The organism is Bradyrhizobium sp. 17 (assembly GCF_023073515.1).
Lineage (GTDB): Bacteria > Pseudomonadota > Alphaproteobacteria > Rhizobiales > Xanthobacteraceae > Bradyrhizobium > Bradyrhizobium canariense_D.
On record NZ_JADPJQ010000119.1, the window covers coordinates 70699 to 127873 of the forward strand.

Genomic DNA, 57175 nt, shown 5'->3' on the forward strand with positions numbered 1-57175 from the left:
ACGATAGAGGAGATGGCGTCGCTTTGGTGTGGCGACCTACGCCGCGCGCACCTTGGCGAGGAAGCCGTCGACTGCGCTGCGCAGCGCGCCGGACTGGCTGTCGAGCTCGCGAGCGTTGGTGAGCACGTCGCTTGCCGCCGTGCCGGTCGCTTCCGCGGCCGAGGTGACGCTGCCGATATTGGCGTTGATCTCGTTCGATCCGGCCGCGACCGACTGAATGTTGCGGGCGATCTCGCGGGTCGCCTCGCCTTGCTGCTCGATCGACGCGGAAATGCCCGCGGTGATCTCGCTCATCTCGGCGATGGTCTGAGTGATGCCGCCGATGGCGGCGACCGCATCGCTGGTCGATGTCTGCATCGCCGCGACCTGGGCGGAGATTTCCTCGGTGGCCTTGGCGGTCTGGTTGGCCAGCGCCTTGACTTCGGAAGCGACGACGGCGAAGCCGCGGCCGGATTCACCGGCACGCGCCGCTTCGATGGTGGCGTTGAGGGCGAGCAGATTGGTCTGTGCCGCGATCGAGTGGATCAGCTTGACCACCTCGCCGATCTTCTCGGCGCCGGTGGAGAGTTCCTGCACCGTGGCATTGGTGCGCTCGGCGTCGTTGACAGCGCGGCTCGCCACTTCGGTCGAGCGGGTGACCTGGCGCGAGATCTCCGCAACCGAGCTCGACAGCTCTTCGGCAGCCGCGGCAACCGTGCCGACATTGCCCGACGCTCTCTGCGAGGCCGCGCCGACCGTCGCCGCACGCGACGAGGCGTCGCCGGCGGTCGCGGTCATCGATTGCGCAGTGGCTTGCATGCCCGTCGCAGCCGAGGAGACCGAGCGGACGATACCATTGACGCTGCGTTCGAAGTCGCTGGCGATGCCCTCCATCACGCTGCGACGTTCCGCCGCTGCGCGATCCTTGGCATCGGCTTCGCTCTTCTCGATGTCGCGGATGCGGACAGCGTTGTCCTTGAAGATCTGGACGGTCGACGCCATTGCGCCGACCTCGTCACCACGGCCGACGCCCGGAATGTCGCCGTCGAGCTTGCCCTCGGCGAGATCCTTCATGCGGGCTCCGAGCAGGGCGAGCGGGCGGCTGATGCTGCGACCGATCAGCCAGGCAACGCTGCCGGCGACGATGACGATACCGAGCATGGCCAAGCCGAGCAGCCAGTAGACCGGACCCATCTTGGCGTCGATATCATCGAGATAGGCGCCGGTGCCGAGATACATGTCGAAGCCGGGGACCGCGACCGCGTAGCCGAGCTTGCGGATCGGCTTCTCCTGGCCGGGCTTCACATATTCATAATACAGCAGGATCGAACCATTGGCCTTGACCCCGTCCATCAACTCGGCAGACAGCTTGCGGCCGTTGGTCACGACATCCATGCGGTTGCTGCCGATCTGCTTCGGATCGGGCGCGAGCTGGGTGATGCCGTCATAGGACGTGCCGAACAAATAGCCCGCACCGTTGTCATACGTCATTGCATTGCCGTAGCGACGAATCTCGGCCATCGCCGCATCCTTCGTCAGCTCGCCGGCGTCGACCCGCTTCTTGAGGGCAGCGGCGTAGTTGCGCCCCATCTCCACGATCGCCTTGGCCTGATCGATGCGCGCGTTCACCATCTCCTGCTTCATCAGGTATCCGGCGAGGATCCCGGAAATGCACAGTCCGAACAAGGTGACGCCGACGAGGATGCCGAGCTTGGGGGCGATCTTCATATTGCTTAATTTCACGGGATGCTCCGGCAACACAGGGATAAGGACGCGCGAGTGAATCGATCGAAATCAAATTAACCTTTAGGGGGTGACCCCTTAGCAAGCTGTTACGGGGCGCCCCGTAGAAGCCCGGAGAAGACGTCGAACCAGTCGTATAAATCGCCTCAATGACAACCGGGAATTGTACGCGACCTCCTCGATTTCGCGTAAAAGACGCAAAGGCCCGCGCAAAGCATGGGTCACAACAAGAAACCAAATCGGGAGCAGGACATGCCGAGATACAGGGTGGTGACGCCGAAGGGCGCGAGCTTCACGGTCGCGAGCAGCGATTATTCCTACGAGCGCGAGGCGCTCGATCCGATCGACGCCGAGATCGTCGAGGCGCCGGCCGACGAGGCCGGGTTCATCGCCGCCGCGAAGACAGCGGACGCCATCTACGCCAAGGGCATCCCGATCACCAAGACCATCATCGACGCGCTGGAGAGCTGCAAGGTCATCACGCTGGGCTCGGTCGGCGTCGACAGCGTCGACATCAAGGCCGCGACCGCGCGCGGCATTCCCGTCACCAACATCCCCGACACCTTCATCGAGGAGGTCGCCGACCATGCCATGATGCTGCTGCTCGCTGGCTTCCGCCGGCTGGTCGAGCAGGACCGGATGGTGCGTAGCGGCCGCTGGGCCGAGGGCCGGCCGGCGTTGTCGAAGATACCGCGGCTGATGGGCCAGACGCTCGGCTTCATCTCGTTCGGCCGCGTGGCGCGTGCGGTTGCGAAACGCGCAGCTCCCTTCGGCCTGCGGATGATGGCCTACGATCCCTTCATCCAGGAAACGCTGATGTCCGACCACGGCGTGATTCCGGCGACGCTGAACGAGGTGTTGTCGCAATCCGACTTCGTCTCGATGCACGCCCCCGCCCGGCCCGAGGTGCATCACATGCTCACCGAGAAGCACTTCCGGCAGATGAAGAAGGGGTCCGTCTTCATCAACACGGGTCGCGGCGCCACCGTGGACGAGGAAAGCCTGATCAAGGCGCTTCAGGAGGGCTGGATCGCCCATGCCGCCCTCGACGTGCTGGAGAAGGAGCCGCCCTCGCACAACAATCCGCTGCTCGGCATGGACAATGTCACCCTGACCGCCCACGTCGCCTCCGCCTCGGCACGGTTTGACGAGGCGCGCAAGCGCCGGGTGGGCTACGAATTGTCACTGGTGCTTCAGGGCATGTGGCCGGTAAGCTGCGTCAATCCGTCGGTGCTGCAAGACACCGCGCTCCGCCGCTGGCAGCCTGTCAGCATGGACCGCGGCCCGAACAGCTAGACGGGACGGCCGCGAAGGCGCGCCGGCAACCGGAAAGACCCTTCACCGGCGATCAACGCCGGGAAGGGAAACATATAGGGAGGAACCGATGAGGAACGACATCACGCGTCGTGATGCCTTGGCGCTGGGCCTGTCCGCTGCGGCAATCGCGGCAACCGGTGCTCCGGCAAATGCGCAATCCGCGATCAAGGCCGCGGACGTCCCCACACCGAAACTGCCGATCGAGAAAGGCGCATCCCTGCGCATGCTGCGACCGGTACGTTTCGTCCAGGCCGACGAGGACGTGTTCCGCGCCAATGCGGCCAAATTCACCAAGGAGACCGGGGTCGAGGTCAAGGTCGACTTCGTCGGCTGGGAGGACATCAACCAGCAGACCGCGGTGACCGCGAATTCCGGTGCCGGCCCCGATATTATCATCGGCTTCTCCGATGCGCCGCACATCTATATCGACAAGCTGATCGAGCTGACCGACGTCGCCGACTATGTCGGCAAGCGGTACGGCGGCTGGCTGCCGCTGGCGCAGCGCTACGGCAAGAAGAACAAGAGCGACGCCTGGATCGGACTGCCGTTCGGCGCGACCGCGGGTCCGCTGATCTACCGCAAGTCGATCCTGCGATCGGTCGGCTTCGACAAGGTGCCGGAAGACCATGCCGGAATCCTCGATCTCTGCCAGAAGCTTCAGAAGGCCGGCAAGCCGGCCGGCTTGGCGCTCGGCAACGCCAAGGGCGACGGCAACGGTTTTGCGAACTGGGCGCTGTGGTCGCACAACGCGGCGCTGCTCGACGAAGAGGGGAACGTCGTCATCAACAGCAAGGAGACGATCGCCGCACTGAACTGGGTCAAACAGCTCTATCCGACCTTCATCGCCGGCACGACGTCATGGAACGACGTCAGCAACAACCGCGCCTACGCCGCGCAGGAGATCTCGCTGACCGCCAACGGCGTCTCGCTGTATTTTTCACTGAAGAACGATCCGGCGACCAAGGCGATCGCCGACGACAGCGAACATCAACTGCTGCCGAAGGGTGTCGCCAAGGTCTCGCCGATGGCGGGCCTGACGCTAAACGCCATGCTGTTCAAGCACAGCCAGTACCCCAACGCCGCAAAGGCCTTCCTGCAATACATGCTGGAAAAGGACCAGTACGAGCCGTGGCTCAACGCCAATTCCGGCTACTGGGCCCAGCCGCTCGCGGCTTACGCGGAGGCCAAGGTCTGGAGCGAAGATCCCAAGATCAAGATCTTCAAGGACACCATGAACACCATCTACTATGACGGCTATGCTGGCCCGATCTCGACCGCGACCGGTGCCGTCAGCGCCGACTACGTGCTGATTCAGATGTTCGCATCCGTCGCGACCGGCGCTGCCACGCCGGAAGCCGCAGCCGCGGAAGCCGAGCAGCGCTGCAAGCGGTACTTCCGGCGGCAGAAGTAGCGCTGGCCAAAAGCGCGTCATCGCGAGCGAAGCGAAGCAATCCAGCCTGTCTTCCCAGTTACAGCCTGGATTGCTTCGTCGCCCCAGTGCAAAATTGCTTCGCAATTTTGTTACGGGCTCCTCGCAGTGACGGGCCTGGTGACTTTCAGAGACGGGACAACAAACCGATGTCCGTGACCACACTCTCTTCTCCTGCCCTCGTGCACCGGCAACCCTCCTGGCTGGTGCGCCTGTTCGACTACAAGCCGTTCCTGATCGTGATGTGCCTCGCACCTGCGATCGGGCTGCTCACGGTGTTCCTGACCTATCCGCTCGGCCTCGGCATCTGGCTCGCCTTCACCGACACGACGATCGGCAGAAAAGGCGTCTTCGTCGGCTTCGAGAATTTCCAGTATCTGCTCACCGATTCCCTGTGGTGGAACGCGGTGTTCTACAGCGTGGTCTACACGGGGATCGCGACCTTTGGAAAGTTCGCGCTCGGCTTCTGGCTCGCACTGCTGCTCAACAACCATTTTCCGTTCAAGAGCCTGTTGCGTGCGATCATCCTGATGCCCTGGATCGTGCCGACGGTGCTCTCGGCGCTGGCGTTCTGGTGGATCTACGATCCGCAGTTCTCGATCATCTCCTACCTTCTGGTCGACGTGCTGCACTGGCGCACCACCAATATCGACTTCCTCGGCTCGCCCTGGCCGGCGCGCTTCTCGCTGATCGCCGCCAATATCTGGCGCGGCATTCCCTTCGTCGCGATCTCGCTGCTGGCGGGCCTGCAGACCATTTCGCCCTCGCTCTACGAAGCCGCGATGCTCGATGGCGCCAGCGCCTGGCAGCGGTTCCGCTACATCACCTTCCCGATGATGATGCCGATCCTCGCGATCGTCATGACCTTCTCGATCATCTTCACCTTCACCGATTTCCAGCTGGTCTACGCCATCACCCGGGGCGGCCCCGGCAACTCAACCCATTTGCTGGCAACGCTGGCCTTCCAGCGCGGCATTGCGGGCGGCGAGCTCGGCGAGGGCGCGGCGATTGCGGTGTCGATGATCCCGTTCCTCGTGTTCGCAACGCTGTTCTCTTATTTCGGCCTGGCGCGCCGCAAATGGCAGCAGGGAGAGAGCAATGACTGATACCGCCGCCGAGCCGGCCGCCGTCGCCACCACGCCGCCGGACACCATGGCCTGGGATTCCGGGCTGCGGCGGCTGATGATGATCTATCTGCCGCTCGGCTGCTTCGTGCTGATCCTCCTATTTCCGTTCTACTGGATGACGATCACGTCTTTCAAGCCGAACGCAGAGCTGATGAACTACAAGGAGCACAACCCTTTCTGGATCTCCTCGCCGACGCTGGCCCACATCAAGCACCTGTTGTTCGACACCGCCTATCCGCGCTGGCTGTGGACGACGATGCTGGTCGCGGTCGGGGCGACTACGCTGTCGCTGATCGCGAGCACGCTGGCCGCCTATGCGATCGAGCGCCTGCGCTTCCGCGGCAGTCCCTATGTCGGCCTCGGCATTTACATGGCCTATCTCGTGCCGCCGTCGATCCTGTTCATTCCGCTCGCGACCGTGGTCGTGCAGTTCGGCCTGTTCGACAGCCCGCTTGCGTTGATCCTGGTCTACCCGACCTTCCTGGTGCCGTTCTGCACCTGGCTCCTGATCGGCTATTTCAAGTCGATCCCCTACGAGCTCGAGGAATGCGCGCTGGTGGACGGTGCCACCAGGCTCCAGATCCTGCGGCGGATCACGCTGCCGCTGGCGGTGCCCGGCCTGATCTCGGCCGGCATCTTCTCCTTCACGCTGTCCTGGAACGAGTTCATCTACGCGCTCGCCTTTATCCAGAGCGGCGCCAACAAGACGGTGCCGGTCGCGATCCTGACCGAGCTCGTCACCGGCGACGTCTATCAGTGGGGCGCGCTGATGGCGGGCTCGCTGCTCGGCTCGCTGCCGGTTGCGATCTTCTACTCGCTGTTCGTCGATTACTACGTGTCGTCGCTGACGGGCGCGGTCAAGGAGTAGCTGTCGGCTGCGGCGTTTGGCCCGGTTTCACAAAACTGCAATGCGCGGTCCGCATAAGACGGCCTCCGTTAACAGGAGACGCACATGCGCGCGACTTTGCTTAGTACCGTCGCAACGATCATTCTGACCGCGAGCTCCGCGCTGGCGCAGAGCGAAGGCGAATTCCCCGCCAAGCTCGCCGGCCACGTCGTGATGCCGGCCGCCACGTTCATCGACGCGCCGGCTGATGCTCCCGCCGATCTCAAGACATCCGGTAAATACACCACCGGGAAGCGGGTCGACGCGCTCGGCACGGTGATGGGCAAGTCCTATGAGCGGGCCACCGGCGTGTCGCTGCCGTTCAAGGGCCAGCCGCTGCAGGGCCATTCCGGTATCAAGTCGATGGGGGACGGCACTTTCTGGGTCATCACCGACAACGGCATGGGCGCGCGCGCCAATTCGCCAGATTCGATGCTGTACCTCAACCGCTACAGGATGGATTGGGCCGGCGGCAAGATCGAGCGGCTGGAGACCGTGTTCCTGCACGATCCCGACAGACGCGTGCCGTTCCGCATCGTGCATGAAGACACCGAGAGGCGTTACCTCACCGGCTCCGACTTCGACACCGAAGGTTTCCAGATTATCGGCGACACCTTCTGGATCGGCGACGAGTTCGGCCCCTACATCCTGAAGGCCGACAAGACCGGCAAGATTCTGGCCGTATTCGAGACGGTCGCCGACGGTAAGCCCGTGCGATCGCCGGATCATTGGGCGGTGGCGACCCCGGGCGCGCCGGGTGCGACCTACACCAACGTCAACCTCCGACGCTCCAAGGGTTACGAGGGCTTCGCCGCCTCGAAAGGCGGCAAGTTTCTCTACGGCCTGCTCGAGGGGCCGCTCTGGGATGCCGAGAAAAAGGACTGGGAGAAGGTCGACGGCAAGGAAGCCTCGCGCATCCTCGAATTCGACGTCGCCGCGGAAAAATTCACCGGCCGCTACTGGCAGTATGTGTTCGAGCAGAACGGCAATGCCATCGGCGACTTCAACATGATCGACCCGAGCGCCGGCCTGATCATCGAGCGCGACAACGGCGAAGGCACGCCCGAAAAGGCCTGCCCGCAAGGCACCCGCGGCGAGAACTGCTTCCCCGACGTGGCCAAGTTCAAGCGCGTCTACAAGATCGAGCTCACCGACGCCAATGTCGGCAAGCCCGTGCGCAAGATCGGCTACATCGACCTCCTGAAGATCAGGGATCCCGACAAGAAGGCGAAGAAGCCGCTCAATGACGGCGTCTACACGTTCCCGTTCTTCACCATCGAGAACGTCGATCGTGTCGACGAAACCCACATCATCGTCGGCAATGACAACAATCTGCCGTTCTCGTCCAGCCGCGATCCCAACAAGGCCGACGACGACGAGTTCATGCTGCTCGATGTCGCGGACTTCCTGAAGGCGAAGTAAGCCAGCGCTCTCTCAACGCGGGTCATCGCCCGGCTCGACCGGGCGATCCAGTACGCCGCGGCGCCAGCGATCAAATCGTGAGGCCGCGGCGTACTAGATGCCCCGCCCTCGTGCGTAACTGCGCACTAGGCGGGACATGACGGACAGTGAGCGAGCACGAGGTAAAGACAACTCGCACCTCGGCGCCGCACATCAACCCGCCGGCACGATCACCATGCTCTTGTCCTTCGGCCAGCGAATGCGCCAGACGAAGTTGATGTCCTTGACCTCGCCGGGCTTGGCGTCGAACGACCATTCCAGCACGCCGCGCCGGTCGCGAATGTTGCTTGCGGTCGGCGGCGTGGTCGCAGGCAGCATCTCGACGAGGATGTCCTCGTTCTCGCTGACCGGCAATTGATCCTCAATCGCGACCTTGATCGGGAAGTCGTGACCATTGCGGATCGTCGTCTTGAACGATCGCTCGTCGGTCTTCGACGTCGTGACCAGGAGACCGGCCGAACCTTCGTTGCGCTTGAGCACCGCGCGCTCGATCCTGACCTTGTCGTCGGCGCCGAAGCCGAGCCGCACGATATCGTCCTTGGCCGAAGCCGAGAGTTTGCCGCGGCCGACGAAAGTCCCGTCGCGATAGATTGCGACCTTGCCCGGCAACAGGCTCGTGTCGTCGGTCTGCTTGAAGCTCGCTTCGAGGAAGGCGGTGGGGTCCATCACCGGTGCCGCGCGCACCATGAGATCGGCGGGCACGGTCATCGAGGCGATGCGCAGGCTCTTGGCGCCCTCGGCGGCCCCGAGGCTGACGCGGCCGGGAATTTTGTAGGTGGCCTGGAAGTCACCGATCTCGGCGACCGCCTGCTGCTCTTCGGCGCGTTCGCGGATATCGTCCGCCGCCTTGGCCGCGGAAGTTTCCATCTTGCGCTGCTGCATGGGCGCCGCCGCAGGCATTGCCGAATCCGAAACTGAGCCCAGCGCCCGCGGCTTCGGCACTTGCGGATACTGCGCGACCAGCGAATTCAGCTCCGGCGCGCTGCCGCCGCGGCCGATGCGGACCGTGGAGACGCCGAGCGCGACGTTCGACCAGTCCTCGCCGGTCGCCTGCGTGACCTCGGCGCGGCGGACAAGCTCGAGCTGCGGTTTGCGGTCCTTCGCGCCGGTATCGAGCCGGGCGTCGTAGAGCGGCAGCCAGCGCGCATTACGCACATTGTAGGTGACCCGCAACGTCGCCTTGGTTGCTGCCGGCGCCGCGATGTCCATGCGGACTTCGAGCTTGCTCGGCGGCTTGGCCTTGCGCTCGACTTCGAGCTGGGCGATCTGCCGATCGATCTCGCGCATCTTGCGCGTGGCGTCGCGAACGGCGGTATCGGCGCTCGCAATTTCGTCGCCAACGGCGGCAAAGGCCGTGCGCCATTCGGCAATCGGCCGCGCCTCGCCCTTGTCGCCGATGCCCGCGGGAGAGGCTTCCGCAAAGTGCTCCGCGAATTTGCGCCGCGCAATGGCCGAGTCGATCGCGCCTTGCAGGTCGGCGCGCTGGTCGTTCAGCGCCTCGATGCGCTTGTCCAGCTCCGGCAGATTGACCGGCGCCGCACGCGGCGTTCGCGCATCGATCGTACCGATGGTGAGCTTCGCTCCCCCCTCACCCTCCACCCGGATCGAGGAGGTGTCGAGACCAAGCGGGAAGTCCTTGGCAATGAGCGTCGAGTCACCAGACGGCAGGTCCACCGCGATGACGCGGGTGACGGTCGCGCCATCGGGGTAAACCGTAACGGTATCGATCGCCGATGTGGCGTCCAATTCGGCGGCCCATGACCACGACGCGAATGCCGTGGTCACCAGAACCAGGCTCGTCGTTGCCAAACATTTTGCGGTGATGCGCATCAAGTCCCTCCTCCAAGTCATCGCCGCCGCCAGCCGGACGCGCGATCCAATGCCTCGCCAACACGGTTGGACGCGGCAGGGGAGGAACTGGTTCGATTGGGGTTTCCGTGGGGCGCCGCCGCGGCGGCAGCAAGGCCCGCGACGGAGCGCTTAATCCTGAGGGGTAGAACCCTGCGCGAAGATGCGGCGAAGCAGGTCCGTCACGTTCTTCGCACCGGCCTTCCTCAGAATGCCGGCGCGATAGCCCTCGACCGTGCGCGCGCTCAGATGCATGCGCCGGGCGATCTCCTTGTTGGTCAGGCCCGCGGCGAGATGCTCGAGCACGTCGCCTTCGCGCGCGGACAGGGGTTCGCAGCCGGGCAACCACCGCTGCCGGTTGGAGCCCGGCTGCGCGAACTCGTCGATGGCGGCATCGATCCGGTCGACGATGTCGCGGGTGCGGAACGGCTTCTCGATGAAGTCGGCCGCGCCGCTCCTGATGGCATCCACCGCCATGGCGATGCTGCCGTTTGTCGCGGTCACCAGCACCGGCGCCATGCAGTTTTCCTCGCGCAGGCGCTTGAGCACGTCGAGACCGGAGCGATCGGGCGGCATCTCCAGCAGCACGCAGGCCGGCATCCGCGCCTTGGCCTCCGAGAGCAGAGACGCGCCGTCGGCGAAGCAGATCACGTTGTATGCGCTTTGTTGAAGCGCGGTGGACAATTGTTCGCGGGAGGCGGCATCGGTGTCGATGACGAATACCTCACCCTTGGAAAGCATGTTCCCCGGCATAATTCCGATCCAGCAATGTCTTGGGTCAAATGGTCCGAGACGGCAGCGGGGCCTCGTCGCGCCGCGCCGTCATATGCACGGCATTCACGCCCGTGCTTCGGTTTTACTTATGTATGTTCCACCCGGTTCCCGGATTTGACGGATCGGGACAGAAACTTTACATTTCGGGACATCTGCGGGATGTCCGGCAGGAACGGGTCGCATGACCGACCTCATTCGCAGCGCGGGCTTGAGCTATTACCCGGAGGTCGCCCGGTCGGTCGGGCTCGACCCCAAACACATGATGCGCAAGGTCAGGCTGCCGCTGGCCTGCCTCGACAAGCCCGACACGCCCATTGCCGTCACCGGTCTCCGCCGTCTGCTCGAATTGTCGGCCGAGGCGTCCGGCGCCGAAGATTTCGGCTTGCGGCTTGCTGAACGCGGCGGGCTGACCAATTTCGGCGCGGTCGGCCTGATCGTGCGCGAACAGGCGACCGTTGGTGAAGCCATCGAAGCCTTCTCGCGCTTCATCCCGATCCATCACGACGGCATGAAGCTGGACGTCACCCGCAACAAGCAGACCGTGACCGTCACGCAGCACCTGCGCGGCCGGCAGCCGACCGCGCCGCGCCAGTCGATCGACATGGCGCTCGGCAGCGTCCACCGCATCATCCAGTCGCTGTTCGGCAGCGATTGGCGGCCGCAGGAAGTTCACCTGCATTACCCACCGCCGCTCGACCGCAAACGCTACCGCGAGTTCTACGGCTGCCGTGTGACCTTCAATGCGGAGGCCGATTCGATCCTGTTGTCGGCACACGACATGGAGCGCCGGATCCCGAGCGCGCATCCGCTGATCGCGAGCTATCTGCGCAAGCGGATCGAGGCGATCGAGACGCGGCCGGCAAGCTGGGAGGAGAAGGTCGACGAGGTCGTGCGTCTCCTGCTCGCCGGCGGCGACTGCACGGTCGAGCGCGTCGCCGAACACCTCGCCTGCACCCGGCGTACCATCCACCGCCACCTCGCCGAAGCCGGCACCAGCTTCTCGGCCATTCTCGACGCGCAGCGCGCCGATCTCGTGGTCCAGCTCATCGACGACCCCGGCCGGCCGCTGGCCGACATCGCCGTGCAGCTCGGCTTCTCCGCACAGAGCGCCATGGCCCGCTGGTTTCGCGGCCATTTCGGCTGCACCATCACCGCATGGCGCAAAGGCGCCCGGCCATTGGCGGCAACGGCGGCTTGATTTTCAAGACCGATCACATCACCCGCGCAAACATGCGAAAGCCCGGCGCACCGATGATCGCCTCGAAGGCAGGATCGCGCTTCTCCTCGGCAAGGACAAAGCCGGCCTTGGTATAAGCGCGCTCGGCGGGCTCGTTGCCGATCAGGAACGATATTGTCGCCCGTGCACATCCAGCCGCTCGCCCCTTCTCCAGCGCATGCGCGATCAGTGACTGCACCAGGCCGCGGCCGCGATAGGCGGGATCGGTCGCGACATGCTCGATCATCCAATCGCCTTCGCCGCCCTGAACCCAGCAGGCGCGGGTGTAGCCGCCGCGTTGACGGATGGCCTCCAGCTCTGCCGCGGCGATTCCGGACGCGGCTGCGACTTCCTCGATCGCACGCCAAGCCGCTGGTCCCGTGCCGGCCGCCGGTAGCGCACACAAGGCGGCAGCAGGCTTGCCATCGATCTCGGCGACCAGAAATTGCGAGACGTGCCACATCGACACCGCGCGAGCGGCTGCGACGTGCGCGATGAAATCGCGGCACTGTGTTTCAGGCCAACCGAGCGCAACGTCGAACCAGCCGCGCGGCCGGTAGCCGCGCTGCGATGAAAGGATGGTTTGTGCGATGAAATCGGCGTCTTCGGGACGCGCAGACCGTATCGTCATGCGCGCCCCCTTCGCGAAAACCTTACGTGTTCTTCAGTGCGACGCGAAATTCGGCCTCGGTCTTGGCCTTGACCTCGTCGAGCGAGACGCCGTCGGCGAGCTCGATCAGCGCCATGCCGCCGCTGCCGTGCTTGTCGATGGTGAAGACGGCCAGGTCAGTCACGACCATGTCGACCACGCGCTCGCCGGTCAGCGGCAAATTGCACTGCTTCAGGAGCTTTGGACCGTCCTTGGCCGAATGCTCCATCACCACGACCACGCGCTTGACGCCGGCGACGAGATCCATCGCGCCGCCCATGCCCTTGACCATCTTGCCGGGGATCATCCAGTTGGCGAGATCGCCGTTCTGGGCCACCTGCATGGCGCCGAGGATCGACAGATCCATGTGGCCGCCACGGATCATGCCGAAGGAATCCGCGCTCGAGAAATACGAAGTCGACGGCAGTTCGCTCACGGTCTGCTTGCCGGCGTTGATGAGATCGGCGTCCTCTTCGCCCTCGTACGGGAACGGGCCCATGCCGAGCATGCCGTTCTCGCTCTGAAGGCTGACGTCCATGCCGTCCGGGATGTAGTTCGAGACCAGCGTCGGAATGCCGATGCCGAGATTGACGTAATAGCCGTCACGCAGTTCCTTCGCGGCGCGCGCAGCCATCTGTTCACGGGTCCAGGCCATCTTAGTCTCCTGATCTCAAGCTGCCGTGCGCGGGCGGGTGTTGCGGAATTCGATGCGCTTCTTGGCCGTTCCGACCTCGACGATGCGCTTGACGAAAAGACCGGGCGTGTGGATGTGGTCGGGATTGAGTTCACCGGCCGGAACCAGATGCTCGACCTCGGCCACCGTGACCCTGGCGGCGGTCGCCATCATCGGGTTAAAGTTGCGCGCGGTCTTGCGATAGATGAGGTTACCTGCGGTGTCGCCCTTCCAGGCGTGGACGATGGCGAGGTCGGCGAACAGGCCGCGCTCCATCAGGTATTTCTGTCCGTCGAATTCTTTCACTTCCTTGCCTTCGGCGATCAGCGTGCCGACGCCGGTCTTGGTGTAGAAGGCCGGAATGCCGGCGCCGCCCGCGCGGATGCGCTCGGCCAGCGTGCCCTGCGGATTGAATTCGAGTTCCAGCTCGCCGGCGAGGAATTGCTGGGCGAACAGCTTGTTCTCCCCGACATAGGACGAGATCATCTTCTTGATCTGGCGGGTTTCGAGCAGGCGGCTGAGGCCAATGCCGTCGACGCCGGCATTGTTTGAGACCACCGTCAGGTCCTTGACGCCGGAGTCGCGGATCGCGTCCGACAGCGTCTCGGCGATGCCGCAGAGGCCGAAGCCGCCCGACATAATCATCATGCCGTCTTTCAGAACGCCCTCGAGAGCCGACTTGGCGTCGGGATAGACCTTGTTCATGCAAATTACCTTCGAGTGAACCTTCGGCTTGCAGGCGTCGCGCCTTAGTGGCGGCGATTATTAGGCGAAATCGTCCGAAGCCGTCAATGATACGGGGTTCTCCGCTCCGCCCCCGGGTGATAGAAGCTGCCCAAGCCGTGGGCGCAACCGTTCCCGCGGCCTTGAAAGCGACAAGAAAACCCATCAAGTTGCGGCACTTAACACAATAGGTCTTGGGCGTGGGGCGCGCAGGTTTCCCAGCCCGCCTTCTGGCTCCAGCGACCAACTCGATCAGGACATGCCATTGACCATGGCCCAAGGAATGAAGCGCCTCGGGACGCCGATCGCGGCGCTGCTCGGCGTGGCGCTGATCGCCCTGATCGCGACCTCATGGCTCATCAACCGCGACGCACTGCGCAAGGCCGTGGAAACGCAGATCCGCGACGTCACCGGACTCGAGGTCAACGTCGCAGGCGCGATCGACATTTCGGTGCTGCCGGCAAGCTACATCTCCTTCCATGACGTCGGGCTGAAGGGCGGCGGCACCAGCGATCCCGCGCTCCATGTCGACGTTCTCACCGCGAACCTGCGGCTGCTGCCGCTGCTGCTGCAACGGTTCGAGATCGCCGACCTGACGCTGCTGCGGCCGCGCATCCATGTCAGCCTGAAGCCGGACGGTGAAAGCAACTGGACACCGTTCATCCAGACCATCGCGCGCACCATGAAGCCTGGCGCCGAGAATCAAGTGTCGTTCTCCGAGATCCGGATCCAGGACGGCGTGCTCAATTACGAGGACGCCGCCACGCACGGCACCGAGAAGCTCGAGGACATCGACCTGTCGCTGGCCTGGCCCTCGATCTCGCGCTCCTTCGCTGCGACCGGACAATTCGACTGGCGGGGCGAACGGGTCGACGGCTCGATCAGCTTTTCCGATTTCGTCGCCGCCCTCTCCGGCGAGCGCTCGGGGTTGAAGGCGCGGATCGCGAGCGCACCGCTCAAGCTCGCCTTCGACGGCAGCGTCGCCAATCGCACCAGCCCGATGATGGAGGGTACGCTCACCATCGACAGCCCGTCCTTGCGCAACGCGCTGCGCTGGACCGGCCAGCCGCAGCCCGCCAGCGGCGGCTTCGGCCGTTTCGCGCTGAAGGCGCGGGCCAATGTCGTCGGCGCGTCGATCGCGCTCACCAACGTCAATGTCGAGCTCGACGGCAACACCGCCGAGGGCGTGATGACCTACGCCAATAACGGCCGGCAGACGCTGCAGGCGACGCTCGCAGCCGACGCGCTCGACTTCACCCCCTATATCTCGACTTTCCGCCTGCTCGCGAGCGGCGCGCGCGACTGGAACAGGCAGCTGTTCGATCTCAACGCCTTGTCGACCACCGACCTCGACATGCGCCTGTCGGCCGCCAAGCTGACGGTCGGGACGTCGAAACTCGGCCGCACCGCGATCGGCGCGAATCTCCGCAACGGCACGCTGGCGCTCTCGGTCGGCGAGGCCCAGGTCTATGGCGGCATCGCCAAGGGCTCGTTCGGCATCGCGCGCTCCGACACCGTCGCCGACATCAAGGCGCAATTCCAGTTCACCGACGTCGACCTTCAGGCCTGCGCCTCCGAGCTGTTCGGCATCAACAAGCTGTCCGGGCGCGGCAACATCAACGTCTCGCTCCTCGCGTCCGGCTCGAGCCCGTTCGGCCTCGTGCAGTCGCTCGACGGCAGCGCCACAGTGACCGGGCATGACGGCGCGATCGCGGGCTTCAATGCCGAGCAGCTCCTGAAGCGGCTCGAGCGGCGGCCGCTGTCCGGCGGCGGCAATTTCCGCAACGGCTCTACCCCTTACGACAATCTCACCATCGCGGTGAAGTTCTCCGACGGCGTCGCCACCGCCGAGGACATCCGCGTCGAAGGACCGGCGGCGAAGATCACCATGACCGGTACCGCCTCGGTGCCGACGCGCGAATACGACATGAAGGGCGTGGCCAGCCTCAACAGCGCGTCGGGGTTCGAATTGCCCTTCGTGGTGCAGGGCCCCTGGGACGACCCCCTCGTCTTCCCCGATCCGGAAAGCCTGATCCGCCGTTCGCCGGCCTCTGCGCCCCTGCTCGACATGCTGAAAGACCGCAAGCCGGGCGACGCGGTGCGCTCCGCGATTGAGCGCATCACCGGCACCGGAAAACGTCCCGCACCGGCCGAAGCGCCGACGGCGGAGAACGCCAAGGAAGGCGCGAAGTCCAATTAAGGACGGCGATCAAGCGGCGCCAGCAGATCGGCGCGAATTGATCAGGGCGAATTGATGCGGCGATTGGATCGATGCGCACATTAAGCATCTCCTCTCGCCCGACACCCCACGACCTATGTCTGACAAGAAGCCGCTAGATCGGATAGCGGCCATGCGCTAGTGTTTTATACGACCGGTTAAAAACACCGGCCGTTTGAGGGAGAAAAACGTGAAATCCAAGGTTATTGGCGCAGTATCACTGGCGGTCGCTGCGGCCGGGCTGTTTGCAGCCGCTGCACCCGCATTTGCGCAGCAGAAGACGATTACGGTCTGGTGGGGCAAGGGCTTCTACCGCTCCGAAGACGACGCGCTGCTCGAGACAATCAAGAAGTTCGAAGCCAAGACCGGCATCAAGGTCGAATTGTCGCAGTACGCGATCCAGGACATGATTCCGAAGACGGTCGCCGCACTCGATTCAGGCACCGTGCCCGATGTTGCCTATTCCGACACCTACGACGTGCAGGTCCAGGGCAAGTGGGCCTACGAAGGCAGGCTCGAGGACCTCTCAGACATCATGGAGCCGATCAAGGATCGGTTCGTGCAGAACACGCTGGATGCGTCGATCCTCTATAACGACGTCACCAAGAAGAAGGCCTATTACGGCTTCCCGCTGAAGCAGCAGAGCATGCATGTCGAGATCTGGAACGACATGCTTGAGAAGGCCGGCTTCAAGCTCGCCGACATCCCGACCGACTGGGAAGGCTACTGGACGTTCTGGTGCGACAAGGTGCAACCGGGGATCCGCAAGGCGACCGGCCAGCGCGTCTACGGCGTCGGCCAGCCGATGGGCGTGGAATCCACCGACGCTTTCCAGTCGTTCTACACCTTCATGGATGCCTATCACGTCAAGCTGGTCGACGACGACGGCAAGCTTACGGTCGACGATCCCAAGGTCCGGGAGAACCTGATCAAGGCGATGAAGGACTACACCGACACCTACATCAAGGGCTGCACCCCGCCGTCCTCGACGACCTGGAAGGATCCCGACAACAACGTCGCGTTCCACAACAAGACCATCGTGATGACCCACAACTTCACGATCTCGATCGCGGCGAAGTGGTTCGAGGATTCCCAGAACCAGACGCTCACGCCCGAGCAGCGCGAAGCCGGCAAGAAGGCCTATGGCGAGGACATCATCACCGCGTCCTTCCCGAAGGCTCCGGACGGTTCGACGATCCGCTACCGCTCGGACGTCAAGACCGGGCTGGTCTTCTCCGTGGCCAAGAACAAGGCCGAGGCCAAGCAGTTCATCGCCTTCCTGCTCCAGGAAGAGAACGTCCGCCCCTATATCGAGGGTGCGCTCGGCCGCTGGTTCCCGGTGACGAAGGAAAGCCAAGAGAGCCCGTTCTGGCAGGCTGACCGGCATCGCAAGGCGGTCTACTCGCAGTTCAAGGGCGGCACCGCCGCGTTCGACTTCACCAAGAACTGGAAGTTCACCATCCTGAACAACGAGAACGTCTGGGCCAAGGCGATGAACCGCGTGGTCAGCGAGAAGGTGCCGGTGGACAAGGCGGTCGACGAGCTGATCGCCCGCATCAAGGCGGTCGCGGGCTGATCTCGGACTGCAATAAGGTATATGCTAATACCGGTCGCGGCTCTCCGCGACCGGTTGCTTTCGGTGGGTATGCGATATGGCGATCACACTTTCCGGCTCAGACACAATTCCGGCCCCTCCCCTGTCGGCGCGCCTGACCACGCAGCAGGTCTGGGGCATCTTGCTGCTTGTGCCCTATCTACTCGTCTTCCTGGCCTTCGTCGTCTATCCCGTCGGCTACGGCCTGTGGCTGGCGCGCAGTCCGGCGAACTATGTCGCGCTGTACAACGACCCGATCTTCGCGCGCGCCGCGGTCAACACGCTGATCTTCCTGGTCATCGGCATCAACGTGAAGATGCTGATCGCGCTGTTCCTGTCCGGCTTCTTCGCCCAGCAGCGCCCCTGGATCAAATGGCTGTCGGTGATCTTCATCCTGCCCTGGGCGGTGCCGTCGATCCCGACCATCCTGTCGGTCCGCTTCATGCTCAATCCCGAATGGGGCATGGTCAACCATTTCATCTTCTCTCTCACCGGCGATGACGGGCCGAACTGGCTGAACGATCCGACGGTCGCGCTGACCATGGCGATCGCCGTGCATATCTGGAAGTCGCTGCCGTTCTGGACGCTGATCCTGCTGACCGGGCGGCTCGCGATCCCGCAGGATCTGTACGAGGCGTCCGAGGTCGACGGCGCCAGTCCGTGGCAGAAATTCCGCTTCATCACCTGGCCGTCGATGCAGATGCTCTACGTCACCTGCACGCTGCTCTCGATGATCTGGACGCTCGGCGACTTCAACAGCGTCTATCTGCTCACTGGCGGCGGGCCGGCCGACCTCACGCACGTGCTGTCGACACTCGGCATCCGCTATCTCCGGCTCGACCAGCTCTCGCTTGCGATGGCCTCTATCGTCTGCGCGATACCGCTCGTGCTGCCGCTGATATACTTCATGATGAAACGGTTGTCGCGATGAAGCTTCCCACCCTCCGCGAAGTTGGCACCGAAGCCAAGCTCCTGCTGATCGGCATCCCGGTCTTCATCTGGACCATGATTCCGATCTACCACATGTTCCTGTTCGCGATCTCGCCCAAGGAGGACGCGTTCTCGGGCAAGCTGTGGCCGGATCATCCGACGCTGCACAACTTTCACATCGTGTTCTACCAGGAGCACTATTTCCTGCGAGACTTCTGGATCCAGTTCTGGAACTCGACGGTGATCGCGCTGGCCGCAGGCGCGCTGACCTTGTTCGTCGCGACCGCCGCCGCATTCTCGATCTCGCGGCTTAAGGCGCCGGGCGGCCGCTGGGTGATGAATCTCGCGCTGTTCACCTACTTCATCCCGGCGGCGTTCCTCGCCGTGCCGATGTACCGCACCATGGGCAACTACGGCCTGCTCAACAATCACTGGTCGCTGATCCTGGCGATGGTGACAATCGCTTCGCCTTACGCGATCTGGGTGCTGAAGCAGGCGTCCGACAAGCTGCCGGTCGAGCTCGACGAGGCCGCCGTGATGGACGGCGCGACCACGCTGCAGCTGTTCCGCCTGGTCTATGTGCCGCTGATGATGCCCTCGCTGGTCGCGATCGGCACCTATGCCGTGCTGCTGGCCTGGAACGAATATCTCTACGCGTTCCTGCTCTTGTCCAAGGACACCGATATCACGCTGCCGGTCGCGCTCGGCAACTTCCTCGCCGCCGACGACTCGCCGTGGGAGCTGTTGATGACCACCGGCTTCATCTACGCGCTGCCGCCGGCCGCGGTCTATTACGCCTTCAAGCGCTACATGGTGGGCGGGCTCACGGCCGGTGCGGTGAAGTCCTGAGATCCACGGCGCGCTTTCTTTGGTAGGCAACCAGCAGCGCGATCATCGAGCCGATGAAATAGCCCGCGGTCGCGCCCGAAATCGCGCGGCCGACGACGAGTGCGAGTGCACGGTCGCTCGCATCGACCGCCGAGATCACGCCGACCGCATACTGCAGAGAGAATATGACGAGGTTGCGGATCAGCGCAAAGGCGCCACCCGCGCGGATGATCTCGCCTGTCTTGTGATCGACGTCGAACGGACGCGACGTTAATACGCCGATCGGCAACAACACCAATGCGGCCCCGCCCCAGGCAACCAGCGGCCACGCGCTATCCTGATGTCCGAAGCCAATCCGCGAAATGCCCCAGACGATGAATACGATCGGAACGATCAGCGCACGCCAGATCGGCGTCTTGCGCGGCTGCATCGCCTTGATGCCCTGCCAGACCAGATAGGCGAGCAAGGTCCAGACCCAGAGCGGCGTATGCACCAGGACCTGATAGGCAAACGTCATCATCGCCTCCCGTTATAGCGGCGCCGCGCTCTCGCCCTGCGAGCTCGACAGTTTCGAGGCGAGCGAGGCGATGACGATGACAACAGCAATCAAGGCGATCACCAGCGTGCAGATCGCGTTGATCTCGGGCTTCACTCCGAGCCGCACTTCCGAATAGATCCGGATCGGCAGCGTCGCCGAGCCGGGGCCGGTGGTGAAGCTCGCGATCACGAGATCGTCCAGCGACAGCGTGAAGGCGAGCATCCAGCCCGCGACGATCGCAGGCGCGATCAGCGGCAGCGTTACGGCCACGAACGCGCGCAGGGGGTCGTAGCCGAGATCCATCGCGGCCTCTTCCAAGGAGCGGTCGAGCGAGCCGAGGCGGGACTGCACGACGACGGCGACGAAGCACATCGTCAGCGTGGTATGGGCGATCGTCACCGTCCAGAAGCCGCGCTCCGCGTTTAGCGCCACGAACAGCAGCAGCAGCGACAGTCCGGTGATCACCTCCGGCATCACCAGCGGCGCATAGAGCATGCCGGAGAACAGGGTGCGGCCGCGAAACCGCTCGCCGCGCGACAGCGCCACGGCGGCGAGCGTGCCGATCAGGGTCGCAATGGTTGCCGACGAAACCGCGACGCGCAGGCTCATCCAGGCCGCCTCGATCATGGCGCGGTCATTGAAGAACTCGTGATACCAGCGCAGCGACCAGCCACCCCACACCGTCACCAGCCGCGAGGCATTGAAGGAATAGATCACGAGGATCAGGATCGGCAGATAGAGGAAGGCCAGACCCAGCGAAAGCGAGGCGACGTTGAAGCGGGACAGACGGGAGACCTTGCGCATCGCCTCACCGCCCCTGTTCCAGCTGCCGCTTCTGCAGCCGTTCGTACAGCAGCAGCGGGACCAGCAGCACCACCAACAACACGATGGCCGCGGCGGAGGCGACCGGCCAGTCCTTGTTAGTGAAGAATTCGAGCCACAAGGTCTGGCCGATCATCAGCGCATTGGAGCCGGCCAGGAGATCCGGAATGACGAACTCGCCGACGATGGGGATGAAGCACAGCAGCACGCCGGCGCCGACGCCGGGCAGCGACAGCGGGAAGGTGACGAGCCAGAACACCTGCCAGCGCGGCGCGCCGAGATCGGAGGCGGCCTCCTCCAGCACCGGCTCCATTTTGGCCAGCGTGGCGTAGAGCGGCAGGATCATGAACGGCAGGTAGGAATAGACGATGCCGATATACATCGCGCTGTCGGTGGAGAGCCACACCACGGGCTGACTAACCAGATGCAGCGCCAGCAGTATCTGGTTGAGCAGGCCGTCGTGCTGGAGGATGTTGATCCAGGCATAGATCCGGATCAGGAACGAGGTCCAGAACGGCACGATCACCAGCACCATCGCCACGGCCTGCCAGCGCGCCGGCAGCCGCGCCATGCCGTAGGCGATGGGATAGCCGATCAGGAGCAACAGCGCGGTCGCGGTGACGGCGACGGTGAGGCTACGCACATAGGCGAACACGTAGATATCGTCGGAGACGAGCAGCCTGAAATTGTCGATCGACAGCGCGGCAAAGGCGGCCTTCAGCGCCCCCCATCCCGCCATCAGGTCGAACACCGGCTCGTAAGGCGGCTGCGCGATCGCCGTCTGCGACAGGCTGATCTTCAGCACGAAGCCGAACGGCACCAGGAAGAACAGCACCATCCAGACATAGGGCGCGATCGCGGCAAAGTGAGCCGGTCGCGCAAAAATGCGGCGCCCGCTCATGACGGCAGCACCACGCAGTCGTCGGGCGTGAACCAGGCGACGACAGGCTGGCCCACGCTGTAGGCGTCGACGTCAAGGCGCGCGCTGTTGGCGACCGACGCCTGCACCGTCCCGCCGGCCTCGAGCTTCACCTTGTAAGTGGTGGTGCCGCCGAGATAGCAGATGTCGGCGATCACGCCGTCCAGCTGGTTGATCGCCGTCTCATGACCGGCCTCCCTCGCCGGCCCACGGCGCGACAGCTTGACCTTCTCGGGGCGGATCGCAACCGATAATCTGACCTCACCGAACGGCTCGCGCGGCTCCGCCACCACCAGCGGTCCCGCATCGCGCGTGCCTATGACCAGACGATGACCGTCGCGCAATTTGGACTTGGCGTCGAACAGGTTGATGTCGCCGACAAACTCCGCGATCCAGCGCGAGCGTGGCGCCTCGTAGAGTTCGCGGGGACTCGCGACCTGCGCCAGCCTGCCGTCCCTCATCACGCCGATCCGGCTCGCCATCGTCATCGCCTCTTCCTGGTCGTGGGTGACGATGATGAAGGTCATGCCGAGCCGGCGCTGAAGCTCCATCAGTTCGCCTTGGGTGCTTTCGCGCAGCTTCTTGTCCAGCGCTGCGAGCGGCTCATCGAGCAGAAGGAGCTGCGGGCGTCGCGCCAGTGCACGCGCCAACGCCACGCGCTGGCGCTGTCCCCCGGAGAGCTGGTCGGGCTTGCGCTTCTCGAGTCCGTCGAGCTTCACCAGCGCAACCATCTCCGCCACACGCGTGGCGATGTCTGCGCGCGCCATACCGGCGCGCTTCAGGCCGAAGGCGATGTTGTCGCGCACCGACAGGTGCGGAAACAGCGCGTAGTTCTGGAACATCATGTTGATCGGCCGCTCATGCGGCAGCGCCTGCGCGATGTCCTTGCCGCCGAGCAGAATGCGCCCTTGATCCGGCGCTTCGAAACCGGCGAGCATGCGCAGAAGCGTGGTCTTGCCGCAGCCGCTGGGCCCGAGCAGCGCAAAGAACTCGCCGGCCTTGATGTCGAGCGAGACGCCATCGACGGCCCGGAACGTCCCGAACGTCTTGGCGACGCCCTCGATGCGCAGCAACGGCTCGCCGGCCGCGAGCTGCGTCTCTCCGACCGCAGCCGCAGCCGCGTCTGTTCTGGGCAACTCGTCAGTCATGGTTCCTGCCAACCCCAATCAAGCCGCACGCTAGCGGCCGATCGTCCCTCACTCAACCGGTTAGAGGCCGTTCGTTCACGCATTCGCCATGAACGCAGCCAGCGCATTGCATTCCCCCGCTGACATCGTCAGGCCGAGCTTGGAGCGGCGCCACAGGATGTCCTCGGGAAAACGCGCCCATTCGTGGGTCATGAGATAGCGCACCTCGGCCCCGGTCAGTTCGGGACCGAAGGCGGGGCCGAGATCGTCCCGGGTCTTCGCCTCGGCAAGCACAGCCGATAGCCGCGAGCCATAGGCCGCGACGAGGCGTTGGGCCTGCGCCTCCGAGAGAAAGCGCCAGCGGTCACGCGCAAGATCGACCTCGGTGTCGAAACGATCCCAGGCAAAATCTCCGCCCGGCAGCGCCGCGCCTGCGGTCCAGGGCGGCGACATCGGATAGAACGGCGTCAACTTCGTCACCGCGCGCTCCGCCCGCAGGCGCGAGGTGGTGACGTCACCGCCAAACATCGTGATCAGCGGCGCCTTGCGCCGTCGCGCGTCGAACAGCGTCGTGCCATCACGCCCGCGCGCGGACGCCAGCGTCAGGTTGACGCCGGAGACCGCGCGCACCACGTCGGTCGGGGCAACGCGCTCGCGGAAATAGCGACTGGCCGCTTCGCAGAGATAGCTGACGTCGGCCCCCCGCATCGCGACGATCGCAGGATCGCCGGTGAAATCGTGCGTGACTGTTCCAATCAGTGTGAAATCGCGCGCGATAGGACTCGCGAAGATCAGCCGGCCATCGCTGTTCTGGAAGACGTAGACGTTATCGGAATCGAACAATCGCGGGACGATGATCTGGCTCATCTGCATCGCCGCCACGGCGGGTTGCGGCTGCCGCAGCACGGTCTCGGCGACCATCGACGTCCAGCCGCCGGTGGCGTTGGCCAGTGCCCGGGCCGTGATCGTGCGACGATGGCCGCGGTCGACCACCGCGAGCCGCCATGTGTCGGTTCGATCGGCGCGCACACAGCGCGCTCCAGTCCGAATCACGGCGCCGCGCTCGGCCGCATCCAGTGCCGTGAGCACCACCAGTCGGGAATCGTCGACGACGCAATCCGAATATTCGAAGGCCGTGCCGAATGGTCGTTTCAGCGCGTTGCCGACCGGATGATGCGTGATGTCGAGGGTCGCCGTTGCAGGCAGGCCGCTCCGGCTGGTGAGGCTGTCGTAGAGGAGCAGGCCGACGCGCAGCAGCCATGGTGGGCGCTCGTCGGAATGCGCCGGGATCACGAAGCGCATCGGCCGAACCAGATGCGGCGCGATCCGGAGCCAGATCCGGCGCTCAGCGAGCGCCCGGCGCACCCGGCGGAAGCCGCGCCGTTCCAGAACCGACAGGTCGCCGTGGATCAGCCGCGGCGTTGCCGACGACGCCGCGCCGCCCAGATCGCCCTGCTCCAACAGGATGACCCGCAGGCCGCGGCCGGCGGCATCGCGCGCGAGGCTGACACCGTTCAGGCCGCCGCCGATGATCGCAAAATCGTAATCCGCCATGAAGCCGTCGAATGGGAGCGAAACGCTCGCCATCTCTAGAGCCATTTCCCTTCCGATGAAATCGGAACGGGGCTCTAGATTCTGGTTTGGCGCGTTCTCTTGACGCGAACCCGCATCCGCTGCGCTCGAAAAACGCTCTAGCCGGTCTTGAGCGCAAGCTCCATGACTTCGGCACGACCGACGAGGCCGGCATATTTCCCGATCGGCAGTGGCTTGCCGAGCAGATAGCCCTGCACGCCGTCACAGCCTTCCGCGGCGAGGAAGGCGAGTTGTTCCAGCGTCTCGACGCCTTCGGCGACGATCGACATTTCCAGGCCATGGCCGAGATCGATCACCGCGCGCACGATCGCCGCCGATTGCGGGTTGCGGCCGAGATTGATGATGAAGGCGCGGTCGATCTTGATCTTGTCGAACGGGAACGCCTGGAGATAGCTCAGCGAGGAATAACCGCTGCCGAAATCGTCCATGGAGATGCGCACGCCGAGCGCCTTGAGCCGGCGCAGCAGCGCCAGACCGCGATCGAAGTCCTCGATCAGCACGCCCTCGGTGATCTCGAGCTCGAGCCGACCGGGTGCGAGACCCGTCTCGAGCAGGATGGAATGCACGAGCCCGACCACGTCGCCGTGCATGAACTGCGCCGGCGACAGGTTGACCGCGATCTGAAGCGGCTTCGGCCAGGACGCGGCCTCGCGGCAGGCTTCGCGCAGGATCCACTCGCCCATCTCGACGATCAGGCCGCTTTCCTCCGCGATCGGGATGAATTCGGCCGGGGAGACCTGGCCGCGCACCGGATGCTGCCAGCGCGCCAGCGCCTCGAAGCCGATGATCTCGCTCTCGGCGACGCTGTGGCCCGCTGCTCCCTGCGGCTGGAAGGCGAGCGAGAGCTCGCCGTTCTTGATCGCCATCGAGAGATCCTGGTGCAGCACGCGGCGATCGCGGATCTGCTGGTCCATCTCCGGCTGGAACAGGCTGATCGTGCCGCGCGACTTCTGCTTGGCGCGGAACAGCGCCGCGCCGGCATTGGCGAGCAACGAGGCGGCGTCGGCGCCGTTGTGCGGGAAGATCGACATGCCGGTGGTGACGCCGGCGCGGACCGGGCGGCCGTCGATCTGGAATTCCTTAGCGACGGCATCACCGATCTGCTGCGCCAGCGCGAGACCTGCATCCGGCTGCTTACCGTCGATGATCAGGCCGAACTCGTCGCCGGACAGGCGCGCCACCACGCCGCCGCGCGCGGAGTCCTGGAGCCGCTGGGCCACCTCGACCAGGAGCTTGTCGCCGTGCGCATGACCGAAGACGTCGTTGACCTCCTTGAGACCGTCGAGATCGACGCACAGAACCGCGAACTCCTCGCCGGTGCCCTCGCAGGCCTCGATCATCTGGGTCAACGCCTGCAGGAAAGCGGCACGGTTCGGCAAATCGGTGAGGCCGTCGTGATAGGCCATGTGCGCCATGCGCGACTCGGTCTGCCGGCGATCGGTGACGTCCTCGTGGGTCTTGATCAGATATTGCGGCTCGCCGGTGTCGCTCAGCACGGTGGCGCGGCGGGTGAGGAACAGCCGCAGCCCGTCCTTTGTGGAGATCGGGTGCTCTTCGGTGATCATCCCACGCTTCTTGATCGCGGCTTCGTCGCGCGCGATGATCAGCTTGGCTTCCTTGGGATTGAAGATGTCGGACGCGGTCAGGCCTGTGGCTTCCTCGCGCCTGCGGTTGAGGATCGTCTCGGCGCTGCGGTTGGCGAGCAGGTAGCGGCCGTCCTTGACCTGCTCGACGATCAGGGCCACCGGGATGTTGTCGACCACGAGCTCGAGGAACTTCTTCGTGCTCTCCAGCTCCTTCGACAGCGAGCGGCGATCGGTGATGTCCTCGAACACGAGCATCAGGAATTCGGGCTTGTTGCTCTCGTTGCGGACAACGATCCGGATCGAGGCAACCATGCGTCGCTCACCGGCGCGGTCGACCTCGAATTCGTTGCGAAACTGGCCGTCCGGCGAATCGAGTGCCGTGCGGTCGGTCGCCTCGATGCTGTCCGCCGAGATCGGCGCAAACAGCTCGCGCGCGTTCTTGCCGACGACATGGTCGCGCGAGAAGCCCCAGAACCGCTCATAGGCGCTGTTGGCGAAGATGTAGCGACCATCCTCGATGTTCTTTGCGGCCACGCAGGCCGGCACGTTGTCCAGCACCGTTTCCAGGAACTGCTTGGTGGAGGCGAGCTGCCGCGACAGCCTGCGCTGCTCGCTGACGTCCAGATGCGTCGTCACCGAGCCGCCGTTGGGCAGCACGAAATATTTCACCAGGATGGCCCGCCCGTCCGGCAGTTCGGTGATCAAGCCGTTGGTGCTTGCCGCCTTCTCGTAGAACTCGTCGTTGGAGGCGGCGCCGAGCACCCCGCGCTTGCGTCGCAGCTCAAGGAGTTCGTAGCCGTTCATGTTGGCCCAGAGATCCGACCGCGCCAGGCCGTAAATCTCGATATAGCGGTCGTTGCAGAAGATGACGCGCCGCTGCGCATCCGTCATCACCACGCCCTGGTTGAGATTGTTCATGGCGGAGGAGACGAAGGCATTGCGCCGCAGCTGCAGACGCCTGGTCCGGCGCAGCGAGGAATGGATCCACAGCGCGATCGCGGCGAAGAACGAACAGATCACAATTCCCGCGATCAGGGCTTCCCAGATCACGTTGGGATCAAGCTCGCCGAGATAGCTCGGAGGGGTGAAGCTGTCTGAGAGGGCAAAGGCGCGCGCAGGCGCGACCGCTGCGGCCAGGCACACGACGGCCTGCACCGCAATCGGAAGCGCGCTGCCCGCGTGCCAGTTCTTCTCAGCCATCAGCCACCCGCGATTTCAACGTCGGATTGTCTGGCCTCGCGAGTTTGGATCGGGTAAACGCCTGTACGCGCAACGGAACAATGTGGCATCAAATACGGCAATTGCCCTGACATGATAAATGCTTCCTTAACGGAAAAAGCCCCCGCGTCGCCCTCCCCAGGCGTGGGGCCATCGTCGCTTCGAGCGGACGTCCTGCACGACCATGGATAGGGTGGACTGCGTCGTCATCGGAGCCGGCGTGATCGGGCTCGCGGTGGCTCGAAAGCTGGCGCAAGCCGGGCGCGAGGTGATCGTGCTCGAGCAAGCCGAGGCCATCGGCACCATCACCTCCTCGCGCAACAGCGAGGTGATCCATGCCGGCATCTACTACCGCGCCGGAAGCTGGATGGCGCGCATGTGCGTCGACGGCAAGCACGCGCTCTATCGTTACTGTTCCGAGCGCGGCATCCCGCACAGGAATTGCGGCAAGCTGATCGTCGCGACCAATCCGAAAGAGACCGAGAAGCTGCAATCGATCAAGGCGCATGCCGAGGCCAACGGCGTGCTCGACATGCAGTTGCTCACGGGTGATGCGGCACGTGCGCTGGAGCCGGCGCTCGCCTGTGACGCCGCGCTGCTGTCGCCGTCGACCGGCATCATCGACAGCCACGCCTACATGCTCTCGCTGCGCGGCGAAGCCGAGGACGCGGGCGCGGCCTTCGCGTTTCACACCCCGCTGATCCGTGCCAAGGCGACCGCCGGCGTCATCGAGATCGAGGCGGGCGGCGAAGCGCCGATGACGCTGCAATGCAGCCTCCTCGTCAACGCCGCCGGGCTCTCGGCGACCACCGTGGCGCGCAACATCGAGGGCATGCCGCTGGAACGGATCCCGACGGCCTACCTCGCCAAGGGAAACTACTTCAGCTGCAATGCTAGGGCGCCGTTCTCGCGCCTGATCTATCCGGTGCCCGAGCCCGGTGGCCTAGGGGTGCATCTGACGCTGGACATGGCCGGGCAGGCCCGTTTCGGCCCTGACGTCGAGTGGATCGAGACGATCGACTATGAGGTCGACCCGTCACGCGCCGAGCGCTTCTACCCGGCGATCCGCAAATACTGGCCGACGTTGCCTGACGGTGCTCTCATGCCGAGCTATTCGGGCATCCGCCCGAAGATTGTGCCGCCGGCGGTGGCCACGCAGGATTTCTTGATGCAGGGCCCGCGCGATCACGGCGTCGAAGGCCTGATCAATCTGTTCGGCATCGAGTCGCCCGGATTGACGTCATCGCTCGCGATCGCGGATCACGTCGCCGAGCTCGCAAACATCTAGTGGTTTAAAGCGAATTGGATTCCGGTTGCGCGTAAAGAACTGCGTCCAGACAAGACGCTGGAGCCGCGCAAATCCTTGCACGCTGCGCGCCTTGCAGCAGGGATGAGCGCAAAGGCTCCCATCCCTGCCTGAAAGGGTGCGATCAACTCTACGCTGTTACGGGGTTACTAGTGGAGCGTGTCGCCGTGCCTGAGACGCTCGATCTGGTCCTTGACCATCAACTTCCGGCGCTTCAACTCAACAATTTGCAGGTCGTCTGTTGAAAGGTGCACGAGAGCTTCGTGCAATTCGTTTTCGAGAGTTTTGTGCTTCCGTTCCAATTCAACCAGATGTGCCTGAATTGTCATTCGAAACCTCCTCGGTAGGGGTGAACCTTGGATTCGACCGGACGAGGAAGTGTACATCACCGATTTGTTCTGTCGATGGATATCAGTCGTCGCGCTGTCATTTTTAGAAATTCATATGTAACGAAGCGTGAGTAAGGGAACCACGCGGGAAAAATCCGTGATATCAATGCGCTTGCGCAACGCCGGAGCGACCGCAGAAATATCTCGCGGGAGATCGGCGCGCGACAGCCCGAGATCGCTTGCGATCACGGCGCGCAAGGACGATAGTTTCCACAGGGCATCCACAGCCTTAATCTCACGCCTATCGGTTTTTCGGCCACCGCAGACATGACCAATGAAGATGCGCGCGAACTCGAATCCGAGCTCGCCCGGTTGCACCAGGAACACCGAGATCTCGATGTGGCGATCGATGCACTGCATCAATCGCCCGCCCCCGACCTGTTGCGGTTACAGCGGTTGAAGAAACGCAAGCTGTTGTTGCGTGACCGTATCGCGTTCATCGAAGACCAGATCACGCCCGACATCATCGCCTGATCCACGGGTAGAACTTTACGGCGGCCCCGCCGCACGTAAATCCGCTTGACTCGAAAGGAACAAAATAAGAACATTTGAGCACCCAACACCCCCGGGGAAACCGTCTAAGGAAAATGCAGATGTCGGCAACCGCCCTTCTCGACAACAGCCATTATGAACAAGCCTGCGATCAGGCGATCGCGATGTGCGACGGCAATCTGCGCAGCACCATCAAGGCGCTGATCATGGCCAATGAATATCTGGAGGCCGAGCTGGAAGAATTGCAGGCGGCGGTTTCCGCAGGCTGCATTCCGGAGACCTCGCGCAGCAAGATGCGGAGCAAGAGCAGCGCCGCCTGACTGTCAGCTATCGGAGCCGACCATGTCCGATGTCACCTATTACGTTGCATTACCTTTCCTGACCGACGAGGACGGATCGCCGGTCGCGGGTGCGGCCGAGGAATGCCAGAGCGCGGCGGCCGCGCTACGGCGCGCCGAGATTATGTCGCACGGCGCCGGCCACACCGGCGCGGTCGCGTTCAGCCGCAGCGGCGATCCCATGACCGGCGAATTCGGGGACGCAAAACTGCTCCGCAGCTTCGGCGACGTACCGAAAGACCTCGGCACGCTTTAACTAGCTGCTGACGAGCCTGATGTGCGGCTCGTGCCGCCGGTGCGCCTTGCGCACATACATCGCGGCATCGGCCTCCTCCAGGGCGCGCGTGGCGTCGGATTGCACTCCGAGCAGGGCGACGCCGGCGGAAGCGCCCGCGCTCACGTGCTGGCCGCGAAAGACAAAGGACAATTCGTCGATGGCCTGCTCGAAAGCCGCGGCCTTCGCCTTGGCGTCGGTCTCGCTGAGATTCCAGAGCAGCAGCGCGAACTCGTCGCCGCCGAGCCGGCCGACCACGTCCGAAGCGCGGATCTGCCGCGTCAGCGTGGTGGCAATCGCCTTCAGGACCTCGTCGCCGGCCGCATGGCCGAAGGAATCGTTGATCGGCTTCAACCGATCGACGTCGAGCACGATCAGCGCCCCGCTGGCGCGGTAGCGCTTCATGTAGGCGACGGCGCGGGCGAGCTCGCGTTCGAAGCCGCGCCGGTTCGGAATTTCGAGCAGGAAATCGGTGTCGGCAGCCGCCTCGAGCTCCGCGACCCGCCGCAGCGCCCCCCTGAGCTTGCTCCGGAGCTCGCGGATGGTCGCGTTGATGGCCGGCTCGATGGCCGCTTTGGCCCCGTCATCGGCAGACGCTGCCCGCTGCGACGGCCTGGTCGGACGCCGCGCCGGACCCTTGATCCGACGCTTGGCCGGACGCTTGAGAGCAACTTTGGAGCGGCCGGCACTGGGCTTCGGGCCCTTTTTGGCCTTCGCAGCGCTTGCCCTTTTTGGTTTCTTCATGGGCATCCTGCTCAATGAAGGCTTGCGGGGATTCACCAAGACAGGATAGTTCATTCCCTTCTCCTTGCCACCGCCTTGCGAGCCACCGGCCGGAACCTTTAGTCTGGCCTATCTTTCTGTTTTTCGAGAACAATTCACGTCATGACCGCGCCGATCGCCATCATCATGGGAAGCCAGTCGGACTGGGACACGATGCGGCATGCCGCCGACACGCTCGCAGGGCTCGGCGTTGCCGCCGACACCCGCATCGTTTCGGCCCACCGCACCCCCGACCGGCTGTTTACGTTCGCCAAAGGCGCCAAGACGGCTGGTTACAAGGTCATCATCGCCGGCGCGGGTGGCGCAGCCCACCTGCCCGGCATGGCGGCGGCTCTGACGGAATTGCCCGTGTTCGGCGTCCCCATCGAATCCAGGACGCTCAAGGGCATCGATTCGCTCTATTCGATCGTCCAGATGCCCGCAGGCATCCCGGTCGGCACCCTCGCCATCGGCAAGGCGGGCGCCATCAATGCGGCGTTGCTGGCGGCGGCCGTGCTGGCCTTGTCCGACCCGGCCTTGTCCGATCGCCTCGCCGCCTGGCGCAAGGCGCAGACCGAGGCCGTGGCCGAGCGCCCGGAGGACAAGGCGTGACTGACGCAAAGCAGGTGAAGCTGAAGCCCGGCGACACCATTGGCATCCTCGGCGGCGGACAATTGGGGCGGATGCTGGCCATGGCGGCGGCCCGGCTTGGCCTGCGCTGCCAGGTGTTCTCGCCCGATCCGGACTCACCGGCCTTCGACGTCGTCCTGAATGCGACCTGCGCCGAATATGCCGATGTCGAAGCACTCGAGCTGTTCGCCAACGACGTCGACGTCATCACCTACGAATTTGAGAACGTGCCGTCCGCGGCCGCGATGGTGCTGGATGCGCGCCGCCCGGTGCTGCCCAACCGCAAGATCCTCGAGACCACCCAGGACCGGCTCGCCGAGAAGGATTTCGTGACGCGGCTGGGCATCGGCACCGCAGCCTACGCCGACGTCACCTCGGTCCCGTCATTGCGCGAGGCGATCGCCAGGATCGGCCTTCCGGCGGTGCTGAAGACCCGTCGCTTCGGCTATGACGGCAAGGGCCAGGCCATCATCCGCGAGGGCGACGACGTCGCGAAAGTGTGGACCAGTCTCGCCACCAAATCGGCCATCCTGGAAGCCTTCGTGCCGTACGAGCGTGAGATTTCCGTGATCGCCGCCCGCTCGGCCACGGGCCAGGTCGAGTGTTTCGACGTCACCGAAAACGAGCACCGCGACCACATCCTGAAGATCTCCCGTGCGCCCGCCCGGATCCCGGACGTGCTCGCCGAGGAAGCGCGCAGTATCGCCGGCAAGATCGCGGGCGCGCTCGATTATGTCGGCGTGCTTGCCGTCGAGATGTTCGTGCTCGCCAACGGCACCGGACCCAAGGTGCTGGTCAACGAGATCGCTCCGCGCGTGCACAATTCCGGACATTGGACGCTCGACGGTGCGTCCGTCTCGCAGTTCGAGCAGCACATCCGCGCCATTGCCGGCTGGCCCCTCGGCAAGCCCGTGCGCCACGGCGAAGTCGTCACCATGACCAATCTGATCGGCGACGAGATCAACGAATATGACAAGTGGCTGAGCGTCGCGGGCGCAACGGTGCACATCTACGGCAAGGGCGCGCCGCGTCCGGGCCGCAAGATGGGACATGTCACCGAAGTGCGACCCACGACCGGCAAATAACGGGACCGCGGCGCATGCCGCGATCCCGCTTTGCAGTTATGCCGTCTTCGCGCCCGCGACGACGCCAGTGGGCTCTTCGCTGAGCCAACGATAGATCACCCCGCCCAGCGCGCCGCCGATCAGTGGCGCAACCCAGAACAACCAGAGCTGCGACAGCGCCCAGCCGCCGACGAACAGCGCGGGCCCCGTGCTACGCGCCGGGTTCACGGAGGTGTTGGTGACGGGGATGCTGACGAGATGGATCATCACCAGCGCGAGCCCGATCGCCAGCGGCGCAAAGCCGGCGGGCGCGCGGCCGTGAGTCGCGCCCATGATGATGAACAGGAACATCATGGTCATGACCACCTCGGTGAGGAAGCACACGATCATGCTGTACTGGCCGGGAGAATGGGCATCGTACCCGTTGGACGCGAACCCCTTGCTGACGTCGAAGCCGGGAGCTCCGCTTGCGATGACGTAGAGCAGCCACGCGGCCACGATCGCGCCGGCGACCTGCGCAATCACATAAGGCAGGATCTGTCCGGCCGGAAAACGTCCGCCGGCGGCAAGACCGACAGTGACGGCCGGATTGAGATGACAGCCTGAGATGTGGCCGATCGCATAGGCCATTGTGACCACGCTCAGTCCGAACGCGAGGGAGACACCGACCAGACCGATGCCAACCTGCGGAAAGCCGGCTGCGATCACCGCACTTCCGCAACCTGCGAATGTGAGCCAAAAGGTACCGATAGCTTCGGCCGCGTATTTCTTCATATCCATGTGTCGTCCCCTGCTTTCAAAGATTCCGGAACAAAGCTCCGGAAACGGCCCCACCCTTGGCGTCAAATCTCCCAAATCAGGGCCGCACAGAGGTATTTTGCCTCATTTAATGGCTGAACTTGGCCCGAAAACCCGCTTGGCCGGTGGACATCCCAAGTTTTGTCTGATACATCCGCGCCCTCAAGGTTAAGGGCTTGTGCGTTTCGCCATCCCCTTTGACTTACCAGAATTCAAATCCGATCCACTGAAGAGGATGCCGCGTGCAGGTTCTCGTTCGCGATAACAATGTCGATCAAGCCCTCAAGGCGCTGAAGAAGAAGATGCAGCGCGAGGGTATTTTCCGCGAGATGAAGCTCCGCGGTCACTACGAAAAGCCCTCCGAGAAGAAGGCCCGTGAAAAGGCCGAAGCCGTGCGTCGCGCACGCAAGCTGGCCCGCAAGAAGCTGCAGCGCGAAGGCCTGCTGCCGATGAAGCCGAAGCCGGTGTTCGGTGCTGGCCCCGGCGGTGATCGTGGCGGTCGCGGCGGCCCGGGTGCAGGCGCAGGTGCAAGTGCTGGTCCGCGCGGACCGCGCTGATTTACCCGACTTGAGAGATTTCAGTTTTCGATGACGCGGGCCCCTGGCCCGCGTTATTGTTTTGTGAGCGGTGCCTTGCTGGGATGGGGCACTACCGATGCGGCACTAGCGCGAGCGAACCGTAGATGGCCTCCCCTCTCCCCAAGCGCGGCTTGGCGCGGCTACGGCAGATCTTGCAGCAGCCGTTTGCGCTGGCCTTGATGGGGATTTCGCTATGCGGCTGCTCCTTCGACCTGGGGTCGCTGACGCCGGAGAAGGAGAAGCCGCAGGAGGCACCCAAGGCGGCCACGACCGCTGAGAACGTGGTCAGCGCCGGCAATGTCAGCGAAGCCCAAGCCCATACGGCAAAGGCCCAGGCTCTGGCAAAGTCCGGCGAGACGGCGGCCGCGCTCGATGAATTCAATCACGCGGTCGGACTCGATCCGTACAACGCGCAGGCGCTCTATGGCCGCGCCCTGATCTACCAGGGCAAGAACCAGCACGACTTCGCCATCGCCGATTTCAGTGCCGCGAGCGGCCTTAACCCGCAGAAGGTCGAGCCGCTGCTCGGCCGCGCCACCAGTTATCTCGCCGTCGGCAAGGTCAAGGAGGCCGCGGCCGATCTGGATGAGGCTTCCGAGGCCGATCCCCACAATGCCCAAGTCTGGACCATACGCGGGCAAGCCTATGAACGGCTGGGCGACAGGACCAAGGCGGCGGCGTCCTACACCAAGGCGGTCTCGCTTCGCCCACGCGACGACGCCGCCCGCAGCGGCCTCGCCCGCGTCGGCGGCTGACGAGTCTGGCGCAGCGCGGGCGCCGTCTTAATCCGGGGTGACGCTCTTCGGCAGAACGGAGTGGAACATGGACTTAACGCCCGACAGCATGTCGTCGGCGACATTGGTCTTCGGCCGCGGCATCGACGCGCCGGCATCGGCGCGCAGATCGAGCGGGGGCGCAATCATCGGGACCGGAATATCAGCCGGCGGCGTCAGCCGATTCGGGTTCTCGTTGCCGACCGACGCCGTGTAGGGCGGGCTCGGCTGCGACGAGCCGCCATTGCCATAGGCCTCGGCTGCGGGTGTCGAGACCGTGATCGGCGGCGGCAACGGACGCACCGATGACGTATCCACGGGAATGATACGCGGGGCCTCCGGAGTGCGGGCGGCTTCACGCACCGCAGGCTCCTGAGTCTTCTCGGGCGCCTTGGTCTCGGAAGACTTATTGTCGGAAGCCTTTGTGTCGGCAGCCTTTGTGTCGGAAGCTTTGGCCTCAGCCGCTTTGCTCTCAGGCGACTTGCGCAGGCGCTCGATCGCGGCGCGCACGAGATCGTTGGCGTCGGGGGTTGCGGCCGGCGCGGCAGCAGCGGGCGCCGAATTGGCCTCCACCACCGGGGCGGCGGGAGCGGCTGCACTGACGGCCGGCGTGGACTTGGCGACTGCCTTCTCGCGACCGGACGGCTTGCCGCGCGGGGCGGCCTCGGCCGGTGCCACGTCCGCCGTCGAGGTCTTCGACTCCGCGCCCGGATGATCGGCAGCCTTCTCGGCCGCCGGCTTGTCCGTCACGTTCTTCTCGGAGATGCCCTTGGCCTTGACGCCGGGCGCGGGGAGGTTGGCCACATCGGCGGGCTTGCCGTTCTTGCCGGCCTCGGCGGGCGCCGTCACGGCCGCGGGCGCATCCGCCGCCGGCTTGGCGTTGATGTAATGATTAACGATATACGCCCCGATGATCGTTGCGAGCACCGAGGGGAAGATGTCCATCGAGATTTTAGCGATGTATTTCAGCATTCCGGCCACTCCCCGCGCGATCTGATGCGGGAACTTTGAGGCATAGTGAGGGATCAACTGCGACGGATCAATGGCAAAGGGGTACGCCGGACTTACGACTTCAGCTCAACCTCAAGGAACACGATCTCGGTTGCGGTTTCGTTAAGCACGTCGTGCTGGACGCCGGCCTTGCGAAAATAGGATTTCCCGGCCGCAAGCTGTGCTTTGGACCGCTCGCCATCGGGCGCCACGATGGTCATTTCCCCTCCGACCACGGGAACAATGACGTAGTCCATGCCATGGGTGTGATGCCCGGTGGCGCTGTTTGGCGCGAGCCGCCACTCGGTCACCCGAACCTGCTCATTGTCGACCTGAACCTCGGACTCGGCGGCAAGCATCGGAACTCTCCTGGGGCATATCCGGAAAACCGGTTCAGGGCACGAAAACCACGAACACGTAGACGGCAAATACCACCTTATGGACCAGCCCGAACAGGACATTGGTCCTGCCCGTACCGAAGGTCAGCATGCTCAGGAAGAAGGTCAGGAGCAAAGGCAGGCGGCGCGCCGATCCTGGCCGCGACGGCATCGACCACCAGCGAGAATTTCTTGGACAGCAACACGACCGCCAGCAGCGCAATCAGCGGCAGCACGACGCTGAGCACCAAGGCCCGGCCCGACAGATGCGCCTCGCACGGCCAGCGCCGGAAAGATCCAGGCCGATCGAGGCGTCGGATTGTGCGCGCTCATCCATCGGCTCCAATTGTCTCAGCCGAGCAGTAGCAATCGCGCGGCAGATTCAATGCCAGCGCAGGATCGGAGCGAACGGCAGCAGCGTCAGCAGCACGAACAGCGGGATCAGCACCGCGCTGGCGCGCAGGAAATAACCGAAGAAGCTCGGCATCTCGATGCCGTTCTCGCTGGCGATGCTGCTCACCATGAAATTCGGCGCATTGCCGATATAGGTAAGCGCGCCCATGTAGACTGCGCCCATGGAGATGGAGGCGAGCGTGCCCGAGAGTTCGTGCATCAGCATCTGCGGGTCGCCGCCGGCGAGCTCGAAGAACAACAGATAGGTCGGCGCATTGTCGAGGAACGCCGACATCAGACCGGTGAACCAGAAATAGGCAACCTCGCGCGGCGTGCCGTCCGGAGCGGTCACGGCCGACAACAGCCAGGCGAACGCGCCGTGATGGCCGGCATCGAGCATGGCGATGACCGGGATGATCGCGATGAAAATGCCGGCGAACAGCTTTGCGACTTCGCGGATCGGCTCCCAGGTGAAGCCGTTGGCCTGCCGGTGCTCGTCCGGCGTCAACCACACCGACAGGCCCGCTATGGCCAGCAGCGCCGCGTTGCGGGCGATATCTTCCAGCTCCAGCCTGGTTCCGAGAATGTCGAAAGCGATGCCGGGCTTCCACATCGCCGAGGCCAGCAGGCTCGCGACGATGGCTGCAATCAGCACCAGGTTGACGAGGCCGCGGATGCGGACCGGCTTCGCGGCGCCGGCGGCGCCGAGCAAGGGTTCGCTGCGGAAGCGCCAGACGTCGATGACGACGAAGATCGCGAGCAGCAGTCCGGCAACGATCGCCGTCTGCAGCCAGATGGTCCGCGTGGTCCAGAAGAAGTCGACACCATGCAGGAAGCCGACGAACAGCGGGGGATCGCCGAGCGGGCTCAGCGCGCCACCGACATTGGCGACCAGGATGATGAAGAAGATGACGACATGGGCGTTGTAGCGCCGCGGTCGGTTGGCGCGGATCAGAGGGCGGATCAGGATCATGGCCGCCCCCGTGGTGCCGACGACACTCGCCATCACCGTACCGAGCGCGAGGATGCCGGCATTTGATGCCGACGTCGCCTTGATGTCGCCCGTCACGAGAATGCCGCCAGCCACGACATAGAGCGAGAACAGCAGCACGATGAAGCCGAGATATTCGGCGAGCATGGCGTGAACGAGCGCCGCCAACGTCGCCATGCTCCCGGCCAGGATGACGAGCGAGGCGAGTGCCAGCAGCGACCAGGCCGCGGCGATCTTGCCGTAATGATGGTGCCAGACTTTTGCAAACAGCAGCGGCCCGAGAGCGATCGACAGCAGGAGGCCGGCAAAGGGCAGCGCATACGGCCAGCGCATCGCCGCGCCGTCGAGCCCGGTCGCCGCCCATGCGTGCTGTGGCAACAACACGACGAGGATCGCGGCGATGAACCCGCTCGCGCGCCGAACGACAAGCCGTCTAGAAAGCAATGAAGTGCCTCGCCGTTTCAATCGCACCGAACGCATCGAGATTGTCGTGTCCACCGCCCGCAAAGCGAACGAACTCCTTCGGTTCGTGCGCAAGCGCGAACAGACGCTCTCCGAACACGATGGAAATGGCAAGGTCATCGGTGCCATGCATCACCAATAGCGGCACAGTGACGCGCGGGATGCGCTCGTCGGAATGAAATGGATCTCGCATCAGCAGGCGGACCGGAACGTACCAGAACGATGAAGCTGCAATATCGGCCGTCGATGTATAGGGCGCTTCCAGGATGAGTTTTCCAACACGATGCTCCGAGGCGATCGCGACCGCCACGCCGGTCCCGAGCGAAAAGCCCCACGCGACGATTCGCTCCGCCGCGTAGCGCGCGGTGGTGAAGGCGTAGGCGGCCGCGGCATCGCGCAGCAGGCCCGCCTCGCTCGGCGCCCCGCTCGAGCCGGCATAGCCGCGATAGGACAGCGCGACCAGGCCGGTGCCGTCCGCCGTCATGGCCTTGAGGCGGCTGACGCGACCAGCGAGATAATCGCCATTGCCCGGAAAATACAGGATCACGGGGCGGCCTGGCTTCGCCGGCACGTGCCAGACGATGACATTCTCGCCATCGGAGGTAGTCAGGACGTGCTCTTCGGCCTCGGGGAAGCCTGCGGCGTCCGGCGTGGTGCGACCGACGGGCGGGATCGGAAACAGCATCTCGCGCTGCCTGACATACAGCACGAGGAGACCGGCGCAATAGACGGTCACGAGCAGGATGGCGATCCATTTGACGATGGTCATGATGACGCGACCCGGCCCCTGTTCAGGGTTTGCACCGGCTCGGCAGCAATTTCATGACATCGCCCGAGGCGGGCCGGAACGTCACGGCAGCCGCACGCCGCCTGGTGAGCGGTGTGCCACGCGACGCGCTGCTCGCGCGTCGCATTGGCAATGGCCCGCTTGCCTCCGCGCTACATCGCCTTGACGATGTTCTCGGTGACCTTCTTGGCGTCGCCGAGCAGCATCATGGTGTTGTCGCGATAGAACAGCGGATTGTCGATGCCGGCATAGCCGGAAGCGAGCGAGCGCTTGATGAACATCACGGTGCCGGCCTTCCAGACCTGGAGCACCGGCATGCCGTAGATCGGCGAGGTCTTGTCCTCTTCGGCCGCCGGATTGGTGACGTCGTTGGCGCCGATCACGAAGGCGATATCGGCCTGCGCGAATTCGGAGTTGATGTCCTCGAGCTCGAACACCTCGTCATAGGGCACGTTGGCCTCGGCCAGCAGCACGTTCATGTGGCCGGGCATGCGGCCGGCGACCGGGTGAATGGCGTATTTCACCTCGACGCCTTCTTTCTTCAGGATGTCGCCCATTTCACGCAGCGCATGCTGAGCCTGTGCCACCGCCATGCCATAGCCGGGCACGATGATGACCTTCTGCGCGTTCTTCATGATGAAGGCTGCGTCGTCGGCCGAGCCGAGCTTGGCCGGCTTCTGCTCGCCGCCGCCACCGCCGGCCGCCGCGGTCTCGCCGCCGAAGCCGCCGAGAATGACCGAGATGAAGGAGCGGTTCATCGCGTGGCACATGATGTAGGACAGGATCGCGCCGCTTGATCCCACCAGCGCGCCGGTGATGATCAGCGCGGAATTGCCGAGGGTGAAGCCGATGCCGGCCGCGGCCCAGCCCGAGTACGAGTTAAGCATCGAAATCACGACCGGCATGTCGGCGCCGCCGATCGGGATGATCATGAGGACGCCGAGCGCCAGCGCGATGATGACGATCAGCCAGAAGTCGAGCGCGCTGCCCGTCATGACCAGCCCGACGATGAAGACGACGAGCGCGATCGCGAGCGCAATGTTGATGATGTGGCGGAACGGCAGGATGATCGGCGCACCGCTCATGCGCGCGGACAGCTTCAGGAACGCGATCACCGAGCCGGTGAAGGTCAGCGCGCCGATGGCGACGCCGAGCGACATCTCGACCAGGCTCTGCGGATGGATGTTGCCGGGGCTGCCGATGTCGAAGGCCTCCGGCGCGTAGAACGCACCGGCCGCGACCAGCACCGCGGCCATGCCGACCAGCGAATGGAACGCGGCGACCAGTTCCGGCATTGAGGTCATCGGCACCCGGCGGGCAATCACTGCGCCGACGCTGCCGCCGATCGCGATGCCAAGGATCACGAGGATCCAGGCGAGGCCGTCCGCCGGCGGATGGCTGGCCAGCGTGGTGGCGACCGCGATCGCCATGCCGATCATGCCGAAGAAATTACCCTGCCGCGATGTGGCGGGGCTGGACAGCCCGCGCAGCGACAGGATGAACAGCACACCTGCCACGAGATACAGAACTGCAGCCAGATTGGCGTTCATCTCAGGTCCCCTTTGTCTTTGTCACCCCGAGGTGAACGCCGCTCACTTCACCTTCTTCTTGTACATCGCCAGCATGCGCTGGGTGACAAGGAAGCCGCCGAAGATATTCACGCAGGCGAAAATGAGCGCGATGAAGCCGAAGCCGCGCGCCCAGCCCGAGCCGCTCGAGATCATGCCGACCCCGACCGCGAGCAGCGCACCGACCACGATCACCGAGGAGATCGCATTGGTCACACTCATCAGCGGCGTATGCAGCGCCGGGGTCACCGACCACACCACGAAATAGCCGACGAAGACGGCGAGAACGAAGATCGACAGCCGGAAGACGAAGGGGTCGACGACCTGTGCAACATGCTCCATGGCGGCTCTCCTTACGCTTTCGGCTGGAAGTTCGGGTGGATGACGGCGCCGTCCCTGGTCAGCGCGGTCGCTTTGACGAGCTCGTCGTCCCAGTTCACGGCCAGCGCCTTGCTGGTCTTGTCGACCATCGTTTCGATGAAGTTGAACAAATTGCGCGCGTAGAGGCTGGAGGCCGACGCCGCGACGCGGCCGGCGACGTTGGTGTAGCCGACGATCTTGATGCCACCGACATCAGCGACCTCGCCCGCCTTGACGCCTTCGACATTGCCGCCGCGCTCGACGGCGAGATCGACCAGCACTGATCCCGGCTTCATCGACTTGACCATGTCAGCCGTGACGAGCCTCGGCGCCGGCCGGCCCGGAATCAGCGCGGTGGTGATCACGATGTCCTGCTTCTTGATGTGCTCGGCGGTGAGCGCGGCCTGCTTGGCCTGGTATTCCTTGGACATTTCCTTGGCGTAGCCGCCGGCGGTCTGCGCGTTCTTGAATTCCTCGTCCTCGACGGCGAGGAATTTTGCACCGAGCGATTCGACCTGCTCCTTGGTGGCGGGCCGGACGTCGGTCGCGGTGACGACGGCGCCGAGACGGCGTGCGGTCGCGATCGCCTGGAGGCCGGCGACGCCGACGCCCATCACGAACACTTTGGCGGCGGGCACCGTGCCGGCCGCGGTCATCATCATCGGGAAGGCGCGTCCGAAGGCCTCGGCGCCCTCGATCACGGCGCGGTAGCCGGCGAGGTTGGCCTGCGAGGACAGCACGTCCATCACCTGCGCGCGCGTGATGCGCGGCATCAATTCCATCGCGAAGGCGGAGACACCGGCATCGGCGATCGTCTTCAGCGCGGCCTCGTTGCCGTAGGGGTCCATGATGGCGATGACGAGCGCGCCGCGCTTGTACTGCGCCAACTCGGAGGCTTCAGGGCGCTTCACCTTGATGATGATGTCGGCGTCCTTCAGCGCGTCGGCGCTGACGGTGGCGCCCACGGCGGTGAATTCGGAGTCCGGCAGGCCCGACTTGAGGCCGGCGCCCGGCTCGACGGCGATCTCGGCGCCCAACGCCTTGAACTTCTTCACCGTATCCGGCGAAGCGGCGACCCGCGGCTCCGACGGATCGATTTCCTTGGCAACGGCGATCTTCATAGGCCCTCCGGCGACGCGGGAAGAAGCGCGCACGCGAACTTAGCGTTACTCCCGCAACGTTGGATACCGGTTTTCAATCCGGCTTGATTGCAAATTTTATAGGCACCGACGACACTGGCGGTGCTGCAGGGGATGAATCAGGTCAGGAAGATCGCCATCAGGATCACGATAAGCGCGACCGAGACCGTGCCGTACTTCACCAGCTTGATGAAGCCCTCGTAGGTCTGCTCGTGGGCAACGTAGTCGTTGCCGTCGGCGGTGCTGTACGCCACTTCGCTATGGTCAGCCATGAATTGTCCCCAGTCGAAAGTCGAATTTCGTGGCTGGGATACCGCAAACTTCCGGGCAGGGCAACGGCACGGAGGCGCGGTTTCCCGGCAAATCAGGTCATTTGGAATTCCAATGGGCGGGAATTCGGCTCAGACCGGTGATCCGCCCGTCAGAGGCGGTCTCCGATGCCACGAGCCGAGGCCTCTCAGCGCAGGCCGAGCGCACGGCGGACTGCGCCGATCGGCTCCACCTTGCTGTCGCAGAAGTTTCGCTTTGCGCAGCGTTCTCCCGGAACGTTGACGACGATTGCATCCGCGCCGGCATCCTCGGTGAGAAAACCGTGGCTCATGTGGAAACCCAGCGCGCGGTAGACCTCGAACTGCTCCTCCGAGAAGAACTGGTCACCGGTGGTTTCATGCGGGAAGGTGTCGTTGCGGCGTGCATAGTCGCGGATGTAGTCGTTCTCGTCTCCGGTCAGGGACGACTTGATGTACACGAGGTACCCCTTTTCCCCCGAGCCGTAGTCGATGGTGCCGACCGCCACGTGCGGTCCGCCCGCCGTGCGCCGGGCCGGGGATTTGGTTGCGTTGCACTTCATCCACTCGAGCGTGGTGTTGCGGATCGGCGTCCACGGCAGATCGATGATGATCCCGAGATCGATGCGCGCATAGCGCTGCAGCGTCACCAGGGATGAGAAATTCATGGGTGCATCGGCTTCGGCGTCAACCGCGATGATCACCTTGCAGCGTCGTCGCAACAACTCGTAGACACCGAGATTCTCGATGTGTCCGCCGTCCGTCAGGTAGACCGCATCGGCATTCTCGTAAAGCCGGCCCGAGATCTCAGACCATAGAAACAAAGGGGTCGAGTGGTGCTGCGGCTTGTCCTTTGTCGAGACCCAGCGCGGGTTCTTCAACCAGTACCCCAGGCGCACGTTGAGGAGCGCCAGGGTCGGGGTCAGCGAGCGGATCGACCCCGAGCCCATGTTCGACGAAGCAGCGGCCCCGGAGATTGCCATCGCGGTCGCAAGATCGAGGCCCGGCGCGACCTTCTCGAATGCCGGTGTATTCGCATAGCCAGTGGCCTCGCTGCCGACGTGCAGCGGCGAGAATATGAAGAAATCCGCGTTCCGTCCCCGCCGATTGGCGAAGTCGGATCCTTGGATGTTCAGCGCGGCGTTGATGATGGGATATGGCGAGGCCAGGCTGCATTTTTTCGATGTCGCGACCGTCATCGCTCCCGCTGGATCGACCCCGTAGACCATCTGATGTAACAGACCGCTCAGCTTCTCCTCGTCGAGCGGAAGGAAATCCCTCCCCTGGTCCAGGCTCGGCATGTTCCGCGACGGCTCCCCGTCGGCGTAATAGAGCGGATTGAACAAGAAGGCCTTGCTGAGGCGATCACGATAGAGCCGGTGCAACGAATTGGCATTCGGCCCGAGAACCCACGACAGGCCGAACATGGCCGAGCCCGACAAGAAGTAGAGCAGCATCATCCGCCAGCTGACACTGTTGCCGAACTGGTACTTCGACCAAGTGAATTTGTCCGGGGACTGCAATGACGCAACGGAAAACAGCCATGCGGGAATGTGCGAGATCGGCCCCACCGGCTTGGAGACGACGACCTTCGCTTCGCGATTGGTGATTTCGGCCGAGAGCTTGCGGGTCGCCGAGTCAAACTGGACATTTCCCTTGACATCGACACCGGCCGCGGGCGGCACGGGTTGCACGCCAGCCGCTCCCCACTCCTCGATCATGGGGTATTGACGGTAGGCGGCGTCGAGGGTCTTGTCGTTCGCGATGCCCCAATAGCAAAGATAGAGATATCCGACCCAGATCAGCAAGGGCAGCGCCAGTCCCGCGACAAGCACGGCTGCTTTCGCCGCATGGGCGAGCAGGCGTGATCCCAGGTCCGAGGCGCCGGCGCCCTTCAGCAGGTCGGCGAATTGCTGCCGGAACAGCGTGACAGCCGCCGCAACCGGCGCAGTGATGGCCGCAAGCGATTGGACCCACTTGATTGCAACGCCGCCAATGATGCCGCCGGACTGAGTCGTGTTAGCGTCGGCGACATCGAACATCTGGGCGATCATGAAGGGCTGAAATTCGAAGAAGCAGATGGCGGCAAGCAGAACGAGATAGGTCGCGCCGACCGTCGACGGATAGCCGCGGAATTCACCTCCCTTGGTCGACGAAATCGATCGCAGCACTGCCCAGCCAAAGAAAAGCGCAAGGCCGAGCAGGACCGCTGCAAGCGAAAGGCCAAAGTGATCGACATTCAGGCAGCTGGCGATCGCACAGATGAGACCCATCGCAAACGCAAGACCGGCCAGGTACCGAAACAGCTCGCGCCGCCCGACTTTGAAAAGGCGCCCGACCAACAAAAGCAGCAAAGCGACAACAAGGCCGACAAGAAAGAAGGCAGGCATCAATCCCAGGCTGGAGAGGGGACCAAGATTGTGGGTGTCGTCGACGCTCAGGCCGAAGAAATTGGTCGTATAGAGTGACGAGCGTGCGGCGTTGGACAGGATCGTGATCACTGCAACGAGCAGTACAACCGGCAGCGTCAGGCTCAGATTGGCAACGAGTCCACGCACGACGATTGCGACGCCGGTGATCAGGTCGCGCGCGCCGGCCGGAACGAGATAGTTCGAGTAATTCCGGATATGGCCCACCGCAGGCGTGTCACTGATCTCATTTGCGCTCTCGGCTCCAGGTGTCGGCGTGCTTCCGAAGACGAAATTCTGCGCCCGCGTCATGGTCGCCGTAAACGAACAGCCGGTGTAACCGCCGCCCGATACGGTCGACAGATAGTCGATGTGCTTGATGAGCCCGTGGTGATTGAAAGCCTGCAAGACGCCGAGGCAGATTGCGGAGGATCGGATCCCGCCGCCTGACAGCGCAAGGCCGACCGTGTCGATCGCCTTTTCGTCGCCAGGGTATGCAACGGGATCCATACCCTGGGCTAGGCGGCGGTTGTTGATGGCTGCGAGCTCGCGCTTGACGATCTTCCGGTGCTGCGTCCCCCACAGCTGCTGTTCCCCCACAGCCCGTGGCGGCTCCACCTTGGGGTCTGGGGCACTGATCCTGGCCATGTTCGCCTCCCTGGCCGAGCACACGCGACGATCAACGATCACAGATTGCATTGCAGGTCGAACCCGCCTGCAAGAATTAGTCCGGTCCCGGGCACAAACGTTCAATGTGCATGGCGGGATCTTTACAACCCGCCTCCCCCGTTGTCGGAACAACGGGACACTCGGACGGCCGACCCGACCTGCTCGCTGCAGCGCTGAAGGCGGTTCGGCTCAGCCCATCGCTTCCAGTTCGTCGATCATGCCGGCGATGACGCTCAGGCCGCCGTCCCAGAACTTTGGATCCTTGGCATCGAGCCCGAACGGCCGCAGCAGTTCGGAATAATGCTTGGTGCCGCCGGCGGCGAGCATGTCGAGATAGCGCTCGGCAAAGCCTTCGGCCGCGTTCTCGTAGACGGCGTAGAGCGAGTTCACGAGACAATCGCCGAATGCATAGGCGTAGACGTAGAACGGCGAATGGATGAAGTGCGGGATGTACATCCAGTAGTTCTCGTAGCCCGCTTTGATCTCGATTGCCGGACCAAGGCTCTCGCCCTGCACCGAGAGCCAGATCTCGCCGAGCCGCGTCGCGGTGAGCTCGCCGTTCTTGCGTTCGGTGTGGACCGCGCGCTCGAAGGAATAGAACGCGATCTGCCGCACCACGGTGTTGATCATGTCCTCGACCTTGCCGGCGAGCAGCGCCTGGCGCTGCCTTGCGCTCCTGGTCTGCGCCAGCAGCCGCCGGAAGGTCAGCATCTCGCCGAACACGCTCGCGGTCTCCGCCAGCGTCAGCGGCGTCGGCGCCATCAACGCGCCGTTCCTGGCCGCCAGCACCTGATGCACGCCATGGCCGAGCTCATGGGCGAGCGTCATCACGTCGCGCGGCTTGCCCTGGTAGTTCATCAGCACGTAGGGGTGCGCGGACGGCGTGGTCGGATGCGAGAAGGCCCCCGGCGCCTTGCCCGGACGTACCGGCGCGTCGATCCAGCGGTCGGCAAAGAAGCGCTCGGCGATATCAGCCATCTTGGGCGAGAAGCCGCGATAGGCGGAGAGCACCATGTTTCGCGCATCGCCCCAGCCGATCACGTCGGTCGCAGCAAAAGGCAGCGGCGCGTTGCGGTCCCAATAGGCCAGGCGCTTCCTGCCGAACCAGCGTGCCTTCAGCGCGTAGTAGCGATGCGACAATTTTGGATAGGCTGCGCGCACCGAGGCGACCAGCGCATCCACCACCTCGCGCTCGACGCGGTTGTTCAGGTGCCGGGAATCTGCGACGTCCTTGAAGCCGCGCCAGCTATCGGAGATGTCCTTGTCTTTGGCCAAAGTGTTGGTGATCAGCGCAAAGGTGCGCTCATTGGCCTTGAAGGTCTTTGCGAGCGCCTCTGCCGCGGCCTTGCGCTTGGCGCCGTCGCGGTCCTGCAACAGATTGAGCGTCGGCTCGATCGCGAGCTCCTTGGGCCCGACCTTGAAGCGCAGGCTCGAAATGGTCTGGTCGAACAGCCGATTGAAGGCGGAATAGCCGGTCTGCGCCTTCTCCAGGAAGAGCTGCTCGAGCTTGTCCTCGAGCTGGTACGGTTTCTCCTTGCGTAGATCCTCGATCCAGGGACGGTAGTGCGCGAGCTCGGTGGCCTGCATCGCGCGGTTCAAAATATCGTCATCGATCCGGTTGAGCTCGAGCGCGAAGAACAGCAGATGCGTCGATGCCGCCGTCAGGCGCTCGGAAACGTCGCCGTAAAACTTTGAAATCTTGGGGTCCACGCTGTCGCCGGCATGAACGAGGCCAGCGTACGAGCCGAGCCGGCCGGCGAGGTCGTCGATCGCCTCATAGCGTCGCACGGCTTCTGCGAGCCATTTTCCGCCATCTTCCTTTGCTGTTCCTGTTGCGAGCTTGCCCTTGTAGTCCGTCTCGAACGCGACGCAATCGGCATCCATCTTTGCGAGATCGCGCGCCACTTCCGGCGCATCGATCCCGGAATAGAGGTCGGCGAGGTTCCACTCCGGAAGCTTGCCGGTCTTGCTCGCAGGCTTTGCGGGTGAAGGTCTGGAGGACTTTGCCTTGATGACCGATTGCTTGGTGCCTGGTTTGCGGAGAGCAGACTTTTTGAGAGCAGACTTTTTGAGTGCAAGCTTGGAGCTCGAATTCATTGTGTGGGAAACCTGTGTTCAACAATCGCGACGGCGGGCGGGGGCATCAGGATTTAACAGTGCGTTAATCGGCTTCGGCCAGAGTGCCCCGATTCGAGACAGATAGTAGTAGCGTGCGGGGAACACCATGGCTGCCAGTATTTTGATCGCCGACGACGACGCTGTAGCCCGCCGGCTGGTCGAAAACATGGTGCAGAAATGCGGCTATGAGACGATCGTGGTGGACTCCGGCGATGCGGCGATCGCCGCCCTCACCGCCCCCGACGCGGCCATCGACGGCGTCATCCTCGATCTCGTGATGCCCGGCCTCGACGGCATGGGCGTGCTGGCGAAAATCCGCGAAGCGGGTCTCAGCATCCCCGTCATCGTGCAGACGGCCCATGGCGGCATCGACAATGTGATCTCGGCGATGCGCGCGGGTGCGGCCGACTTCGTGGTCAAGCCGGTCGGCCTGGAGCGGCTCCAGGTCTCGCTTCGCAACGCGCTCAATTCGTCCGCGCTCAAGGGCGAACTGCAGCGCATCCGTCACAGCCGCGAAGGCCGGCTGACCTTCTCCGACATCATCACACGCGCCGAGGCGATGGCGGGCGTGATGCGCGCGGCGCAGAAAGCAACAAACTCCTCGATCCCGGTGCTGATCGAGGGCGAGTCCGGCGTCGGCAAGGAGATGTTCGCGCGTGCCATTCATGGCAGCGGCGAGCGCAAGGCCAAGCCGTTCGTCGCGGTCAATTGCGGCGCGATCCCCGACAACCTCGTCGAATCCATTCTGTTCGGTCACGAGAAGGGTGCCTTCACCGGCGCCACCGAACGCCACACCGGCAAGTTCGTCGAAGCTCATGGCGGCACGCTGTTCCTGGACGAGGTCAGCGAGCTGCCGCTGAGCGCGCAGGTCAAGCTGCTTCGCGCGCTCCAGGAAGGCGCGGTCGAGGCGGTCGGCGGCCGCAAACCCGTGAAGGTCGACGTCCGCATCATCTCGGCGACCAACCGCAGGCTGCTCGAGCGGGTCAAGCAGGGCCACTTCCGGGAAGACTTGTTCTATCGCCTGCACGTGCTGCCGCTGACGATCCCATCGCTGCGCGCCCGGCGCGAGGACATTCCGCATCTGCTCAGGCATTTCCTGGCGCGCTTTGCCGCCGAGGAGAACCGCCCCATCACCGGCATCAGCGGCGAGGCCGTTGCGCACCTTGCCCAGCTCGATTGGCCCGGCAACATTCGCCAGCTCGAAAACGCGGTCTATCGCGCCGTGGTGATGAGCGAGGGCGACCAGCTTGGCCTCGACGACTTCCCTCTGATCGCCTCGCAGCCGCATCCGGGAACAGACATTCCGACCGCGCCGCTGATGCTGGAGCCGATCGCGGCCCCCTCCGTGGTGTCAGGTAATGAAATACCGATCGCGCCGCTGCCCATGGCGGGTGCCCTCTCAATGCTGACCGCGACCGGCGACGTCCGGCCGCTGGAAGACATTGAGAACGAGATCATCCGTTTCGCGATCTCGCATTACCGCGGGCAGATGTCGGAGGTCGCCCGCCGCCTCAAAATCGGCCGGTCCACCCTCTACCGCAAACTCGATGAAGCCGGAGTTCCCGGCCATGGCGGCAAAAGCGGTGAGGAGACGCACTGAGCCGGACGCGAACGGCGGTTCGTCCGGGCGGAGCGATACGACTGTAAGCCGTTCGTATGACGACGGAATTCGACTGCGATTTGAACCGTGACTTGGAAGTGACAGACACAGGGAAAAGCGCGTGGCAGAAGCGCACAATCCGTTGCCAAGAGGCGTGCTTGAAGTCAGTTTGTCGTGAGTTGTCCCGGGTAGCGCTGGCTGCGAAATCGGGGCCTGTATATCGTCCGCGTAAGATTCGTCTGCGTAGGAATCGTTGCGTGCAGGCGTGCAACTTTCGAGAGGCCGGCGCGGTTTAGCCGAAGCTCAATAGGCGATAACGAAGCTGTTCCACGGGGGACAGTTCACCCGAGGGGTGCGACACAATGCGTGACTGTTTGAACCACCGTGCAGGCTTTGACCGTGTCTTGATCACGGTCGCGGCGACCTTCCTCACGGTATCGGCCAGCTCAGCCCTGGCGCAGGATCAGGCGCACAGCAGCGCTGCCGAGCTCGCGATCGAAGCCGCCATCCCGCGCCCCGAACCCGCAAACGTCCCGCCCCCGACCGCATCAGACATCAAGCTCGACACCACCGCCACGGTGGTGGACCCTGCTAAGGAGCCCGCCAAGGAACCCCTGAAGGCCGAATCCGCCCCCGCGCCGGACAAGGTCGAGACCAAGCCTTCCGACGTCGCCACCACGCCCGCCGCCGAGGCGACGAAGAGCGAGACGGCGAAGACTGAACCTGCCAAGACCGAACCTGCCAAGGCCGACACGGCGATCCCAACGCCGGCCGCGCCCGCCACCGCTGCGGCTCCGGCCTCGGAGCCGGTGAGGGCCGCGAGCAACGTTCCCGCGGCCGACCAGCCGGTCGCCGACAAGCTCAAGGACATCATTGGCGCAAAGGCCTCGCGCTATCTCGACCGTAAGAACGAACGCGCTGCGATCGAGAAGTTCTACGGTGCACGCGACTTCGCGCCGGTCTGGAGCCAGGGCGGCAGCCTGACCGCTGCGGCCAAGGGCGTGATCGCACGGCTGAAGGACGCGGCGTCCGACGGTCTCAATCCCGCCGATTACCCGGTGCCGGACTTCGCGGCCGCCACGACACCCGATACGCTCGCCGATGCCGAGCTCAAGCTCACCGCCAGCATGTTCGACTATGCGCGCCAGGCCCAGAGCGGCCGCATGCACTGGTCGCAGGTCAGCGGCGACATCCTCTATCCCGAGCATCCGGTCGATCCGAACGAGGTGCTCGCCAAGGTCACGACCGCGGCGGACGCCTCCGCGGCGCTCGACAGCTACAATCCGCCGCAAAAACTTTACAAGGAGCTGAAGGCGAAGCTCGCGGAGCTCCGCGGCCAGGGCAACGGCCCGGTGATCGAGATCGCCGATGGTCCGGCGCTGAAATACACCCCGGCCGGCAAGAAGCAGGCTGAAATCGTCGTTGAAGATCCGCGCGTGCCGCAGCTGCGCGCCAAGCTCGGCATCACCGAGAACGCCAGCGACACCCGCTATGACGCGGCGGTCGCCGAAGCCGTGCGCAAATTCCAGAACAGCGCCGAGCTCAAGGCGACCGGCATCCTCGACGACAAGACGGTGAGGGCGATCAACGCCCCGAAGCGCGACAAGCAGATCGACGTGGTGCTGGTGAACATGGAGCGCTGGCGCTGGCTGCCGCGCGACCTGGGCGCGCCCTCGCTGGGCGATGCCTATGTCATCCTCAACATTCCCGACTACACGTTGAAGGTGATGCAGCGCGGCCAACAGGTCTGGACCACCCGCGTCGTCACCGGCAAGCCCGGCACGCATGCGACCCCGCTGCTCACCGAGACGATGAAGTACATCACGGTCAATCCGACCTGGAACGTGCCGCCGTCGATCGTCTACAACGAATATCTGCCGGCGCTTCAGCAGGACCCGACAGTGCTCCAGCGCATGGGCCTCAAGCTCGAACAGAACCGCGATGGTTCGGTGCACATCTCGCAGCCGCCCGGTGAAGCCAACGCGCTCGGCCGCATCCGCTTCAATTTCCCCAACAAGTTCCTGGTCTATCAGCACGACACGCCGGACAAGAACCTGTTCGCCCGGGACGAACGCGCCTTCAGCCACGGCTGCATGCGCGTGCAGAACCCGGATCAGTACGCCTCGGTCCTGCTCAACATCGCGATGCCGAACGAGAAGTACACGCCGGAACGCATCCGCAGCATGTACGGCAAGAGCGAGATCGACCTGAAATTCCCGACCCCGATCCCGGTCAACATCACCTATCAGACCGCATTCGTGGACGATGGCGGCAAGCTGCAATTCCGCAAGGACGTCTATGGCCGCGACGCGACCATGATCAACATCCTGAAGAACGGTCGCGGCAAGGATCTCGAGAACGTCGTCGCGCACTCCCAGCCGAGCTATTCACGCCCGGCGACGACACTGCCGAACGGGGTGTTGGCGGCCAACAACGGCGGCTCGTCCGGGCCGAATTTCTTCGAGCGGCTGTTCGGAGCGCCCACCCCGCCGCCGGCCCCGGTCGGCCGCCGGCCGCAGCAGCAGCGGGTATTCACCCGCTGAGCCAGGCCGCCCGGCGCCTGATTTCCTGAAATTCTGCAGTAAAATCAGCGACCTCATCCTCTGGATGGGGTCGCTTAACGTTAACCATTCTCCACCTGACCTCAGGCAGCGGGCGTTTTTTTGCCACACTCACCCGGTTAGGTTCGCGATCTGACTTGGTTTGGGGGCGGGAAGGTCAACCTCGAATTAACCTTCTCGCTTTAACAAAGCGTTCATCCTCTTTCGCGCGCTAACGGGGTTAGCGGGAGAGTCCATTTTGAACGCTCGTCGACTGGGTGGGCTCTAACGTGCTGACTGGAATCGCACGCCAATTCGCTGTGCTGTCGTTGTCCCATGCGGGAGTGAAGGCCGGATCCAGAATCGGCCTCGCTGCCGTATTGCTGCTTGCTGCCGCGGGTTCAGTTCACAACGCCGCCGCGCTCAACGAGACCAAGACGCTCTCCTTCCACCACACCCATTCCGGCGAAGACCTCACCGTCACCTTCAAGCGCGACGGACGCTACGACGAAGCGGCGCTGAAGCAGCTCAACCACTTCCTGCGCGACTGGCGCAGCCAGGACGAGACGGTCATGGACCGTCACCTCTTCGACATCCTCTGGGAAGTCTACCGCGACGTCGACGGCAAGCAGCCGATCCAGATCATCTCCGCCTACCGCTCGCCCGCGACCAACTCCATGCTCCGCCGCCGCTCCTCCGGCGTAGCGCGCTTCAGCCAGCACATGCTGGGGCATGCGATGGACTTCTACATCCCGAACGTGCCGCTGGAGCAGATCCGCTTCGCCGGCCTGCGCCTCCAGCGCGGCGGCGTCGGCTTCTACCCGACCTCCGGCTCGCCGTTCGTACATCTCGACACCGGCAGCATCCGGCACTGGCCGCGCATGACGCATGACCAGCTCGCCCGGGTCTTCCCGGACGGACGCACCGTCCACCTCCCGACCGACGGCACGCCGTTGAAGGGTTATGAGCTCGCCAAGGCAGAGATCGAGCGGCGCGGCAGCGGCGAGGATTCCGGCAGCAAGTCGAATTTCTTTGCCGCCCTGTTCAAGGGCAAGTCGGCTCCGGCCGCGGCGAGCAACGACGAGGATGACGAGGGCGCGCCCGCCCCGTCCGCGAAGACTGTCGCGCCGACCGTGGTCGCCGCCGCGACCAAGCCGGCCGATCCGGTGCCGACGCCGCGCGCCAAGCCGTCAGTCGCGGCGACGATCCAGCTCGCCTCGGCCGATGCGCAGATCGTCGCGCTTGCCAAGCCGAAGCCGGCCCCCGTGGCTGACAAGCCGGCCGCCGGCAAATCTGCTGACGCCAAGCCCGAGACCCCCGCCGACATCATCAATGCCCGCGGCTTCTGGGATACCCCGACTGCGCCGCAGCAGGCGACGCCGGCCCAAATTGCTGCGCTGAAGGCACGGCAGGCGCTTGCCGCCGCCACCGATCCGCAGCCGACCGCGAGCGTGTCCAGCGCCGCCTATCAGGCGCTGGCCTACGCGCCGGCGTCCGCCTCCCCGGTCGACCGCGCCAATGTCGTCGCCGCCTCTGCGCCGATCCCGCGCTCCGCCCGTCCCGCCGCCGCATCGCGCAACGTTGCGCCCGCGACCGAGATCAACACGGTGGTCGGCAAGCGCATCGACGGCATGGTCGCAACCGCGACCCGGCTCTCCGCAGCCAAGGGCGAAAGCATCTGGCTCAAGATCGTGATGCTGTCGCCGAGCGCCAGCCGCGCGATGTCGGTCACGCTGATGGGCGAGCTCGACACCGCCGCAATGCGCGCCTACTTCGTCAAGCCGCAGTCCGTGATCGCCATGGGTTTTGCCGACGATCCGATGCAGGGCCTGTCCTGCGACAGTTTCTCGGGCACCGCCACCGCCAAACTCGAGACGACGTCCTTCGTCGTACGGACGGCTTCGCTGCGCTGACGTCTTCGCGCGCCGCTAACGCTTCCTCCGTCGATCCAGATGATACGTCAACGCCAGCAACAGGCAGACCGATAGGTCCTGCTTCGGCAGCTTGCCCGACACCGGCAACAGCAACGCCCTGGTCTGCCGATATTCGAACTGATCGGGAAAGCGTTCACGAAAGGTATCGACCAGCGTCGTCTTGCAGTTGAACAGAATCGCGGCGTGCGCGGAGTCCTTCAGGCGGCCGAGCCGGATCGTGCTGCCACTGCCGGTCTCTTCGGTCAGATAAGCAGGCTCGCCCCATTTCAACGTTTCGGTAAGACGGCCGATGCCTTCATGCGCCGCGGCGGCCGCGAAGATCAGCTCGCGTACCCAAAGCAGCCGCTTGCCGATCGACGCCGGAAAAGCATCGTAGGCACGGCTTACCTCGCGCGGCAGCGGCGGCGCAGTCACCGCGGTCTCCTTCGATCGGCATGGTGTCGCCCTGGCGAAAGCCAGGACGACACCGATAGCTCAGATCATCCCCAGTGCTTGCATGTAGGTCTCAAGGATCGTCTCGGCCTCGGCGCGCTCGTTCGGGTCCTGCTTGCGCATGCGCACGATGGTGCGCAGCGCCTTGACGTCGTAGCCGTTGCCCTTGGCCTCGGCGAATACGTCGCGGATGTCGTCGGAGATCGCCTTCTTCTCTTCCTCCAACCGCTCGATGCGCTCGATGATGGACTTGAGCTGGTCCTTGGCAAATTTCGTCGCGGGCTCGTCGTCGCGGACGGCGGCGGAGGTGGCCATCTTGGTACTCCCAATGGAACTGGCAAAACGAGGTGACGCCGGCATCCTCACCGCGCGTGCTGGTTAGACCCTTAGGGTTCGGACCTCTCGCGTTCAAGGCAGCATCGCGCTCGTCCACAGCGCGCCCACACCTTCCTGCGGCGTGTCGAAGAAAGCGGTTGTGTGATGCGACTCAAAGGCACCGCATATCAGGCTGCCGGCGAGGCCGTTCAGTGCCCCGGATGAACCTTCTTCATGGCATCGAGCTGCTCAGGCGTGGCCGCGCCCTGGTATTTCGACTTCCAGGCCTCATAGGGCATGCCATAGACGGCTTCCCGGCTCTCATCCTTGCTCAAGGCGACGCCTTGGGCGTCGGCGGCGTCCTTGAGCCAGTTGGACAGGCAGTTGCGGCAGAAGCCTGCGAGGTTCATCAGGTCGATGTTCTGGACGTCCGTCCGCGTCTTCAAATGATCGACCAGGCGCCGGAAAGCGGCAGCCTCGAGTTCCGTTCTGGTTTTGTCGTCAATTGCCATGGCTGGATCCCTCGGCTTTGCGAATTGGCTGTGACCTGGATGGGTCACCCTTACGAGATCAGGTGGGGCCTGTCACAGATTTTGCCATATCGCGGCGCAAACGGGCGCGAAGCCGGCTTCAGGCAGTTCCTGGGCCCTACGCCAAATCGTCAATGATCTGATATAGCTTCCGCGACAATGATCGCCGAATCTCCCCGCTCCCGCCTTCGCCTGCTCGCCCGGTTGGTCCCGGTGCTGGTGGTTGGCCTGCTGTACCTCTGGGCCAGCCCGGCTTCCGCCGATTTCCGGCTCTGCAACAACACATCGAGCCGGGTCGGCATCGCGCTCGGCTACAAGGATGCCGAGGGCTGGACCACCGAAGGCTGGTGGAACATCTCGTCGCGCTCCTGCGAGACCCTGCTGCGCGGAACTCTGGTGGCCCGCTTCTATTACATCTACGCCATCGACTATGACCGCGGCGGCGAATGGTCGGGCCAGGCTTTCATGTGCTCGCGCGATAAGGAGTTCACCATCCGCGGCACCGAGGATTGCCTTGCGCGCGGCTATGACCGGACCGGCTATTTCGAGGTCGATACCGGCGAGCAGCGGGCCTGGACGGTGCAGCTCACCGATGCCAACGAACAGCCGTCAAAGCAGCAGCGCGTGCCAGGCCTCCCCGGCCCTGTTGGCCCGGGGGTCCCGGGTTTGCCCAATGGCCCGCCCGGTGGTACGCCCCCCGCCGCGCCTGGCCTCCCGCCAGCTCCCTCGCCCCCGTCTGGAAATAAGCCATGAGGCGTCTTCGCCGTATCAAGATTCTCGCGACCCTTGGACCCGCTTCTTCGGACCTCGCGATGATCCGCCGCCTGTTCGAGGCCGGCGCCGACCTCTTCCGCATCAACATGAGCCACACCCCGCATGACAAGATGCGCGAGCTGGTGGCGACGATCCGCAACGTCGAGAGCAGCTATGGAAGGCCGATCGGCATTCTGGTCGATCTCCAGGGGCCAAAGCTCCGGCTCGGTGCCTTCGCCGAAGGCGCGGTCCAGCTCCAGAATGGCCAGACCTTCACGCTCGATTCCGACAAGGCGCCGGGCGACACCACCCGCGTCCAGCTCCCGCATCCGGAGATCCTGGCCGCGCTGCGGCCGGGCCACGCGCTGCTGCTCGACGACGGCAAGGTGCGGCTGATCGCCGAGGAGACCTCGAAGGAGCACGCGGTGACGCGCGTCGTGGTCGGCGGCCGGATGTCCGACCGCAAAGGCGTCAGCCTGCCCGACACCGACCTGCCGGTCTCGGCGATGACGCCGAAGGACCGCGCCGATCTCGAAGCGGCGCTGGTCACCGGCGTCGACTGGATCGCGCTGTCCTTCGTGCAGCGCGCCGACGACGTGCTCGAGGCCAAGAAGATGATCCGCGGCCGTGCGGCGGTGATGGCCAAGATCGAGAAGCCGCAGGCGATCGATCGCCTCGCCGACATCATCGACGCCTCCGACGCCCTGATGGTGGCGCGCGGCGACCTCGGCGTCGAGCTGCCGCTGGAACGCGTGCCGAGCCTGCAGAAGCAGATGACGCGCATGGCGCGGCGCGCCGGCAAGCCGGTGGTGATCGCGACCCAGATGCTGGAATCGATGATCCAGTCGCCGGTGCCGACCCGCGCCGAGGTCTCCGACGTCGCCACCGCCGTCTACGAAGGTGCCGACGCCATCATGCTGTCGGCGGAATCGGCGGCCGGCAAATTCCCGGTCGAGGCCGTCTCGACCATGAATCGCATCGGCGAGGAGGTCGAGCGCGACCCGATTTATCGCTCCGTCATCACCGCACAGCGCCCGGCCCCGGAAGCCACCGCCGGCGATGCCATCGCGGACGCTGCGCGGCAGATCGCCGAGACGCTCGACCTGCCGGCCCTGATCTGCTGGACCAGTTCGGGATCGACCGCCGTGCGCGTGGCGCGCGAGCGGCCGAAGCCGCCGATCGTGGCGATCACGCCGAACGTCGCGGCGGGACGCCGGCTGTCGGTCGTCTGGGGCATACATTGCGTGGTGGCAGAAGATGCGCGCGACCAGGACGACATGGTGAGCCGCGCCGGCCAGATCGCGTTCCGCGACGGCTTCGTCCGGGCGGGCCAGCGCGTGATCATCGTCGCCGGCGTGCCGCTCGGCATCCCCGGCACCACCAACATGGTGCGCATCGCCTCGGTCGGCCCCGAGGGCGAAGCGAATATCTAGCTCCGCCGGCACCCGGCAAACAAAAAATGTCGAAAACAACCCCATGCACAGTAGCCGGCGGGTCCGGCGGATGTGCTGAGGTTTTTTGAAAAGGCGAGCTCGAGCAACGGCCTGGGCGCGATCAGGTCCGCCGGTCGATCAGGATGACGTTTTAGGCCCCAACCAGCGCTTTCGCCGTCGGCAGCAGCGTCTGCTGCACGACGAGCCCCCTGGCGCGGGCGTCCATGACGCCGACCGCGCGGAGCGCCAGCAGCGTCACGGTCTGCACGGCATCGCGCATCCTGGCGGGATCGTCGAGATTGTCCGGCGCGAGCGGTCCGACCAGGGCCTCGTGCAGCGCGCCGAGCAGCGCGGTGGCAGCAAGGGCCGTGTCCTGCGCCGGCAGGTGGCCGGCGCGCACGGCGGCGTCGATCCGCGAGGCCATCTCGCCCGCGATCTCGCGCCGGCTGGCGAGACGTGAAGCGCTGACATCGACATCGACCGGCTC

General features: G+C 64.3%; 52 protein-coding genes and 1 pseudogene (1 of these 53 cut by a window edge). 23 read left to right on the forward strand and 30 right to left on the reverse strand.

Annotated elements, in window-relative coordinates:
• Positions 1-36: 36 nt before the first annotated feature.
• The gene (locus IVB13_RS27885) at positions 37-1722 is read right to left on the reverse strand and encodes a methyl-accepting chemotaxis protein (protein WP_026232608.1); all 1686 of its coding nucleotides are present in this window, start codon (positions 1720-1722) and stop codon (positions 37-39) included.
• 252 nt (positions 1723-1974) lie between these two features.
• Here IVB13_RS27885 and IVB13_RS27890 point away from each other — a divergent pair, with 252 nt between their 5' ends.
• The 5 genes from IVB13_RS27890 to IVB13_RS27910 all read left to right on the forward strand — a co-directional run bounded on the left by IVB13_RS27890 (position 1975) and on the right by IVB13_RS27910 (position 7903).
• Entirely contained in the window at positions 1975-3018 is a 1044-nt protein-coding gene (locus IVB13_RS27890) for a C-terminal binding protein (RefSeq protein ID WP_026232607.1), read from the forward strand.
• A gap of 88 nt (positions 3019-3106) precedes the next feature.
• On the forward strand, positions 3107-4450 hold the full coding sequence (locus IVB13_RS27895; protein ID WP_018453846.1) for an extracellular solute-binding protein: 1344 nt from the start codon (positions 3107-3109) through the stop codon (positions 4448-4450).
• A gap of 167 nt (positions 4451-4617) precedes the next feature.
• Positions 4618-5574 carry a sugar ABC transporter permease gene (locus IVB13_RS27900; protein WP_018453845.1) on the forward strand — a complete coding sequence of 319 codons (957 nt, stop codon included), beginning with the start codon at positions 4618-4620 and terminating at the stop codon, positions 5572-5574.
• Positions 5567-6463, forward strand: a complete 897-nt coding sequence (locus tag IVB13_RS27905; RefSeq protein WP_018453844.1) for a carbohydrate ABC transporter permease — start codon at positions 5567-5569, stop codon at positions 6461-6463. The genes IVB13_RS27900 and IVB13_RS27905 overlap by 8 nt, the downstream gene beginning before the upstream one ends.
• An 84-nt stretch (positions 6464-6547) precedes the next feature.
• Positions 6548-7903, forward strand: a complete 1356-nt coding sequence (locus IVB13_RS27910) for an esterase-like activity of phytase family protein (protein ID WP_247294061.1) — start codon at positions 6548-6550, stop codon at positions 7901-7903.
• Positions 7904-8095: 192 nt separating this feature from the next.
• On the opposite strand, the gene IVB13_RS27915 is transcribed toward IVB13_RS27910, so the two are convergent.
• Positions 8096-9772, reverse strand: a complete 1677-nt coding sequence (locus tag IVB13_RS27915; RefSeq protein ID WP_018453842.1) for a mucoidy inhibitor MuiA family protein — start codon at positions 9770-9772, stop codon at positions 8096-8098.
• Between the two features lie 150 nt (positions 9773-9922).
• On the reverse strand, positions 9923-10543 hold the full coding sequence (locus IVB13_RS27920) for a response regulator (RefSeq protein ID WP_026232606.1): 621 nt from the start codon (positions 10541-10543) through the stop codon (positions 9923-9925).
• 202 nt (positions 10544-10745) lie between these two features.
• Between IVB13_RS27920 and IVB13_RS27925 the strand changes: the two genes are divergently transcribed.
• Positions 10746-11762 (forward strand): AraC family transcriptional regulator, encoded by a 1017-nt coding sequence (locus IVB13_RS27925; protein ID WP_018453840.1) that lies wholly within the window; start codon positions 10746-10748, stop codon positions 11760-11762.
• Positions 11763-11775: 13 nt separating this feature from the next.
• Here IVB13_RS27925 and IVB13_RS27930 read toward each other — a convergent pair whose 3' ends face one another.
• The 3 genes from IVB13_RS27930 to IVB13_RS27940 are packed head-to-tail and all read right to left on the reverse strand — an operon-like array spanning position 11776 to position 13807.
• Positions 11776-12411 carry a GNAT family N-acetyltransferase gene (locus tag IVB13_RS27930; RefSeq protein ID WP_018453839.1) on the reverse strand — a complete coding sequence of 212 codons (636 nt, stop codon included), beginning with the start codon at positions 12409-12411 and terminating at the stop codon, positions 11776-11778.
• A gap of 22 nt (positions 12412-12433) precedes the next feature.
• Positions 12434-13084 (reverse strand): CoA transferase subunit B, encoded by a 651-nt coding sequence (locus IVB13_RS27935; RefSeq protein WP_007596236.1) that lies wholly within the window; start codon positions 13082-13084, stop codon positions 12434-12436.
• Positions 13085-13099: 15 nt separating this feature from the next.
• Positions 13100-13807: a CoA transferase subunit A gene (locus IVB13_RS27940; protein ID WP_018453837.1), complete on the reverse strand. Its 708-nt coding sequence runs from the start codon at positions 13805-13807 to the stop codon at positions 13100-13102.
• A gap of 289 nt (positions 13808-14096) precedes the next feature.
• On the opposite strand from IVB13_RS27940, the gene IVB13_RS27945 reads away from it, so the two are divergent.
• From IVB13_RS27945 to IVB13_RS27960, 4 genes are all read left to right on the forward strand, one after another.
• Positions 14097-16025 carry an AsmA family protein gene (locus tag IVB13_RS27945; protein ID WP_162496341.1) on the forward strand — a complete coding sequence of 643 codons (1929 nt, stop codon included), beginning with the start codon at positions 14097-14099 and terminating at the stop codon, positions 16023-16025.
• 208 nt (positions 16026-16233) lie between these two features.
• Complete coding sequence (locus IVB13_RS27950; protein WP_018453835.1) at positions 16234-17619, forward strand: ABC transporter substrate-binding protein; 1386 nt, start codon at positions 16234-16236, stop codon at positions 17617-17619.
• A 76-nt stretch (positions 17620-17695) separates the two neighbouring features.
• Complete coding sequence (locus IVB13_RS27955) at positions 17696-18568, forward strand: sugar ABC transporter permease (protein ID WP_018453834.1); 873 nt, start codon at positions 17696-17698, stop codon at positions 18566-18568.
• Complete coding sequence (locus IVB13_RS27960) at positions 18565-19416, forward strand: carbohydrate ABC transporter permease (protein ID WP_018453833.1); 852 nt, start codon at positions 18565-18567, stop codon at positions 19414-19416. Before IVB13_RS27955 ends, IVB13_RS27960 begins: the two co-directional genes overlap by 4 nt.
• Here IVB13_RS27960 and IVB13_RS27965 read toward each other — a convergent pair.
• The 6 genes from IVB13_RS27965 to IVB13_RS27990 form a co-directional block, all read right to left on the reverse strand.
• Complete coding sequence (locus tag IVB13_RS27965) at positions 19391-19912, reverse strand: DUF6622 family protein (RefSeq protein WP_018453832.1); 522 nt, start codon at positions 19910-19912, stop codon at positions 19391-19393. The genes IVB13_RS27960 and IVB13_RS27965 overlap by 26 nt on opposite strands.
• 12 nt (positions 19913-19924) lie before the next feature.
• A complete protein-coding gene (locus IVB13_RS27970) occupies positions 19925-20737 on the reverse strand; it encodes an ABC transporter permease subunit (RefSeq protein WP_018453831.1) in 813 nt (270 codons plus the stop codon).
• A gap of 4 nt (positions 20738-20741) precedes the next feature.
• Complete coding sequence (locus tag IVB13_RS27975) at positions 20742-21656, reverse strand: ABC transporter permease (protein WP_018453830.1); 915 nt, start codon at positions 21654-21656, stop codon at positions 20742-20744.
• Positions 21653-22822: an ABC transporter ATP-binding protein gene (locus IVB13_RS27980; protein ID WP_026232604.1), complete on the reverse strand. Its 1170-nt coding sequence runs from the start codon at positions 22820-22822 to the stop codon at positions 21653-21655. The genes IVB13_RS27975 and IVB13_RS27980 overlap by 4 nt, the downstream gene beginning before the upstream one ends.
• Positions 22823-22897: 75 nt before the next feature.
• Positions 22898-24355 (reverse strand): glycerol-3-phosphate dehydrogenase, encoded by a 1458-nt coding sequence (locus IVB13_RS27985; protein ID WP_026232603.1) that lies wholly within the window; start codon positions 24353-24355, stop codon positions 22898-22900.
• A gap of 137 nt (positions 24356-24492) precedes the next feature.
• Positions 24493-27180: an EAL domain-containing protein gene (locus IVB13_RS27990; protein WP_018453827.1), complete on the reverse strand. Its 2688-nt coding sequence runs from the start codon at positions 27178-27180 to the stop codon at positions 24493-24495.
• A gap of 202 nt (positions 27181-27382) precedes the next feature.
• Between IVB13_RS27990 and IVB13_RS27995 the strand changes: the two genes are divergently transcribed.
• On the forward strand, positions 27383-28486 hold the full coding sequence (locus IVB13_RS27995; RefSeq protein WP_018453826.1) for an NAD(P)/FAD-dependent oxidoreductase: 1104 nt from the start codon (positions 27383-27385) through the stop codon (positions 28484-28486).
• Between the two features lie 167 nt (positions 28487-28653).
• Here the strand turns inward: IVB13_RS27995 and IVB13_RS28000 are convergent, their stop codons facing one another.
• A complete protein-coding gene (locus tag IVB13_RS28000; RefSeq protein ID WP_007596254.1) occupies positions 28654-28833 on the reverse strand; it encodes a DUF465 domain-containing protein in 180 nt (59 codons plus the stop codon).
• Positions 28834-29160: 327 nt separating this feature from the next.
• On the opposite strand from IVB13_RS28000, the gene IVB13_RS28005 reads away from it, so the two are divergent.
• The 3 genes from IVB13_RS28005 (at position 29161) to IVB13_RS28015 (ending at position 29979) form a co-directional block, all read left to right on the forward strand.
• Positions 29161-29367 (forward strand): DUF465 domain-containing protein, encoded by a 207-nt coding sequence (locus IVB13_RS28005; RefSeq protein WP_007596255.1) that lies wholly within the window; start codon positions 29161-29163, stop codon positions 29365-29367.
• 119 nt (positions 29368-29486) lie between these two features.
• Entirely contained in the window at positions 29487-29705 is a 219-nt protein-coding gene (locus IVB13_RS28010; protein ID WP_007614210.1) for a hypothetical protein, read from the forward strand.
• Between the two features lie 22 nt (positions 29706-29727).
• Complete coding sequence (locus IVB13_RS28015) at positions 29728-29979, forward strand: hypothetical protein (protein ID WP_007614211.1); 252 nt, start codon at positions 29728-29730, stop codon at positions 29977-29979.
• Here IVB13_RS28015 and IVB13_RS28020 read toward each other — a convergent pair whose 3' ends face one another.
• On the reverse strand, positions 29980-30741 hold the full coding sequence (locus IVB13_RS28020; protein ID WP_018453822.1) for a GGDEF domain-containing protein: 762 nt from the start codon (positions 30739-30741) through the stop codon (positions 29980-29982).
• Positions 30742-30882: 141 nt separating this feature from the next.
• On the opposite strand from IVB13_RS28020, the gene purE reads away from it, so the two are divergent.
• Both purE and IVB13_RS28030 read left to right on the forward strand, forming a co-directional pair.
• Positions 30883-31371, forward strand: coding sequence for a 5-(carboxyamino)imidazole ribonucleotide mutase (gene purE, locus IVB13_RS28025; protein ID WP_007614214.1), 489 nt, complete (start codon positions 30883-30885; stop codon positions 31369-31371).
• Complete coding sequence (locus IVB13_RS28030; RefSeq protein WP_018453821.1) at positions 31368-32474, forward strand: 5-(carboxyamino)imidazole ribonucleotide synthase; 1107 nt, start codon at positions 31368-31370, stop codon at positions 32472-32474. Before purE ends, IVB13_RS28030 begins: the two co-directional genes overlap by 4 nt.
• 36 nt (positions 32475-32510) lie before the next feature.
• On the opposite strand, the gene aqpZ is transcribed toward IVB13_RS28030, so the two are convergent.
• A complete protein-coding gene (gene aqpZ / locus IVB13_RS28035; protein WP_018453820.1) occupies positions 32511-33233 on the reverse strand; it encodes an aquaporin Z in 723 nt (240 codons plus the stop codon).
• 260 nt (positions 33234-33493) lie between these two features.
• Between aqpZ and rpsU the strand changes: the two genes are divergently transcribed.
• Complete coding sequence (gene rpsU / locus IVB13_RS28040; RefSeq protein WP_007614218.1) at positions 33494-33808, forward strand: 30S ribosomal protein S21; 315 nt, start codon at positions 33494-33496, stop codon at positions 33806-33808.
• Between the two features lie 125 nt (positions 33809-33933).
• The gene (locus IVB13_RS28045) at positions 33934-34584 is read left to right on the forward strand and encodes a tetratricopeptide repeat protein (protein WP_026232602.1); all 651 of its coding nucleotides are present in this window, start codon (positions 33934-33936) and stop codon (positions 34582-34584) included.
• 27 nt (positions 34585-34611) lie between these two features.
• Here the strand turns inward: IVB13_RS28045 and IVB13_RS28050 are convergent, their stop codons facing one another.
• The 11 genes and pseudogenes from IVB13_RS28050 to IVB13_RS28100 all read right to left on the reverse strand — a co-directional run bounded on the left by IVB13_RS28050 (position 34612) and on the right by IVB13_RS28100 (position 47130).
• On the reverse strand, positions 34612-35574 hold the full coding sequence (locus IVB13_RS28050) for a hypothetical protein (protein ID WP_018453818.1): 963 nt from the start codon (positions 35572-35574) through the stop codon (positions 34612-34614).
• A 92-nt stretch (positions 35575-35666) separates the two neighbouring features.
• Positions 35667-35951 (reverse strand): cupin domain-containing protein, encoded by a 285-nt coding sequence (locus tag IVB13_RS28055; protein WP_018453817.1) that lies wholly within the window; start codon positions 35949-35951, stop codon positions 35667-35669.
• 34 nt (positions 35952-35985) lie between these two features.
• Positions 35986-36241 (reverse strand): annotated as a pseudogene (locus IVB13_RS28060) (ionic transporter y4hA); the annotation flags it as partial.
• A 110-nt stretch (positions 36242-36351) separates the two neighbouring features.
• The gene (locus tag IVB13_RS28065; RefSeq protein ID WP_026232601.1) at positions 36352-37833 is read right to left on the reverse strand and encodes a sodium:proton antiporter; all 1482 of its coding nucleotides are present in this window, start codon (positions 37831-37833) and stop codon (positions 36352-36354) included.
• The gene (locus tag IVB13_RS28070) at positions 37787-38584 is read right to left on the reverse strand and encodes an alpha/beta hydrolase (RefSeq protein ID WP_018453814.1); all 798 of its coding nucleotides are present in this window, start codon (positions 38582-38584) and stop codon (positions 37787-37789) included. The genes IVB13_RS28065 and IVB13_RS28070 overlap by 47 nt, the downstream gene beginning before the upstream one ends.
• A 170-nt stretch (positions 38585-38754) precedes the next feature.
• On the reverse strand, positions 38755-40152 hold the full coding sequence (locus IVB13_RS28075) for an NAD(P)(+) transhydrogenase (Re/Si-specific) subunit beta (RefSeq protein WP_018453813.1): 1398 nt from the start codon (positions 40150-40152) through the stop codon (positions 38755-38757).
• A gap of 42 nt (positions 40153-40194) precedes the next feature.
• Positions 40195-40512: a proton-translocating transhydrogenase family protein gene (locus IVB13_RS28080; protein ID WP_018453812.1), complete on the reverse strand. Its 318-nt coding sequence runs from the start codon at positions 40510-40512 to the stop codon at positions 40195-40197.
• 11 nt (positions 40513-40523) lie between these two features.
• Entirely contained in the window at positions 40524-41651 is a 1128-nt protein-coding gene (locus IVB13_RS28085; protein ID WP_018453811.1) for a Re/Si-specific NAD(P)(+) transhydrogenase subunit alpha, read from the reverse strand.
• A gap of 137 nt (positions 41652-41788) precedes the next feature.
• Positions 41789-41941, reverse strand: a complete 153-nt coding sequence (locus IVB13_RS28090) for an aa3-type cytochrome c oxidase subunit IV (RefSeq protein WP_007596280.1) — start codon at positions 41939-41941, stop codon at positions 41789-41791.
• Positions 41942-42126: 185 nt separating this feature from the next.
• Complete coding sequence (locus tag IVB13_RS28095; protein WP_026232600.1) at positions 42127-45012, reverse strand: cell division protein; 2886 nt, start codon at positions 45010-45012, stop codon at positions 42127-42129.
• A gap of 210 nt (positions 45013-45222) precedes the next feature.
• The gene (locus IVB13_RS28100; RefSeq protein ID WP_018453809.1) at positions 45223-47130 is read right to left on the reverse strand and encodes a M3 family oligoendopeptidase; all 1908 of its coding nucleotides are present in this window, start codon (positions 47128-47130) and stop codon (positions 45223-45225) included.
• 127 nt (positions 47131-47257) lie between these two features.
• Between IVB13_RS28100 and IVB13_RS28105 the strand changes: the two genes are divergently transcribed.
• The 3 genes from IVB13_RS28105 to IVB13_RS28115 all read left to right on the forward strand — a co-directional run bounded on the left by IVB13_RS28105 (position 47258) and on the right by IVB13_RS28115 (position 53204).
• Positions 47258-48751: a sigma-54 dependent transcriptional regulator gene (locus IVB13_RS28105; RefSeq protein WP_018453808.1), complete on the forward strand. Its 1494-nt coding sequence runs from the start codon at positions 47258-47260 to the stop codon at positions 48749-48751.
• A gap of 362 nt (positions 48752-49113) precedes the next feature.
• Positions 49114-51294 (forward strand): L,D-transpeptidase family protein, encoded by a 2181-nt coding sequence (locus IVB13_RS28110; protein ID WP_026232599.1) that lies wholly within the window; start codon positions 49114-49116, stop codon positions 51292-51294.
• 275 nt (positions 51295-51569) lie between these two features.
• Positions 51570-53204: a DUF882 domain-containing protein gene (locus tag IVB13_RS28115; protein ID WP_026232598.1), complete on the forward strand. Its 1635-nt coding sequence runs from the start codon at positions 51570-51572 to the stop codon at positions 53202-53204.
• 15 nt (positions 53205-53219) lie between these two features.
• Here IVB13_RS28115 and IVB13_RS28120 read toward each other — a convergent pair whose 3' ends face one another.
• The 3 genes from IVB13_RS28120 to IVB13_RS28130 all read right to left on the reverse strand — a co-directional run bounded on the left by IVB13_RS28120 (position 53220) and on the right by IVB13_RS28130 (position 54484).
• On the reverse strand, positions 53220-53639 hold the full coding sequence (locus IVB13_RS28120; protein WP_018453805.1) for a hypothetical protein: 420 nt from the start codon (positions 53637-53639) through the stop codon (positions 53220-53222).
• 60 nt (positions 53640-53699) lie between these two features.
• Positions 53700-53972, reverse strand: a complete 273-nt coding sequence (locus tag IVB13_RS28125; protein WP_007596286.1) for a DUF2312 domain-containing protein — start codon at positions 53970-53972, stop codon at positions 53700-53702.
• A gap of 209 nt (positions 53973-54181) precedes the next feature.
• Complete coding sequence (locus IVB13_RS28130; RefSeq protein WP_007596287.1) at positions 54182-54484, reverse strand: DUF1244 domain-containing protein; 303 nt, start codon at positions 54482-54484, stop codon at positions 54182-54184.
• A 177-nt stretch (positions 54485-54661) separates the two neighbouring features.
• Here IVB13_RS28130 and IVB13_RS28135 point away from each other — a divergent pair, with 177 nt between their 5' ends.
• A complete protein-coding gene (locus IVB13_RS28135) occupies positions 54662-55255 on the forward strand; it encodes a DUF1036 domain-containing protein (RefSeq protein ID WP_018453803.1) in 594 nt (197 codons plus the stop codon).
• The gene (gene pyk, locus IVB13_RS28140) at positions 55252-56688 is read left to right on the forward strand and encodes a pyruvate kinase (RefSeq protein ID WP_026232597.1); all 1437 of its coding nucleotides are present in this window, start codon (positions 55252-55254) and stop codon (positions 56686-56688) included. Before IVB13_RS28135 ends, pyk begins: the two co-directional genes overlap by 4 nt.
• Positions 56689-56839: 151 nt before the next feature.
• Here the strand turns inward: pyk and IVB13_RS28145 are convergent, their stop codons facing one another.
• Positions 56840-57175, reverse strand: the 3' portion of a protein-coding gene (locus IVB13_RS28145; RefSeq protein WP_026232596.1) for a TetR/AcrR family transcriptional regulator. 345 nt of this gene lie beyond the right edge of the window; the window shows 336 of its 681 coding nt (coding positions 346-681); its start codon lies beyond the right edge, outside the window — the gene reads right to left on this strand; it ends in the stop codon at positions 56840-56842.

Bases quoted from the DNA above. Each gene is read 5' to 3' on its own strand.
- IVB13_RS27890 (WP_026232607.1), top strand. From the start codon at position 1,975: ATGCCGAGATACAGGGTGGTGACGCCGAAGGGCGCGAGCTTCACGGTC.
- IVB13_RS27895 (WP_018453846.1), top strand. From the start codon at position 3,107: ATGAGGAACGACATCACGCGTCGTGATGCCTTGGCGCTGGGCCTGTCC.
- IVB13_RS27900 (WP_018453845.1), top strand. From the start codon at position 4,618: ATGTCCGTGACCACACTCTCTTCTCCTGCCCTCGTGCACCGGCAACCC.
- IVB13_RS27905 (WP_018453844.1), top strand. From the start codon at position 5,567: ATGACTGATACCGCCGCCGAGCCGGCCGCCGTCGCCACCACGCCGCCG.
- IVB13_RS27910 (WP_247294061.1), top strand. From the start codon at position 6,548: ATGCGCGCGACTTTGCTTAGTACCGTCGCAACGATCATTCTGACCGCG.
- IVB13_RS27915 (WP_018453842.1), bottom strand. From the start codon at position 9,772: ATGCGCATCACCGCAAAATGTTTGGCAACGACGAGCCTGGTTCTGGTG.
- IVB13_RS27920 (WP_026232606.1), bottom strand. From the start codon at position 10,543: ATGCCGGGGAACATGCTTTCCAAGGGTGAGGTATTCGTCATCGACACC.
- IVB13_RS27925 (WP_018453840.1), top strand. From the start codon at position 10,746: ATGACCGACCTCATTCGCAGCGCGGGCTTGAGCTATTACCCGGAGGTC.
- IVB13_RS27930 (WP_018453839.1), bottom strand. From the start codon at position 12,411: ATGACGATACGGTCTGCGCGTCCCGAAGACGCCGATTTCATCGCACAA.
- IVB13_RS27935 (WP_007596236.1), bottom strand. From the start codon at position 13,084: ATGGCCTGGACCCGTGAACAGATGGCTGCGCGCGCCGCGAAGGAACTG.
- IVB13_RS27940 (WP_018453837.1), bottom strand. From the start codon at position 13,807: ATGAACAAGGTCTATCCCGACGCCAAGTCGGCTCTCGAGGGCGTTCTG.
- IVB13_RS27945 (WP_162496341.1), top strand. From the start codon at position 14,097: ATGGCCCAAGGAATGAAGCGCCTCGGGACGCCGATCGCGGCGCTGCTC.
- IVB13_RS27955 (WP_018453834.1), top strand. From the start codon at position 17,696: ATGGCGATCACACTTTCCGGCTCAGACACAATTCCGGCCCCTCCCCTG.
- IVB13_RS27960 (WP_018453833.1), top strand. From the start codon at position 18,565: ATGAAGCTTCCCACCCTCCGCGAAGTTGGCACCGAAGCCAAGCTCCTG.
- IVB13_RS27965 (WP_018453832.1), bottom strand. From the start codon at position 19,912: ATGACGTTTGCCTATCAGGTCCTGGTGCATACGCCGCTCTGGGTCTGG.
- IVB13_RS27970 (WP_018453831.1), bottom strand. From the start codon at position 20,737: ATGCGCAAGGTCTCCCGTCTGTCCCGCTTCAACGTCGCCTCGCTTTCG.
- IVB13_RS27975 (WP_018453830.1), bottom strand. From the start codon at position 21,656: ATGAGCGGGCGCCGCATTTTTGCGCGACCGGCTCACTTTGCCGCGATC.
- IVB13_RS27980 (WP_026232604.1), bottom strand. From the start codon at position 22,822: ATGACTGACGAGTTGCCCAGAACAGACGCGGCTGCGGCTGCGGTCGGA.
- IVB13_RS27985 (WP_026232603.1), bottom strand. From the start codon at position 24,355: ATGGCGGATTACGATTTTGCGATCATCGGCGGCGGCCTGAACGGTGTC.
- IVB13_RS27990 (WP_018453827.1), bottom strand. From the start codon at position 27,180: ATGGCTGAGAAGAACTGGCACGCGGGCAGCGCGCTTCCGATTGCGGTG.
- IVB13_RS27995 (WP_018453826.1), top strand. From the start codon at position 27,383: ATGGATAGGGTGGACTGCGTCGTCATCGGAGCCGGCGTGATCGGGCTC.
- IVB13_RS28000 (WP_007596254.1), bottom strand. From the start codon at position 28,833: ATGACAATTCAGGCACATCTGGTTGAATTGGAACGGAAGCACAAAACT.
- IVB13_RS28005 (WP_007596255.1), top strand. From the start codon at position 29,161: ATGACCAATGAAGATGCGCGCGAACTCGAATCCGAGCTCGCCCGGTTG.
- IVB13_RS28010 (WP_007614210.1), top strand. From the start codon at position 29,487: ATGTCGGCAACCGCCCTTCTCGACAACAGCCATTATGAACAAGCCTGC.
- IVB13_RS28015 (WP_007614211.1), top strand. From the start codon at position 29,728: ATGTCCGATGTCACCTATTACGTTGCATTACCTTTCCTGACCGACGAG.
- IVB13_RS28020 (WP_018453822.1), bottom strand. From the start codon at position 30,741: ATGAAGAAACCAAAAAGGGCAAGCGCTGCGAAGGCCAAAAAGGGCCCG.
- purE (WP_007614214.1), top strand. From the start codon at position 30,883: ATGACCGCGCCGATCGCCATCATCATGGGAAGCCAGTCGGACTGGGAC.
- aqpZ (WP_018453820.1), bottom strand. From the start codon at position 33,233: ATGGATATGAAGAAATACGCGGCCGAAGCTATCGGTACCTTTTGGCTC.
- IVB13_RS28045 (WP_026232602.1), top strand. From the start codon at position 33,934: ATGGCCTCCCCTCTCCCCAAGCGCGGCTTGGCGCGGCTACGGCAGATC.
- IVB13_RS28050 (WP_018453818.1), bottom strand. From the start codon at position 35,574: ATGCTGAAATACATCGCTAAAATCTCGATGGACATCTTCCCCTCGGTG.
- IVB13_RS28055 (WP_018453817.1), bottom strand. From the start codon at position 35,951: ATGCTTGCCGCCGAGTCCGAGGTTCAGGTCGACAATGAGCAGGTTCGG.
- IVB13_RS28065 (WP_026232601.1), bottom strand. From the start codon at position 37,833: ATGCGTTCGGTGCGATTGAAACGGCGAGGCACTTCATTGCTTTCTAGA.
- IVB13_RS28070 (WP_018453814.1), bottom strand. From the start codon at position 38,584: ATGACCATCGTCAAATGGATCGCCATCCTGCTCGTGACCGTCTATTGC.
- IVB13_RS28075 (WP_018453813.1), bottom strand. From the start codon at position 40,152: ATGAACGCCAATCTGGCTGCAGTTCTGTATCTCGTGGCAGGTGTGCTG.
- IVB13_RS28080 (WP_018453812.1), bottom strand. From the start codon at position 40,512: ATGGAGCATGTTGCACAGGTCGTCGACCCCTTCGTCTTCCGGCTGTCG.
- IVB13_RS28085 (WP_018453811.1), bottom strand. From the start codon at position 41,651: ATGAAGATCGCCGTTGCCAAGGAAATCGATCCGTCGGAGCCGCGGGTC.
- IVB13_RS28090 (WP_007596280.1), bottom strand. From the start codon at position 41,941: ATGGCTGACCATAGCGAAGTGGCGTACAGCACCGCCGACGGCAACGAC.
- IVB13_RS28095 (WP_026232600.1), bottom strand. From the start codon at position 45,012: ATGGCCAGGATCAGTGCCCCAGACCCCAAGGTGGAGCCGCCACGGGCT.
- IVB13_RS28100 (WP_018453809.1), bottom strand. From the start codon at position 47,130: ATGAATTCGAGCTCCAAGCTTGCACTCAAAAAGTCTGCTCTCAAAAAG.
- IVB13_RS28105 (WP_018453808.1), top strand. From the start codon at position 47,258: ATGGCTGCCAGTATTTTGATCGCCGACGACGACGCTGTAGCCCGCCGG.
- IVB13_RS28110 (WP_026232599.1), top strand. From the start codon at position 49,114: ATGCGTGACTGTTTGAACCACCGTGCAGGCTTTGACCGTGTCTTGATC.
- IVB13_RS28125 (WP_007596286.1), bottom strand. From the start codon at position 53,972: ATGGCCACCTCCGCCGCCGTCCGCGACGACGAGCCCGCGACGAAATTT.
- IVB13_RS28130 (WP_007596287.1), bottom strand. From the start codon at position 54,484: ATGGCAATTGACGACAAAACCAGAACGGAACTCGAGGCTGCCGCTTTC.
- IVB13_RS28135 (WP_018453803.1), top strand. From the start codon at position 54,662: ATGATCGCCGAATCTCCCCGCTCCCGCCTTCGCCTGCTCGCCCGGTTG.
- pyk (WP_026232597.1), top strand. From the start codon at position 55,252: ATGAGGCGTCTTCGCCGTATCAAGATTCTCGCGACCCTTGGACCCGCT.